At 62.6% G+C, this 57,232-nt stretch carries 48 protein-coding genes and 2 pseudogenes (1 of these 50 cut by a window edge); 20 read left to right on the forward strand and 30 right to left on the reverse strand.

Going from position 1 to position 57,232, the window contains the following annotated elements:
- Positions 1-254 (reverse strand): hypothetical protein (locus B2Y33_RS20930; protein ID WP_288633374.1); only part of this gene is annotated, 254 nt, incomplete at its 3' end.
- Positions 255-297: 43 nt separating this feature from the next.
- On the opposite strand from B2Y33_RS20930, the gene B2Y33_RS20935 reads away from it, so the two are divergent.
- Complete coding sequence (locus B2Y33_RS20935; RefSeq protein ID WP_206405488.1) at positions 298-2,850, forward strand: UvrD-helicase domain-containing protein; 2,553 nt, start codon at positions 298-300, stop codon at positions 2,848-2,850.
- 176 nt (positions 2,851-3,026) lie between these two features.
- Positions 3,027-3,953, forward strand: a complete 927-nt coding sequence (locus tag B2Y33_RS20940; RefSeq protein WP_027914793.1) for an alpha/beta fold hydrolase — start codon at positions 3,027-3,029, stop codon at positions 3,951-3,953.
- Positions 3,954-3,994: 41 nt separating this feature from the next.
- Here B2Y33_RS20940 and B2Y33_RS20945 read toward each other — a convergent pair whose 3' ends face one another.
- The 3 genes and pseudogenes from B2Y33_RS20945 to B2Y33_RS20955 all read right to left on the reverse strand — a co-directional run bounded on the left by B2Y33_RS20945 (position 3,995) and on the right by B2Y33_RS20955 (position 5,789).
- On the reverse strand, positions 3,995-4,564 hold the full coding sequence (locus B2Y33_RS20945) for a hypothetical protein (RefSeq protein ID WP_027914794.1): 570 nt from the start codon (positions 4,562-4,564) through the stop codon (positions 3,995-3,997).
- Between the two features lie 70 nt (positions 4,565-4,634).
- Positions 4,635-5,021, reverse strand: a complete 387-nt coding sequence (locus B2Y33_RS20950) for a VOC family protein (protein ID WP_027914795.1) — start codon at positions 5,019-5,021, stop codon at positions 4,635-4,637.
- Positions 5,022-5,169: 148 nt separating this feature from the next.
- Positions 5,170-5,789: pseudogene (locus tag B2Y33_RS20955) on the reverse strand (biliverdin-producing heme oxygenase).
- A gap of 119 nt (positions 5,790-5,908) precedes the next feature.
- On the opposite strand from B2Y33_RS20955, the gene B2Y33_RS20960 reads away from it, so the two are divergent.
- Positions 5,909-6,400, forward strand: a complete 492-nt coding sequence (locus B2Y33_RS20960; protein WP_049695852.1) for a GNAT family N-acetyltransferase — start codon at positions 5,909-5,911, stop codon at positions 6,398-6,400.
- Positions 6,401-6,523: 123 nt separating this feature from the next.
- On the opposite strand, the gene B2Y33_RS20965 is transcribed toward B2Y33_RS20960, so the two are convergent.
- The gene (locus tag B2Y33_RS20965; RefSeq protein ID WP_027914798.1) at positions 6,524-7,894 is read right to left on the reverse strand and encodes an 8-oxoguanine deaminase; all 1,371 of its coding nucleotides are present in this window, start codon (positions 7,892-7,894) and stop codon (positions 6,524-6,526) included.
- A 192-nt stretch (positions 7,895-8,086) separates the two neighbouring features.
- Between B2Y33_RS20965 and B2Y33_RS20970 the strand changes: the two genes are divergently transcribed.
- Positions 8,087-9,298, forward strand: coding sequence for an MFS transporter (locus tag B2Y33_RS20970; protein ID WP_059183944.1), 1,212 nt, complete (start codon positions 8,087-8,089; stop codon positions 9,296-9,298).
- Here the strand turns inward: B2Y33_RS20970 and B2Y33_RS20975 are convergent.
- On the reverse strand, positions 9,268-10,203 hold the full coding sequence (locus tag B2Y33_RS20975) for a LysR family transcriptional regulator (protein WP_027914800.1): 936 nt from the start codon (positions 10,201-10,203) through the stop codon (positions 9,268-9,270). The genes B2Y33_RS20970 and B2Y33_RS20975 overlap by 31 nt on opposite strands.
- A 237-nt stretch (positions 10,204-10,440) precedes the next feature.
- Here B2Y33_RS20975 and B2Y33_RS20980 point away from each other — a divergent pair, with 237 nt between their 5' ends.
- Entirely contained in the window at positions 10,441-10,992 is a 552-nt protein-coding gene (locus B2Y33_RS20980; RefSeq protein ID WP_080992844.1) for a sterol desaturase family protein, read from the forward strand.
- Here the strand turns inward: B2Y33_RS20980 and B2Y33_RS20985 are convergent.
- From B2Y33_RS20985 to fni, 5 genes and pseudogenes are all read right to left on the reverse strand, one after another.
- Positions 10,916-11,848, reverse strand: a pseudogene (locus tag B2Y33_RS20985) (phytoene/squalene synthase family protein); the annotation flags it as partial. The gene B2Y33_RS20980 and the pseudogene B2Y33_RS20985 overlap by 77 nt on opposite strands.
- The gene (locus B2Y33_RS20990) at positions 11,845-13,335 is read right to left on the reverse strand and encodes a phytoene desaturase (RefSeq protein WP_028686387.1); all 1,491 of its coding nucleotides are present in this window, start codon (positions 13,333-13,335) and stop codon (positions 11,845-11,847) included. The gene B2Y33_RS20990 and the pseudogene B2Y33_RS20985, both read right to left, overlap by 4 nt.
- The gene (crtY, locus tag B2Y33_RS20995; protein WP_027914804.1) at positions 13,332-14,498 is read right to left on the reverse strand and encodes a lycopene beta-cyclase CrtY; all 1,167 of its coding nucleotides are present in this window, start codon (positions 14,496-14,498) and stop codon (positions 13,332-13,334) included. The genes B2Y33_RS20990 and crtY overlap by 4 nt, the downstream gene beginning before the upstream one ends.
- Positions 14,483-15,760, reverse strand: a complete 1,278-nt coding sequence (locus tag B2Y33_RS21000; RefSeq protein ID WP_027914805.1) for a glycosyltransferase — start codon at positions 15,758-15,760, stop codon at positions 14,483-14,485. The genes crtY and B2Y33_RS21000 overlap by 16 nt, the downstream gene beginning before the upstream one ends.
- Positions 15,757-16,803, reverse strand: coding sequence for a type 2 isopentenyl-diphosphate Delta-isomerase (fni, locus tag B2Y33_RS21005; RefSeq protein ID WP_206405489.1), 1,047 nt, complete (start codon positions 16,801-16,803; stop codon positions 15,757-15,759). The genes B2Y33_RS21000 and fni overlap by 4 nt, the downstream gene beginning before the upstream one ends.
- Before the next feature lie 186 nt (positions 16,804-16,989).
- Here fni and B2Y33_RS21010 point away from each other — a divergent pair, with 186 nt between their 5' ends.
- A complete protein-coding gene (locus tag B2Y33_RS21010; RefSeq protein ID WP_050587319.1) occupies positions 16,990-17,967 on the forward strand; it encodes a polyprenyl synthetase family protein in 978 nt (325 codons plus the stop codon).
- 182 nt (positions 17,968-18,149) lie between these two features.
- Here B2Y33_RS21010 and B2Y33_RS21015 read toward each other — a convergent pair whose 3' ends face one another.
- The gene (locus tag B2Y33_RS21015) at positions 18,150-19,574 is read right to left on the reverse strand and encodes a PLP-dependent aminotransferase family protein (protein ID WP_027914807.1); all 1,425 of its coding nucleotides are present in this window, start codon (positions 19,572-19,574) and stop codon (positions 18,150-18,152) included.
- A 323-nt stretch (positions 19,575-19,897) separates the two neighbouring features.
- Here B2Y33_RS21015 and B2Y33_RS21020 point away from each other — a divergent pair, with 323 nt between their 5' ends.
- The 7 genes from B2Y33_RS21020 (at position 19,898) to B2Y33_RS21050 (ending at position 28,011) form a co-directional block, all read left to right on the forward strand.
- Entirely contained in the window at positions 19,898-21,307 is a 1,410-nt protein-coding gene (locus B2Y33_RS21020) for an amino acid permease (protein ID WP_027914808.1), read from the forward strand.
- A 110-nt stretch (positions 21,308-21,417) separates the two neighbouring features.
- On the forward strand, positions 21,418-22,194 hold the full coding sequence (gene tam / locus B2Y33_RS21025) for a trans-aconitate 2-methyltransferase (protein WP_027914809.1): 777 nt from the start codon (positions 21,418-21,420) through the stop codon (positions 22,192-22,194).
- Between the two features lie 123 nt (positions 22,195-22,317).
- Complete coding sequence (locus tag B2Y33_RS21030; protein WP_023535102.1) at positions 22,318-23,028, forward strand: YebC/PmpR family DNA-binding transcriptional regulator; 711 nt, start codon at positions 22,318-22,320, stop codon at positions 23,026-23,028.
- 99 nt (positions 23,029-23,127) lie between these two features.
- Positions 23,128-24,072 carry a LysR family transcriptional regulator gene (locus B2Y33_RS21035; protein WP_206405490.1) on the forward strand — a complete coding sequence of 315 codons (945 nt, stop codon included), beginning with the start codon at positions 23,128-23,130 and terminating at the stop codon, positions 24,070-24,072.
- A gap of 119 nt (positions 24,073-24,191) precedes the next feature.
- On the forward strand, positions 24,192-25,604 hold the full coding sequence (locus B2Y33_RS21040; protein ID WP_125922282.1) for a DOPA decarboxylase: 1,413 nt from the start codon (positions 24,192-24,194) through the stop codon (positions 25,602-25,604).
- A gap of 167 nt (positions 25,605-25,771) precedes the next feature.
- The gene (locus tag B2Y33_RS21045) at positions 25,772-26,650 is read left to right on the forward strand and encodes a DMT family transporter (protein ID WP_023535082.1); all 879 of its coding nucleotides are present in this window, start codon (positions 25,772-25,774) and stop codon (positions 26,648-26,650) included.
- Positions 26,651-26,799: 149 nt separating this feature from the next.
- A complete protein-coding gene (locus tag B2Y33_RS21050; protein ID WP_027914812.1) occupies positions 26,800-28,011 on the forward strand; it encodes a M24 family metallopeptidase in 1,212 nt (403 codons plus the stop codon).
- A gap of 15 nt (positions 28,012-28,026) precedes the next feature.
- On the opposite strand, the gene B2Y33_RS21055 is transcribed toward B2Y33_RS21050, so the two are convergent.
- Positions 28,027-29,019 (reverse strand): GlxA family transcriptional regulator, encoded by a 993-nt coding sequence (locus tag B2Y33_RS21055; RefSeq protein WP_027914813.1) that lies wholly within the window; start codon positions 29,017-29,019, stop codon positions 28,027-28,029.
- Between the two features lie 52 nt (positions 29,020-29,071).
- On the opposite strand from B2Y33_RS21055, the gene pssA reads away from it, so the two are divergent.
- The 3 genes from pssA to B2Y33_RS21070 all read left to right on the forward strand — a co-directional run bounded on the left by pssA (position 29,072) and on the right by B2Y33_RS21070 (position 34,389).
- Positions 29,072-30,397 (forward strand): CDP-diacylglycerol--serine O-phosphatidyltransferase, encoded by a 1,326-nt coding sequence (gene pssA, locus B2Y33_RS21060; RefSeq protein WP_027914814.1) that lies wholly within the window; start codon positions 29,072-29,074, stop codon positions 30,395-30,397.
- Positions 30,398-30,498: 101 nt separating this feature from the next.
- Complete coding sequence (locus B2Y33_RS21065; protein ID WP_206405491.1) at positions 30,499-33,045, forward strand: bifunctional diguanylate cyclase/phosphodiesterase; 2,547 nt, start codon at positions 30,499-30,501, stop codon at positions 33,043-33,045.
- Between the two features lie 195 nt (positions 33,046-33,240).
- Complete coding sequence (locus B2Y33_RS21070; RefSeq protein ID WP_241194902.1) at positions 33,241-34,389, forward strand: GGDEF domain-containing protein; 1,149 nt, start codon at positions 33,241-33,243, stop codon at positions 34,387-34,389.
- Positions 34,390-34,540: 151 nt separating this feature from the next.
- Here B2Y33_RS21070 and ppnN read toward each other — a convergent pair whose 3' ends face one another.
- The gene (gene ppnN, locus B2Y33_RS21075) at positions 34,541-35,914 is read right to left on the reverse strand and encodes a nucleotide 5'-monophosphate nucleosidase PpnN (RefSeq protein ID WP_023535126.1); all 1,374 of its coding nucleotides are present in this window, start codon (positions 35,912-35,914) and stop codon (positions 34,541-34,543) included.
- Positions 35,915-36,046: 132 nt separating this feature from the next.
- Positions 36,047-37,108, reverse strand: coding sequence for a YeiH family protein (locus tag B2Y33_RS21080; RefSeq protein ID WP_206405493.1), 1,062 nt, complete (start codon positions 37,106-37,108; stop codon positions 36,047-36,049).
- A gap of 110 nt (positions 37,109-37,218) precedes the next feature.
- Here B2Y33_RS21080 and B2Y33_RS21085 point away from each other — a divergent pair, with 110 nt between their 5' ends.
- Positions 37,219-38,109, forward strand: coding sequence for a LysR family transcriptional regulator (locus B2Y33_RS21085; RefSeq protein ID WP_027914818.1), 891 nt, complete (start codon positions 37,219-37,221; stop codon positions 38,107-38,109).
- 152 nt (positions 38,110-38,261) lie between these two features.
- On the opposite strand, the gene trbK is transcribed toward B2Y33_RS21085, so the two are convergent.
- The 3 genes from trbK to B2Y33_RS21100 form a co-directional block, all read right to left on the reverse strand.
- Complete coding sequence (trbK, locus tag B2Y33_RS21090; protein ID WP_023535077.1) at positions 38,262-38,507, reverse strand: entry exclusion lipoprotein TrbK; 246 nt, start codon at positions 38,505-38,507, stop codon at positions 38,262-38,264.
- 96 nt (positions 38,508-38,603) lie between these two features.
- Positions 38,604-39,806, reverse strand: coding sequence for a nicotinate phosphoribosyltransferase (pncB, locus tag B2Y33_RS21095; RefSeq protein ID WP_028686376.1), 1,203 nt, complete (start codon positions 39,804-39,806; stop codon positions 38,604-38,606).
- On the reverse strand, positions 39,803-40,453 hold the full coding sequence (locus tag B2Y33_RS21100) for an isochorismatase family protein (RefSeq protein ID WP_027914820.1): 651 nt from the start codon (positions 40,451-40,453) through the stop codon (positions 39,803-39,805). Before B2Y33_RS21100 ends, pncB begins: the two co-directional genes overlap by 4 nt.
- Positions 40,454-40,591: 138 nt before the next feature.
- On the opposite strand from B2Y33_RS21100, the gene B2Y33_RS21105 reads away from it, so the two are divergent.
- Complete coding sequence (locus B2Y33_RS21105; RefSeq protein WP_027914821.1) at positions 40,592-41,296, forward strand: NUDIX hydrolase; 705 nt, start codon at positions 40,592-40,594, stop codon at positions 41,294-41,296.
- Between the two features lie 136 nt (positions 41,297-41,432).
- A complete protein-coding gene (locus tag B2Y33_RS21110) occupies positions 41,433-43,616 on the forward strand; it encodes a response regulator (protein ID WP_059183948.1) in 2,184 nt (727 codons plus the stop codon).
- A gap of 10 nt (positions 43,617-43,626) precedes the next feature.
- Here the strand turns inward: B2Y33_RS21110 and B2Y33_RS21115 are convergent, their stop codons facing one another.
- The 10 genes from B2Y33_RS21115 to B2Y33_RS21160 all read right to left on the reverse strand — a co-directional run bounded on the left by B2Y33_RS21115 (position 43,627) and on the right by B2Y33_RS21160 (position 52,747).
- Positions 43,627-45,444, reverse strand: a complete 1,818-nt coding sequence (locus B2Y33_RS21115; protein ID WP_027914823.1) for an ATP-binding protein — start codon at positions 45,442-45,444, stop codon at positions 43,627-43,629.
- An 83-nt stretch (positions 45,445-45,527) separates the two neighbouring features.
- Positions 45,528-46,091: an NUDIX hydrolase gene (locus tag B2Y33_RS21120; protein ID WP_028686373.1), complete on the reverse strand. Its 564-nt coding sequence runs from the start codon at positions 46,089-46,091 to the stop codon at positions 45,528-45,530.
- A gap of 2 nt (positions 46,092-46,093) precedes the next feature.
- The gene (locus B2Y33_RS21125; protein ID WP_023535134.1) at positions 46,094-46,846 is read right to left on the reverse strand and encodes a GntR family transcriptional regulator; all 753 of its coding nucleotides are present in this window, start codon (positions 46,844-46,846) and stop codon (positions 46,094-46,096) included.
- A gap of 91 nt (positions 46,847-46,937) precedes the next feature.
- On the reverse strand, positions 46,938-47,327 hold the full coding sequence (locus B2Y33_RS21130; protein WP_023535056.1) for a carboxymuconolactone decarboxylase family protein: 390 nt from the start codon (positions 47,325-47,327) through the stop codon (positions 46,938-46,940).
- A gap of 74 nt (positions 47,328-47,401) precedes the next feature.
- Positions 47,402-47,887, reverse strand: a complete 486-nt coding sequence (locus B2Y33_RS21135; protein WP_027914825.1) for a flavin reductase family protein — start codon at positions 47,885-47,887, stop codon at positions 47,402-47,404.
- A gap of 12 nt (positions 47,888-47,899) precedes the next feature.
- Positions 47,900-49,381 carry an aldehyde dehydrogenase gene (locus tag B2Y33_RS21140; RefSeq protein WP_206405494.1) on the reverse strand — a complete coding sequence of 494 codons (1,482 nt, stop codon included), beginning with the start codon at positions 49,379-49,381 and terminating at the stop codon, positions 47,900-47,902.
- The gene (locus B2Y33_RS21145; protein WP_027914827.1) at positions 49,378-50,211 is read right to left on the reverse strand and encodes an alpha/beta fold hydrolase; all 834 of its coding nucleotides are present in this window, start codon (positions 50,209-50,211) and stop codon (positions 49,378-49,380) included. Before B2Y33_RS21145 ends, B2Y33_RS21140 begins: the two co-directional genes overlap by 4 nt.
- Before the next feature lie 67 nt (positions 50,212-50,278).
- Entirely contained in the window at positions 50,279-50,875 is a 597-nt protein-coding gene (locus tag B2Y33_RS21150; protein ID WP_023535107.1) for an amino acid synthesis family protein, read from the reverse strand.
- A gap of 247 nt (positions 50,876-51,122) precedes the next feature.
- Positions 51,123-52,163 carry an LLM class flavin-dependent oxidoreductase gene (locus B2Y33_RS21155; RefSeq protein WP_027914828.1) on the reverse strand — a complete coding sequence of 347 codons (1,041 nt, stop codon included), beginning with the start codon at positions 52,161-52,163 and terminating at the stop codon, positions 51,123-51,125.
- A gap of 98 nt (positions 52,164-52,261) precedes the next feature.
- On the reverse strand, positions 52,262-52,747 hold the full coding sequence (locus tag B2Y33_RS21160) for a flavin reductase family protein (RefSeq protein WP_088523440.1): 486 nt from the start codon (positions 52,745-52,747) through the stop codon (positions 52,262-52,264).
- Positions 52,748-53,063: 316 nt separating this feature from the next.
- Here B2Y33_RS21160 and B2Y33_RS21165 point away from each other — a divergent pair, with 316 nt between their 5' ends.
- Entirely contained in the window at positions 53,064-54,470 is a 1,407-nt protein-coding gene (locus tag B2Y33_RS21165) for a purine-cytosine permease family protein (RefSeq protein WP_049695865.1), read from the forward strand.
- 48 nt (positions 54,471-54,518) lie between these two features.
- Here B2Y33_RS21165 and B2Y33_RS21170 read toward each other — a convergent pair whose 3' ends face one another.
- Together B2Y33_RS21170 and B2Y33_RS21175 are read right to left on the reverse strand one after the other, a co-directional pair.
- Positions 54,519-56,144 carry a methyl-accepting chemotaxis protein gene (locus tag B2Y33_RS21170; protein ID WP_049695866.1) on the reverse strand — a complete coding sequence of 542 codons (1,626 nt, stop codon included), beginning with the start codon at positions 56,142-56,144 and terminating at the stop codon, positions 54,519-54,521.
- A 211-nt stretch (positions 56,145-56,355) separates the two neighbouring features.
- Positions 56,356-57,232 carry the 3' portion of an AraC family transcriptional regulator gene (locus B2Y33_RS21175; protein WP_027914832.1) on the reverse strand. It continues 35 nt past the right edge of the window, so 877 of the gene's 912 nt are visible here — the last part of the coding sequence; its start codon lies off the right edge, out of view; the stop codon is at positions 56,356-56,358.

Genomic DNA, 57,232 nt, shown 5'->3' on the forward strand with positions numbered 1-57,232 from the left:
GCAGTAACAGCAGTAACAGCAATAACAGCAATAACAGCAATAACAGCAATAACAGCAATAACAGCAATAACGGCAATAACAGCAATAATCTTAACTACGATATTGGAATTAAAAGTTTCAAACTTGACTTGATTGAATGGCTTGAGCCTCGCATATGGCTCAACGATACACTCTTTCCCCTGCGGAAGCGGCCTTGCCGGGCGCCGAACCGAGCGCGATGGGCCGCTAACCCAGCGTACGTCACCCTCGGTCAAGACCGCGCAAGCCTACTCCCCCTTGCCCCAGCCGTGACCCCCGATGTTTTCCTACGCATTCGCTGGCGCTTTTGCGCCATTGCGGCGAACATTGCCGGCTGATTTTGCTGCCAACGGAGTGACTGTGGCCAACGAGCAACCCAAGGCCCTCGCCGAACTGACCCCACCCACACGGCTACCCTGGCTTAAACGGCTCATCGCCCAGTGCCTTGGGCGTGGCCTGACCCGCATTCAGGCGCAACACCCTCATTCCTGGTGGCTGGGCCATGCCGATGGCCAGCACCAGGGCCGTGACGAAGGCCAGCGCGCAGGGTACGAACGTGGCCATGCGCAAGGGTACGAGGCAGGCCAGCAAGTGCTGGTCATCCGTGACCATCGCCCCGACACCCCGGCCGTGCCCGGCCAGGACGATCACCTGTTCGAGGATTGGCGACTGGCCTTGACCGCCGACCTGAAGAAACGCTTCAAGGCCGACGTCGCCCAGCGCCTGCCCAGCCACGCGCAACCCAGCGCCGCGCAATGGAAACTGATCTTCAGCGACACACCCTCCACCTGCGTGGTGGCCGGGGCAGGGGCGGGCAAATCCACCTCCCTGGTGCTGCGAATCTTGCTGCTGCGTCACTACCTGGGCTACGAACTCGACGCGATGACGGTCGTCACCTTCACCCGCGAGTCGCGCAAGGACTTCATCAAGCGCTTGGTGCAGGTGTTCGCGCTGTGGGATGTTCACCTGCAACCGGCACAGGCGCGCGAACTGGTCCGCACCTTCCACTCCCGCATCCTGCCCCTGGTGCGCAGCCTGCCTGGGTTCGAGCACGTGCGTGCGTTCGAGGCCCTGGGCAACGAGATGCCCGCCGGGCGCGAGGCCGAGGCCGATAGCAACCCGTTCGACCTGCGCCTGAACGATGCCCAGCGCCAACAGCTCAATCATTGCTACAGCACCCTGCTGGCGGACAGCCCGCGCTTTGCCGAGCTGATTGGCCACTTGCGCAACGAAGCCTTGCAACTCAAGCCAGTGGATCCGGATAACCCCGAGGTGCAGAAACGCGCCCAGGTGACGCAGCTGGCTGCGCAACGCGACGAAGAGCTGTGCGATGTGATCGAGGACCTGTGGTTCGCAGCAGGCGCTTGGCCGATCCAGGGCATTGAGCCGACGCGCGACACCGTGGAGATCCGTGGATGCCGTTTTCATGTACACGGCCGGTTGGGTGCCACAGGGCCCTTGGTGGTATTGGGCTTCGACCCCTCCGAGAGTGCCCAGTACCAACGACCCGGCGCCAAGCTGGCCGTACGCGGGGAGTGGGCAGTCAAACGAACCCTGTTGCAGGCATTCTGCGACCAGCCGTTGATCTGGCTGGACAACTACGCCATGGCCCGGCGCCTGGCCGCTTCGCTGGCGGGCGACGCCGTGACGGGGCCGGGGTTTGAATACAAGGTCAAGGGCGAGCTGTCCGCCGCGCCGCTGCTCGACGCATTCGTCAGTGCCGCGGGCTTTATCGAAAACCTCGGGCTCGAAGTGAACACGGCGATTGCCGACATGCGCTTCGTGCCAGGCGACAGCGACGCGCTGTTCTTCGAAGCGTTAGCCCTTTACTGGAAGGCGTTCGAAGCGCATCTGCTTGATCAGGTCCCTCCGGTCATGAGCTACAACCGCATGTTCGCGCTGTTCGGGGAAAACAACCCGGAAAACCTGCAGCTGTTGCCCGACCCGCTGCTACGGCCGCTGGCGCATCTGATGATCGATGAATTCCAGGACGTCTCGCCGCAAATCGTCAGCTGGCTGCGGGCTTCCCTGCGCGAAATCCGCAGGCGCGGGCCCGGGATGAATGTCGGCCGCCATGCTCAGCACTCGTCCCTGTTGTGCGTGGGCGATGACTGGCAGTCGATCTATGGCTGGCGAGGCAGCTCGCCCAAGTACTTCACCGAATTCACCAAGGCGTTTCCGACGCCCGCCAGCACTCGAGTGATGATGGTGGAAAACTATCGCTGCCAGCAGCAGGTCATCGATGCCGCTGAGCACCTGGTCAAGGGCACACCCACCATCGCCGGCAAGAAGGCCCGAGCCGCTGGCCCTGCCGCTGAACTTGCCGGTTCACCGGTCAAGGTCTTCGAGCGTGACGAGGCCGCCCTGGGCCAGACCCTCATCGAGCATTACCAGCGCGGCGAGTCGGTGCTGATGCTCTACCGCAAGGGCAATGACCGGGCAGCGATGAGCGAACACCTGGAACCTGTGCTTCAGGCCGAGGCAGCAGTGCCCGCCGAGCAGCGGCGTCTTCGCCAACTCACCTACCACAGCGCCAAGGGCTTGCAGGCCGATGCGGTGTTCATGCTGGGCGACTGCCAGTACCTGACCAGCTCGCCCTACAAGAACCAGGTGTACCGCCAGACGGGCCTGGGCAAGGCGGGCGACCCGCAGCCGTTCGACACCGCCCAGAAAGAGGAGGTGCAGCGCTTGGCCTATGTGGCCGTGACCCGAGCAGTTCAGCATTGCTACTGGCACGTGGAACCGGCCAATGGCGACGCCGCCGTGGCCGCTCGCGCTTCCAGCCGCGTCGATGGCCGCCAGGACTGTTTCGAAGACTGCCGGGGTCGGTGACGGTTAAGTCACCGTCGGTAAGGGGCCAGTGGTGGCCACTGGCTTGCGCCAAGGTGACCTGTCGGCGCCATGCGCGCTCCGGCGCAAGGGTTGCCGCAGACGACAGGCGTCGTGGAATGCGGTGGCGTGTTCGGTCTGGTGTACGTGCATCAGGCTGCCGATCAGGAAGCATACCCATGCGATCAACCACCACACCCAAGGATCACCCGCTGGACATCAATGGCATCGAAGTGGCGGTGCGCTGCTGGGGCCCGGAGGATGGCATTCCCGTACTGGCCTTGCATGGCTGGTTGGACAACGCCGCCTCGTTCGAGCGCCTGGCACCCCTGCTCGATGGCTGTTTCGTGGTAGCCCCCGACCTGGTCGGCCACGGACGTTCCGACCATCGTCGTCATGACAGCGGCTACTACTTGTGGGAGCACGCCGAGGACATGCTGTCGGTCACCGAAAGCCTTGGCATGCGGCAATTCCATGTGCTGGCGCACGGCATGGGCACCGGTGTGGCTTCGCTGCTGGCCGCCATGACCAGCGGGATCGCGAGCATGACCTTCCTCGACGGTATGGGAGCACCATTCACCGTAGCCGAGCATGACCGCGTGCAGCACCTGGCACGGGCCTATCGCCTCAAGCGCATGGTCCAGCGTACGCAGATGCAGGGCTTCAACGAGCGGGACGTGCAACGCTTCGACGATCTGGACAGCGCGCTGGCGCAGCGCCGCGAACGGCTCGACACCGACCTGTCCCAAGAAGCGGCAAGGTTACTAGCGCTGCGCGACTTGCTCCAGCTCAACGACGGTTATTGCTGGCGACACGACCCGCGGTTGGTGCTCCCAGAGCCCATGCCGCTCACCGAGCCTGAAGCTTGCGCGCTGCTCAGCCAGATTCGCTGCCCGCTGTACCTGATGTTCGGCCGGCAGGGCGCTTTCACTGGCGAGGCTTTCGACCGCCGTGAAGCGGCATTGCCGCCCCAGGCGAAAGTGTCCTGGCACCCAGGCGGCCACCATTTCCACCTCGATGCGCCGGACCGTGCCTTGGTTGATCAACTGCTACGTATCCTCGCGCGCCATGAAGGCGCCGTGTTGCAGCGGCTGGTCAACGAGTAGCGCCCAGGTAAGGTTGCGCCATTCGTTCAGACACACTGGCTTTAGTCAAAGTAGCCTCGCAGGCTGAAGCTGTACCCCGTGTCCGCGGTGGTGTTCGCCACACGCCCGCTACGCTTGCTCAGGACGAACTCGAAGGTGGGCTCGTACAGCCCATCGCGCACGCACGCACCGGCCAGGACTTCGACCTCATACCAACCGTTGTCCAGTTCGATCACCGGGCGGCCGGGCTCACGGTAGCGCGCCATCAAGTCGCCCAGTGTCTTGGGGGTGAAGTACTGGAGGATGCGCCAGGTGTACAGCATCACAGCGCCATGCTCGACGTTCAGCGAATAACCACCGCGCTGGTGCTTGAGCCGGCTGCCCGGCTCGCGCAATTTGGGCATTTGCCCATCGAGCGTGAACACCACGTGATAGGGGAGGTTGTCGACGCCGGCCACAGGCAGCACCACGCCGTCGCGCACGGCCATGTCGCCGCTGTCATGATGGGTGAATTCGTGGGCCAGGTCGTCAGGCAGGCCATGCTCCTGCTTGAAGCGCTCAAGCAGTTGAATGTCACCTAGCAGAAAGTAGTCGACCAGGTCGTTGAGCACTTCGTCGAACTCATGACGCATCGCATGTCCTTGGGCAACGATCGGTAGGGCCGCGCCAGTTGAACTGGCGCAGGCGGTTTGCAAGGGGCGGTCAGTGTAACTGGGTAATCTGGATGAGGTTGCCGCAGGTGTCGTCGAAGATTGCAGTCAAGACGTTATCGACCTCGGCGGGAGCCTGGTGGAACTTGACACCGGCAGCGGATAGCCGGGCATATTCGCCTTGAATGTCACGCACCGCGAAGATCGCGGTGGGGGTACCGTCTTCCTTGAGCGCAGCCTTGTACGCTTTCGCCGCGGGATGCACCTCTGGCTCCAGTTGCAATTGCACGCCGTTGGGGTCGTTGGGCGAGGTCAGGGTCAGCCAGCGGTGCTGGCCCATGGCGAGGTCTTGTTTGGGTTCGAAGCCCAATACGTAATGATAGAAGGCAAGCGCTTTGGCCTGGTCGTCGACAAGAATACGGGTGAGCATGATCTTCATGGGCGCACACCTATGCCGGGGTCGTTAAGTACCAGTAAAGACGGCCCATGGCGTTTGGCAATCCAGCCCAGCATCAAATCGCTATTTTGTTCATGCCATCGGCGTATCCGGGCCGCAAACTGGCGACTGGCCAATGCAGCACAAGCGTTCAGCCTTCGCAGGTGTGCGCAGCGGCTTGCAGGTCAGCGGCGAATACCTCGGTGACCTTCGTCCGATAGGCTTCAAAGGCTGCGATGGCGCCGGCGATCACGCCAGCTTCCTGTTGTTTGTCGAGTTCAAGGCCGTCGATTGCGCTCACGAACGCCTTCCAATGCAGCGCCCGTCCTTGCGGGTGCGCTGCCAGGTGCCGCGCACCCAGGCCCTCGTCCAGGCCAAGGCGCTGGGTGTGCTTGAACAAGAAAGCGGCGCCCAGGTTCGATCCTTCGCTGCAATACAGCCAGCCCAGTGCATGGGCCGGTCTACCTTCACGCTCGTCGGCAAGGCAGGTGGCAGTTGTCCCACGTCGCGAATGTCCTGCTCGACCGCTGCAAACCGCGACAGCGACGAGAGGCCCGGCAGCCACGTATTGAGGTGGGGGTCTTCGTAAAGTCCCAAGAGGCTGCCGTGAAAATGATGCTGTACCAGCAGGAAGCGCGCATAGCGCGCCCTGTCCTGAAAAGGGTGGGCGGCCATGACCAACTGATCGACACCGTCATGTTCGCGGTGGGTGGCCGCTTTGAGGCGTTTGCAACGGCTCGTCTCCAGGGGTGGCACGGGTACTGCGATCATTCGGTGAGTCCGTCGCGGGCAGAAAGGCCTCCATGATGCGTGGCGGTGAGCATCGCAGCAAGCGTCAGGCACGGTTATCATGGTCGCCGTATCGTTCAGACCCAAAGGAAAAGCCGGTCATGCCTTCGCTTCAGTTCCGTACGCCGTCCCTGGAGGACGCCAGCCGCTGCCACGCCATCGAGATCGGTGCTTACGAGGGAGACGAAGCGGCCACGCTGGAAAAGATCCAGACGCGCATCAGTCAGTATCCACAAGGTTTTCTAGTGCTTGAAAGCGACGGGGCCATCGTGGGCTTCATCAACAGTGGTTGCGCCCATCAGGTCGTGATGTCGGACGAAGCGTTCAAGGAGCTGGTCGGGCATGACCCCGATGCCCCCAACGTGGTGATCATGTCGGTGGTGGTCGACCCGGCTTACCAGGGCCAAGGTCATGCAAAGCGGTTGATGGAAGCGTTCATTCTGCGGATGAAAGCCTGCGCTAAGCAGACCATCCACTTGATGTGCAAGGAACAGCACGTGCCGCTGTACCGCAAGCTGGGCTACAAGTACGTCCAGCCGTCACCTTCCGACCACGGCGGCATGGCGTGGCACGAGATGGTGATGGTGCTGTAAGCCTGTTGCCGTGCGGTGCCTACAGGGTGAGCTTGCCGTCAGACGGGGGCTGGCTTGCCGGCAATGGGCTGCGATGCAGCCCCGCAGGCACTTGGCAGCCAGCACCTTAAGGCACCGCCTCTATCAGCCCGCGACCAACTGATAGGCCAGGCGGTTGTGGCGCTCGAGTACCCGTGGCAGGTCGACAGTCACCAACTGACCTTCCCTGACCACCACCTTGCCGTTGATGACGCTGGTATGCACCTGGGTCGGGGTGCAGAACACCAGCGCTGCAAGCGGGTCATGATGGCCGCCGGCGTAGGCTACATGGCCCAGGTCGAAGGCGACGAAATCGGCGACCATGCCCGGTGCCAATGCGCCGATGTCATCGCGGTTGAGCACCTTGGCACCGCCCAAGGTAGCGATTTCCAGTGCTTCACGGGCCGTCATCGCGTCCGGGCCAAACCCTACGCGTTGCAGCAGCAGGGCCTGGCGAACCTCGCCGATCATGCTGGCACCGTCGTTGGACGCCGATCCGTCCACCCCGAGCCCGACCGGAACGCCATGATCGCGCATGGCGCGTACCGGAGCGATACCGGAAGCCAGACGCATGTTCGAGCATGGGCAATGGGCGACCCCGGTACCGGTGCGGGCGAACAGTTCGATGCCATGCTGGTCCAGTTGCACGCAGTGAGCGTGCCACACGTCGGGCCCGACCCACCCCAGGTCCTCGGCGTACTCGGCAGGGGTCATGCCGAATTTTTCCCGGCTGTAGGCAATGTCATTGACGTTTTCGGCCAGGTGCGTGTGCAGCGATACACCATGTTGGCGAGCCAGAACAGCCGCTTCGCGCATCAGGTCGCGGCTGACCGAGAAGGGCGAGCAGGGCGCGACCACGATCCGGCGCATCGAGCCATGGCTGGCATCGTGGTAGTCCTCGATCAGGCGCTGGGACTCCTTGAGGATATCCGCTTCCTTTTCCACCACCGAGTCCGGCGGCAGCCCGCCCTGGCTCTGACCCACGCTCATGCTGCCGCGAGCAGCATGAAAACGCATGCCAATTTCGGCAGCCGCATGGATGCTGTCGTCGAGCTTGCATCCGTTGGGGTAGATGTACAGGTGATCGCTCGAGGTGGTGCAACCGGAAAGGATCAGCTCAGCCATGGCCGTCTGGGTCGAGACTGAAATCATCTCGGGCGTGAGCCGTGCCCAGATCGGGTACAGCTGGGCGAGCCAGTTGAACAGTTCGCCGTCCTGGGCGGCTGGCACTACCCGGGTCAGGCTCTGGTACATGTGGTGGTGCGTGTTGACCAGCCCAGGGATGACCACCTTGCCGGACATGTCCAGCACCTCGTCCGCCTGTTGGGGAAGGGTTTCGCTGGGGCCAACCTGCTTGATCAGGTTGTCTTCGATGTACAGCCCACCGCCGCGGATTTCGCGACGCTCGCCATCCATGGTGACGAGCAGTTGGGCATTTTTGATCAGTAGCGTTCTTGAAGTGTGTGCAGATGACATGGTTGATGCCTGTTGCAATACGCGCCGGCGATGGCCAGCGTCGTAGGCGACGCGGCTATGTAATCAGGAAACGGGGAAGTTGTATACATTGAGCTGATTGGTGAATTTGCGTCATCCCATATGTGAAAATCGGCCAAAAATAAGACCTGCGCGATCGAATAGACTGGCGGCCAACGTCTTGAGAGTTTTTCCATGCCTGCCGCATCTTCCACCGCTTCACCCGTCGACGAAGCTCCACGGGCAGCCATCAGTATTGCCATCCTTGCGTTTTCCGCTTTCCTGATCGTCACCACCGAGTTTCTCATTGTGGGCCTTTTGCCTGCCCTGAGTCGCGACCTGGGGGTGTCCATCTCCATGGCGGGACAACTGGTAACGCTGTTCGCCTTCACGGTCATGTTGGCAGGGCCGTTCCTCACGGCCATGCTGGCGCACCTGGACCGTAAACGGCTGTTCATCACCATCTTGCTGGTCTTTGCCGCGGCCAATGCCCTGGCGGCCGTGGCCGACAATTTCTGGGTACTGGCCGTTGCACGTGTCATACCGGCATTGGCATTACCGGTGTTCTGGGGGACCGCCAGCGAGACAGCAGGGCACCTCGCGGGGCCCGAGCATGCAGGGCGCGCGGTGTCTAAGGTTTACCTCGGCATCTCTGCCGCCATGCTGTTGGGCATCCCGCTGGGCACGTTGGCCGCTGACGCGTTGGGCTGGCGTGGCGCGTTCTGGGCGCTGGCGGTGCTTTCGCTGGTGATGGCCGTGGCGATGAGCGTCTGGATGCCCCACGTGGCCCGTACCGCCAAGGTGGATTTTGCCCGCCAGGCGCGGATCTTCACCGAACGCTTCTTCGTGGCGAACGTGCTGCTGTCGATTCTGGTGTTCACCGCGATGTTCACCGGCTACACCTACTTGGCCGACCTGCTCGAGCGTGTGGCGGGTGTGGCCCCGGCTCACACCGGTTGGTGGCTGATGGGCTTCGGTGCCGTTGGCCTGCTGGGGAACTGGATCGGGGGGCGTGCCGTCGACCACTCCGTTCTCAAGGCTACCGCGGGCTTTCTGGTGCTGCTGGCGATCGGCATGGCCGCGCTGGTGCCCTTGGCCCATGCAGGCCTGGTTTTCTGCCTGGCGCTGGCCTTGTGGGGTGTCGCCAACACGGCGCTCTACCCGGTTTGCCAGGTGCGCGTCATGGCGTCGGTGAGCCACGCCAAGGCACTGGCTGGTACTGCCAACGTGTCGGCTGCCAACGCCGGCATCGGCCTGGGTGCGGTGCTCGGTGGCATGACCATCGACGGTCTGGGGATTGCCTACCTCGGTTATGTGGCCGCCGCAGTCGCGGTGCTGGCGCTGCTGGCAGTGCCCGTGGTAGCCAGGCTGGCACCTCAGACGGGTTCGGCGGCACGCGTGCCGTGAGGCGCGAGCCTGGGCAACAGGTAATCGAGCAAGGCACGCACCTTGGGTAGGTGCTCGCGACGCTTGAGCCAGACCAGGTTCATCGGCAGGCCATCGGTCGCCAGCTCCGGCAGCACCTCGATCATCCGTCCTTGATCGAGGTGCTGCTGGGTCAACCAGGTGGGTAGCTGCCCTATACCGTGGCCGGCCAGCACCGCCGCGACCTCGCCTTCGCCATCACCTACGGCGATGCGCGGCTGTACCGTGCGACGCTCCATCTCGCCAGGCTGGCGCCCTTTGAAGAACCACGGGCTGACCAAACCGTCGGTGTGCCCATAGCCTACGCAGTGGTGGTGCTCCAGGTCCTCCTCGCTTTGCGGCGTACCATAGGTGTCGAGGTAGTCGGGGGCTGCACAGAACATCAGGCGCTGGGCGCCAAAGTACTGATGGCCCAGGGCGGCGGGCCATGTATCGGGGCCGCCGATGCGTACCACGATGTCGATGCCTTCCTGCACCGGATCGACGAAACGGTCGGAAAACGATACGTGCGGCTGTAACAGCGGATGCTGCCGGGTGAACGCCAGGATCAGCGGCAGCACATGCAGGCGACCGTAGGAGGCGGGCAGGTCAATGCGTACCCGTCCGTGAGGTTCATTACCCGTCGTGGCGAGGGTGTGTTCGACTTCTTCCAGATCGGCCAGCACCGACGTGCAGGTGCGGTAGAAAACCACGCCGGCCTCGCTCAGCGACAACCGGCGTGTGGTGCGCTCGAACAGGCGAACGCCCATGCGCGCCTCAAGGCGCGCAATACTTTTGCTGACCGCCGAGCTGGTAAGGCTCAGTCGCCCGGCCGCTGCCGTGAAGCTGCCAAGGTCGGCGACCGCGACGAAGACGTCGATCCCTTTGAGTCGTTCTGAGGAGTGCATGGCCGGCCTTTACATGGGTTCGTGGTGCAGACCCCGGCAGCATAAGGGATCCTGAGATGGCGTTTCAGGGTTAAAGCATCGGGCAGGGCTGGATAGCGCGTTGCCAACGGAACACCAGCCCATCTTGCACACTCATAGGCTTTGCGCCAGCGCCTTGGGTAGATCATGCTGTACCCACCCGGCCCCGACGCACCAAAGGACTGCCCCCATGTTCCCTCTTGCCTGGATAGCCTGCGCATGACCCTGACGTTACTCACCTTTTTCGGCACCCTGGCCGCCATGGAAGGCGTGGCCTGGTTTGCTCACAAGTACATCATGCACGGCTTCGGCTGGGGCTGGCACCGCTCGCACCATGAGCCACGCACCGGGATCTTCGAGAAGAACGATCTCTACGCCGCGGTGTTCGCCGTGCTGGCGATCATTCTCATCGCCCTGGGCAATGCCGGCTGGTACCCGTTGCAATGGGTAGGCGCAGGCATGACGGCCTACGGTGTCCTGTATTTCGTTGCCCACGACGGCCTGGTCCACCGGCGCTGGCCTTTCAAAGTGGTCCCGCGCAAAGGTTACTTCAAGCGCCTGTACCAGGCACATCGGCTTCATCATGCCGTGCAGGGCCGCGAAGGCTGTGTGTCGTTCGGTTTTCTATACGTACCCACTATCGAACGGCTGCGTCGGCAACTTCGGGCGCTGCATGGGGGGCCGCTGCGGGCGAAGGGCGCTGCCACAGGCGAGCTGGGCGCTGAGGGTGGCGATGCAGCCGACAGCTCAGCGCCTGCCAAAACCCCGTGACCAAGGCACCGACCTTTTCGAGTTTTGACGTAGACAGCCGGCCGTCCCAGGCGTCGACCCCGGCGCTGTCGACCTTCAGGCCGATGCGCCGGTAAACCTGGCCTGCCGTGGCCACTGCCCACGCCGAGCGAAGCGGCAAGGCCTGCAGCCCGGCCTGGGCGCTGGCGTAGTAGGGTTCGGCGTGGGCGACCAGGCGCCTGGCCAAGGTAGCGACGGCTGCGCGATGACGCACATCGGCCAGGTCGTCTGCACTGAGGTCGAATTCCGACAGCCAAGCCTGAGGCAAGTAGCAGCGCCCGACCTTGGCATCATCGACGATGTCCCGGGCGATGTTAGTCAGCTGCATGGCCAGGCCCAGGTCGCAGGCCCGGTCCAGCACGCGGGCATCTTGAACACCCATGACCCTGGCCATCATCAGGCCCACCACACCTGCTACGTGATAGCAGTAGACCATGACCTCATCCAGGGTCTGGTAGCGGCAGGCGGACACGTCCTGGGCGAAGCCTTCGAGCAAGTCGAAGGCTTCGGCGCGGGGAATGCCGTGGCGCCTGGCCACTTCGCGCAGTGCGGCGAAGGCCGGCTGGTTCACGGGCAAGTCCGCGCAGGCGGCCTCCGTCTGACGCTGCAGATCCAACAGGCGCACCTGCGCTTCTTCCTGGCTGATGACCACCGCATCATGCCCGGCTTGCTGACCATCGATCACGTCATCGCAATGGCGGCACCAGGCATACAACAGCACAGCGCTGCGCCGGGTGTGGGCATCGAACAGCCGGGCTGCTGCGGCAAAGCTTTTCGAACCCACGGCAATGCTGTGTTCGGCATGGGCAAGTAACTGGTCGTGGTTCGGTGCGGTCATGCGCCCAGGTCCTCGAGCATCAGGCCTGCGGTGGCCTTGGCCGAGGCGATCACGCCTGGCACACCGGCCCCTGGGTGCGTGCCTGCCCCCACCAGGTACAGATTGCTCACTTCGCTGTCACGGTTGTGCGGGCGGAACCAGGCGCTCTGGGTCAGGATGGGTTCCAGAGAGAACGCCGACCCCAGGTGGGCATTAAGTTCTTCGCGGAAGTCCAGCGGCGTGAAGGTGCGGCAGGTGACCAAGTCCTCGCGCAGGCCTGGAATGTAGTGACGTTCCAGGTAGTCGAGAATCTTGTCCCGGAACCGTGGCCCTTCCACTTCCCAGTCGATGGCCGCGTTGCCCATGTGCGGTACGGGCGCCAATACGTAGTGGCTCGAGCATCCTTCCGGGGCCAGGCTAGGGTCGGTGGCGCAGGGGGTATGCAGGTAGAGTGAAAAGTCTTCGGCAAGCTCGTGACCGTTGAAGATTTCGTCAATCAGCTCCCGGTAGCGCGGGCCAAAGCACACCGTGTGATGACGCAGTTGCGGCTGCGTGCGCTTGAGCCCGAAGTGCACCACGAACAGCGAGTTGCTAAAGCGCTTGCCCTTGAGCCGCTTGCCTTCCTGTTCACCGCGAGGGTGTTCGGCCAGCAGGTCGGAGTAGGTGTGCACCACATCGGCATTCGAGGCGACTGCGTCTGCCCGCCAGCGTCGCCCGTCCTGGGTGCGCACGCCGGTCACGCGGCTGCCTTGGGTTTCGAACGCGGCCACCTCGGCATTGAGCTCCAGGGTGCCGCCCAGGTCGGTGAACAACTTGGCCATGCCCTGCACCAGCGCGCCCGTGCCGCCTTTGGGGAACCAGACACCCCAGGTGCGCTCCAGCGCATGGATCAGCGTGTAGATTGAGGACGTGGCGAAGGGATTACCCCCGACCAGCAAGGCGTGGAACGAGAACGCCTGGCGCAGTTGGTCATCTTTGATGAACCGCGCCACCATGCTGTAGACGCTGCGCCAGGCTTGCAGGCGAGCCAACTGCGGGCCGGCATGCAGCATGTCGCGAAAAGACAGGAAGGGCACTGCGCCAAGCTTGATATAGCCTTCCTGCAACACGGCCTTGGAATAGGCCAGGAACTGTCGATAGCCTTCCACGTCCTTGGGCTCGAAGGCCTCGATCTGGCGCTCCAGGTCGGCTTGGTCATTGCCATAGTCGAATGCCCGGCCATCCTCCCAGCACAGGCGGTAGAAAGGCGTTACCGGCAGCAATTCCACATACTCATGCATGGGCCGGCCGGCGAGGGTGAACAGGGCTTCGATGGCGCTCGGGTCGGTGATCACCGTGGGGCCTGCGTCGAAGGTAAAGCCTTGGTCGTGATAGACGTAAGCGCGGCCACCTGGTTTGTCGCGCGCCTCGAGCAAGGTCGTGGGGATACCCGCGGCCTGCAGGCGGATGGCCAGGGCCAGGCCGCCAAGGCCTGCGCCGATGACCAGGGCGGATCGTTCGTTGCTCATGGATAATCCTTGAAATGGGCAGGGGAGTGTCGCAAGGCAGCCTTCATGGCCTCGCCGACGGGCACAGGCGGTTTGCCGCACAGGATCCGCAGGCGATCACGCAGCGTACTCTGGCCTGCGTAGAAACGGGCGATCAGCCCCTCAGGCAATCGATAAAAGCGCTGCATCACCTGCCAGCGACGGTTCGGCCGGCCGGCCAGAAACAGCATTCGGTTGAGCAGGCGATAGAACCCTTGCTCACGCCAGCGACGATGCAGGTAGGCGCCCAACGCGGGCTTGAGCGACGCCGTGTCCTCCAGCGCTTGCGTTGACAACCAGTCGGCCAGGCGCACGGCATCGGGCAGGGAATAACCCGTGGTGCAGTGAAACAATCCGGCCCGCAGGCCAACGGCGAGCGGCCCGTGCTGTTCGTTCCACCAGGCAGGAAAGTCGTCGACCAGGGTAATCGGCAATACGCCCTGTTCTTCACGCAGGCACTCGGCGACGTGCCAGCCGCGCTGCTGCAGGTAGCACTCGATGTGCTGGCGCAGCTGCTGCGCGGCGGGCGCCTGGCTGTCGACGTAATGGGTGTCCTCCACCAGCAAGGTGTCAGCCGTGAACGGCAGGACATAGACGAAGCGATAGCCCTCGCCTTGAGGTACCCGTGCGTCCATCAGAATCGGTGCGACCAAGCCATGGGGGGCCGTCAGACGTACGACCTGCCCGAGGAACGCCTGCTGGCCGAGGACCCGGTGAGGGCTGTGCTGCATGCCCCGGCCATCGATCACCACCGCGGCGTGCAAGGTTTCGCCACTGGCGAGCGTGACATGGCTGGCACCCACTTCGGCGACCGCGCAGTCGGTGCGCAAGCTCGGGCCGAGGGCTGGGGTGATCACCTGCGCGAAACGCTCGCTGGTAATGCTCGCATAGCCGCCTTCCATGCGCCTGGAAAAAGCCGGGAAGTGCACGTGGTACGCAGGCCAGCGCTGCTCCACCAGCGGGGCGAGCCAGCGCAGTTGCTCGGCAGTAAGGTCGGCGTCGTGGAAGGACCACGTATGGTTGCCGCCCAGGACCGGCCCTTGCTCCAGGCACAACACGCGCCATTGCGGGCGCAGCTGCTGCAGTCGCCAGGCGATCAGGCCGTTGGCCAACCCCCCACCTACCAGGATCAGGTCATAGGGCACGGTACATTCTCCGAAATGCTGGGCTGGCCACTGCGCAGAGCGGCTTCGATGAGGCTGGCAGCGCGCTGTACGCCACCGCAGGTGGCAAGCTCGGCTTCAAGCGCCGCATCACGTGGTGCAGCCTCATCAAGCAGCTGACGCAACGCTTGGCCAATGGCCGATGCACTGGCACGTTTGGAGAGCACCCGGCCCAAGCGGTGATGGCGCACCCGTGCGGCCACGCCGGGCTGATCGAATGCAATGGGCATGACCAGCAGCGGTGTGCCGGCGCACACGGTATCGAGCACCGTGTTCAAGCCGCCATGGCTGATCACCACATTGGCTCGTCGCACAGCCCAGTGCTGGGGGGCGAAGTCGGTCACGACGGTAGCACCGATCTGGCGTAGCCGTGCCTGCTGATGCGCGTCCAACCCGCCGCAGTGAGCCACCAGCAACTGGGCATCCAGGCCCCGGCAAGCCTTGGCAATCCGTGCAAACAGATCGAACCGGTGGCCCTGCAGCGTTCCCAGGCTTGCGAATACCAAAGGCTTGCCGGATTCGAAAGACCAGTTGGGGCTCGCCTGGGAGGGCGTGCTGCGTAAAGGGCCGACGGCGTGAAAGTGCTTGGGTAGATCCGCTCTTGGGAAATCCAGATGCAGAGGTGTCTGGCTCAACTGGGCCAGCGGCGAGAGAAACTCATGGGCACCGCTGCGCGGTGGCAGCCCGTGGCGATGACACGCCTGCACTAAGGTGTCGTGCAGCGGGCGCATGAGCCAGTCATGGACTTGAGCACTGCCTTCGTAGAGGCGCGCATCCAAGCCGAGCCCGAAGGGCATCACGGGCAATGGCAAGCCCGGTTCGCGATTGATCGGCAACGCGCAGGCCACCGAAAAGAACGGCAGGTTGCAAGCCTCGGCCACCAAGCCGCCTGCGGGTTCCATCTGGTCGCAGATCATCGCGTCGACCCGATGGTCCCTAAGGGCCTGCGGCAGGTTGCTGATCAGCATGCCGGTGGTGTGCGCCAACTGCTTGATCAAGCGACGCAGACGCAGCGGCCCGGCGGGGTCGGCCACGCGGCGCATGGCGAGGTCAAGGCTGCCCGGCGGGCACTCGGCATGGCCAATGGCGACGAAGCCCAGCCGCGAGTCACTCAGCCAGCGTTCGGCTTCGGGCTGGTGAAAGAAACTGACCTGATGGCCGCGTTCGACCAACTCGCCGCCCAGCGCCTGCATGGCTGCAAAATGGCTGGGGTAGGGTGGGGCGACCAGGGCGAAGTGGCTCATTTGAGGTCGAGCTGGGCATTGACCAGTCGGGCCCGGCGCAAGTGCGCCAGCGTGGCGGAGCCGGTGCAGAAGCAGGCGATACGCAGTTGCCGGATGATCACGTCGAAATGTGAGACCACCGCTTCGGTAGACGTCATCGCAGAGGTCAGCACGCCGGCAGCCTGGCCCACCAAGTCCGCCCCCAGGCGGATGGCCTTGGCCGCGTCCACCCCATCGCGCACCCCACCCGAGGCGATCAGGCCAACCGTGGGCACGGCGCGGCGCACGGCAAGCAGGCTCTGGGCGGTCGGAATGCCCCAGCCGCTGAAGGCCATTGCCACCGCACGCTCGGCAGGGTCATTGGCGCGCTCCGCCTCGACAGCGGCCCAGCTCGTGCCGCCGGCGCCGGCCACATCGATCATGGACACGCCAGCGTCGTACAATTGCCGGGCCACGCCTGGGGAGATACCGGCGCCTACTTCCTTGACGATGATGGGCGCGTGAAGCTGCCCGGCGACGTGCTCGATGCAGGCGAGCACCCCGTTCCAGTTGCGGTCGCCTTCGGGCTGAACGGCTTCCTGCAAGGGGTTGAGATGAATGATCAGGGCGCTGGCATCGAGTGTATCGACCGCACGGCGGGCAAGGTCTACACCATCAGCCTCGCGTAACTGGGCGGCGCCCAGGTTTGCCAGGAGCGGGACGTCGGGTGCGAGCCTTCTCAGCTCCGTGGTCAGCCCCTGGTCCTGCCCGCTGCGCAAGCTAACTCGCTGCGAACCCACGCCCATGGCCAGGCCCAAAGCCTGCGCAGCTTCGGCCAGGTGCTGGTTGATAAACCGTGCCCGCTCAGCACCGCCGGTCATCGAACTGATCAGCAGCGGTGCGCGCAGTGCCATGCCGAACAGCTCGGTACCCAGGTTGACGTCTTCCAGGGCCATCTCAGGCAGTGCACAATGTTCGAAACGCAGCGCCGACCAGCCAGCATCGATCCCATGCGAGGTGGTGCCGGCGGCCAGAACGATATCGAGGTGATCATCCTTGCGTTGACTCAACGGGCTTTTGTTCATGCCGGCTCCACTGCCAGGGAATCATCCTGAGGTACGTGCGGTCTGTGTGCTTAGGACAGACAAGTTGTACAACACTACCCGTTTTGTATAGCTAAGCTCATAAAAAGCAAAGCATCAGGCAACGGCGCCTATCAGTCGTTCCTTTTTCATCTACGGTCAATGGGCCGCCCACATCGAGAGGCAAGGATGACGACCATCGCCCCCCCGCACAGCGCTGGCGCTGATCACGATCAGCCACTGGCCGTCGCACATGCGGCCGTAGAAGCCCGGCTGGCGGCCTTGCTGCCATCGGCAGGTCACGAGCGTGACCTAGTGGTTGCGGCCATGCGCGACTGCACCCTGGCGCCAGGCAAGCGCTTGCGGCCCCTGCTGTTACTGTTCACGGCACAAGGTCTGGGCGCGTGCCCACACGCAGCGCTCGACCTTGGCTGCGCCGTGGAGATGGTGCATGCAGCCTCCCTTGTACTGGACGACCTCCCCTGTATGGACAACGCCGCCTTGCGCCGCGGTCGCCCTACCTTGCACCTGGCGTTTGGGGAAGATGTGGCAGTGTTGACGGCCATTGCCTTGCTCTCCCGTGCGTTCGGGGTTGTGGCGGGGTTGCAGACGGTCGGGCCGGATGTGCGCAGCGACCTGGTCGTGACCCTCACCTCGGCAATCGGTGCCGATGGGCTGGTCAAGGGGCAGTTGCAGGATCTGCGCGACGGTGCACGGCCGCGCACGGCGGCTGAAATTGCCCAGACCAATCAACTCAAGACCGGGGCCTTGTTCTCGGCCTTGCTGGGTATGGCCGGCCGGTTGGCGGGGGCTGGCGAAACCCAGCAGGGCACCTTGCAGCAGTTGGCGGGGGAATTGGGGCAAGCGTTTCAATTGCACGATGATTTGCATGACCGTGACCCTGAAAGCGGCAAGAGCATGGGGTTGGACCAAGGCAAGTCGACCCTGCTGGCCATGTGTGGCGAGACGCAGGTGCGCCAGCGGTTGGAAGCCCATTTGCAGAGCGTCGAACAGTGCCTGACCAGCCTGGGCCTTCAGGCCTCACCGATTGGCGGGGTCTTGCGCAAGGTGTTCGCTTCGAAGGGTGTGCCGGCTGGCGGCAGCACCGTATGGCGTCAAGGCCTGAGCGGGCTTGCGGTGGGTGGGGCAGTCGTGCATCACGTGTAAGACGCAGGACGACGTGCCACAGCGCGAATCCGAGGGTCTACGCGGTCTCGTGTAGGACCGGCCGCGATGGGCCGCGCAGCGGCCCCAAGTTTTTCAGCTCGCCGGAGGCCCGGCGCGGTCGCTCCTACACGGGGCCGCGGATCCTGCAGAGGCGAACCTAGGGCGCCCCAGAAATTCCAAACTCACTGATCCAATCGCCTGGCATGCCTGGCAAATACCTTTTCCAGCAGTTCCCACATGACCGGGTCAAGGCTGAACGCCACGTTGAAACGCATCCAGCCCGTTGCCCTGGCGTCCACCATGAACAGCTGACCAGGGCCGAGCATGATGCCTTTTTCGAGCGCGTCATCGAGCAACAGCGCGCTGTCGGGGATCGAGGGATGGCGGGTCCAGATGTACATCCCCTCGTCCGATTCCGTGAACAGCTCGAAGCCTAGTCGGTGCAGATGCGCACCCACCCGTTGATGCGCCTCGGCCAGGCGTTGACGCAGGCGCTTGAGGTGCTTGCGCCAGCGACCGTCGATGATGGCGGCGTAGACGACCCGCTCCATGACCTGCGAGGTGGTCAGGCCCGAGCGCATTTTCAGGTGTACCAATTGTTGCGCCAGTTCCGGATTGGCCAGCAGGTAGCCCACCCGCACATTGGGTGAGATGCTTTTCGAGTAACTGCCCACGTAGACCACCTGCTGCAAGTGGTCAAGGCTGGCGAGGCAGGGTTGCGGTTCGGCGATCATGTCGGCGTACAGGTTGTTTTCGACCAGCCGCAAGCCATGCTGGCTGGCCAGTTGCAGCAGGCGGTGCAACTGCGGCAGCGGTGTGCGCGAGCACGTTGGGCTGTGCAGGTGAGGCTGGGTGAAGAAGGCCGTGGGCCGGTGTTGCGCCAGCAACTGCTCCAGCTGATTGAGGTCGTAGCCATTGGGCGTGCGCGCCACCCCCAGCAGCGTTGCGCCTTGGGTACGCAGGATGCTCATCAGGTTGGGGTAGCCAGGGTCGTCCACCAGCACCACGTCACCGGGGCGGACCAGCGTACGCACGGCCAGGTCCAGGGCCTGGCTGGCGCCGTGGGTCAACATCAGCTGAGCGGGATTGGCGACGATCGACAGATCCTGCTGCAGGTTCTGCGCCGTCAACGCACGCAGCTCTGGCAACCCCATGGGATCGCCGTAACCGGACAGTTCCAGCGGGCTGCCAGCCACCTGCCGCAGCCCTCGGCGCAAGCCGTCTTCGTACATCCAGTCGTTGGGCAGCCAACCGCAGCCTGGCTTGAACGGCAACTGCCGGGTTTCGAAGATCTGCTGCAGGTACCACTCGGTGTTGAACGTTGGTCGGCTTGCGTCAGGGTCTGCCGTGTGCGTGTCCAACAGCTCAGCGGCAGCCCGATTGACGAAAAAGCCAGCGTTGCCGCGGCTCACCAGCAGCCCTTGGGCGACCAGGCGATCGTAGGCTTCCACCACGGTGAACGTGCTGACCGAGTAGGTGGCGGCGAAGGCGCGGATCGACGGCACCTTGGCGCCAGGCTTGAGCGTCTGGGTGTCGATCAGGGTGCGCAGGCCGTCGATGATCTGGTTGACCAACGGTGTGGAAGCGTCTGGATTCAATTGCAGCATGGGGGACCTTCAGGTGTGTAACGCCAGGTGCTGGCCCGGTGTATAGGGTTGGCGACCTGTACAGTGCAGTGCGAGTTTCATGCCACTGTGCATGGCTCTCTGCGATGGACATTTTTACATTAGGTGTCGGATATCGCCACACAAAGCATGTTCAGTTCGCTCCAGGCCTCAGCCCTGGGGCGCGTCAGCAGGCCGCCATGGATGGCCTGCGTGTGTTCGTTCACACCTCCTGCGCGCATTAGCACTGATGTACAGGTGAAACCGCCAGCCATCGGGGTTTCACGGTTTTCCTTGGATAAAAAGAAGCACGGGGTACACAACTGATGGACGCAACATCCACAACCACCACCGCGAACGGCGGGCACGAGAGCAAGCTCAGTGCCTCGCTGAAGTCGCGCCACCTGACGATGATGTCCATCGCCGGGGTCATCGGCGGCGCCTTGTTCGTAGGATCCGGCAGCGTGATCCACAGCGCCGGGCCGGCCGCGGTGCTGGCCTACCTGGCAGGCGGCATCCTCGTGGTGCTGATCATGCGCATGCTTGGCGAAATGGCAACGTCTTCACCCGACACGGGCTCGTTTTCCACCTATGCCGACCGCGCCATTGGGCGCTGGGCTGGCTTCACCATCGGCTGGCTGTACTGGTGGTACTGGGTCATTCTCATGGCCTGGGAAGCCTACGTAGCCGGCAAGATCCTGCACGGGTTCTTCCCGGACGTCAGTGTCAACGTGTTCGTGCTGGCCACGACGTTGCTGCTGATCACGGTCAACTTCTTCAACGTCAAGCATTACGGGGAGTTCGAGTTCTGGTTCGCGCTGATCAAGGTCATCGCGATCGTCTGCTTCCTGATCGTCTGTACCGCAGCGGTGCTCAACATCTGGCAATTCGGCGAGGTGCGGGGCATTACCCACCTCACCGCCGAAGGGTTCATGCCCAATGGCATCACCACGGTCATCGGAGCCTTGCTGGGGGTGATGTTCGCATTCCTTGGCGCCGAGATCGTGACCATTGCGGCCTCCGAGGCCAAGGACCCGGCTGCGCAGATCGTCAAGGCCACCAACTCGGTGGTATGGCGCGTGTGCCTGTTCTACGTAGGCTCGATCTTCCTGATCGTTTGCCTGGTGCCGTGGAATGACCCGCACCTGGGCGTCTCCGGCTACGGCGCCTATCGTCGTACCCTTGAGCTGCTGGGCGTGCCTTACGCCGAGTTGCTGATGAACTTCGTGGTGCTGACCTCGGTGAGCAGTTGCCTGATCTCCGGCCACTACACCGCCTCGCGCATGCTGTTCTCCCTGGCTCAGCGTGGCGACGCGCCGTCGTTCTTCAAGATCACCCGTGCCGGCACTGGCGTGCCGGTGTACGCGATAATGGGCTCGTGCGCGGTGGCGGTGGTGTGTGCGCTGATCAACTTCAGCGAGACCCTGCGCCCCAAGGACGTACTCGACACGCTGATGAACACCACGGGCATGATTGCCCTGCTGGTGTACCTGGTGATCGCGTTCTCCCAGCTGCGCATGCGCCGCAAGCTGATTGCCGAAGGCAAGGAAGTGCGCCTGAAGATGTGGCTGTTCCCGTGGCTGACCTACCTGGTGATCGCCTTCATCGTGGCAGCCCTGGTGACCATGGCGTTCATGCCTGACTACCAGATCCTGGTGATCTCCACCGGCATCGCGGCGGCGCTGGTGGTGGCGATGGGGGTTGTGCACCAGATGCGCAGCGCGCCTCGACACTAAGGCTCATTGGTTTTGCGAAGCGGCCGGCTCCCTCAAAGGGGCCGGCCGCTTCGCGTTTTGGGCGACAGATGGCATATGCTTCAGAGCATCGCTCATCGGAGAACGTCGCCATGTCCTGGTCTGCAACCCAGTATTCCTTGTTCGAAGACGAACGCACCCGGGCGGTGCGCGATCTGCTGGGGGCCGTGCCGCCGCGCCCGGTGCGACACGCGACCGACCTGGGCTGCGGGCCGGGCAATTCCACCGAGGTCCTGCTGCAACGTTGTCCCGACGCGCAGGTGACCGCGCTGGACAGCGACCCAGACATGATCGAGAAGGCCCGAGCGCGCAAGCGGCTGTGCATCCCGCGCGTGCACATGGTCACGGCGGACATCGCAGGCTGGTCCGCCCCTGAGCCCCAGGACCTGATCCTGGCCAACGCCTCGTTGCAGTGGGTGCCCGACCACGGGCAGCTCTACCCGCACCTGGTGCGTCAGCTCAGCGAAGGGGCGAGCCTTGCGGTGCAGACGCCCGATAACCTGGAGGAGCCCGCGCACACCGCGTTGCGCGAGATCGCCCGCCGGGGCCCGTGGGCGGCCAAATTCGACGACTTCACGTTGCCGCCGCGCCATGGCGCGGCGTTCTACTACGACCTGTTGAGCCCGCTGTGCGCCCGCGTCGAGGTGTGGCGCACCACCTACCACCACCCGTTGGTCGACGGCGCTGAGGGCGTGGTGCAGTGGTTCAAGGGTTCGGCCTTGCGGCCTTACCTGGCGCGGCTGCAGCCGCAGGAGCAGGAAGACTTCCTGCAGATGTACCTGCAGGCCATGCAAAGCGCCTACCCGCCAGCGTCCGACGGCAAGGTGCTGCTGGCGTTTCCGCGCTTATTCGTGGTTGCCACCCGTTAAGTCGTCGGGTGAGGTGTCGGTGCAGCGCAGACGGTTGTCGATCCTTCCCCATAGGCGTATAAACTGCTCCCACTTTTTGTGCCGGTCGCTTCCTGAACCGGCCGTTGAAACAAGAGAGTCGACATGGGCGCACAGTGGAAAGCCAAACATAAAGAAGCCGCGGCCAATGCCAAGGGCAAGGTCATGGGCAAGCTGTCCAAGGAAATCCAGATTGCCGCCAAATCCGGCGCCGACCCGGACATGAACCCGCGCTTGCGCCTGGCCATCGAACAGGCCAAGAAGGCCTCGATGACTCGCGAAACCCTGGAGCGAGCCATTCGCAAGGGTGCCGGCCTGGATGGCGATGCCGTGCAGTATGCGGCTGTCAGCTACGAAGGCTTTGCCCCGCATCAGGTTCCGCTGATCGTTGAATGCCTGACTGACAACGTCAACCGCACAGTGGCGCAAATTCGCGTGTTGTTCCGCAAGGGTCAGCTAGGGGCCAGCGGCTCGGTCTCCTGGGACTTCAATCATGTCGGCCTGATCGAAGCCACCCCCAACGGTGACGCTGATCCTGAGATGGCTGCAATCGAAGCCGGGGCTCAGGACTTCGAAGAAGGAGAAGAGGAGGGGTCTACCCTGTTCATCACTGATACCACCGACCTGGACGCTGTGCAGAAGGCCCTGCCGGTGCACGGTTTCACCGTCACGTCGGCCAAGATCGGCTACACCCCGAAAAACCCGGTGAGCGCTTCGAGCCTGAGCGCCGAAGCCCTGGCCGAAGTCGAGGCGTTTCTTGAAGCCATCGACGAAAACGATGACGTCCAGAACGTCTACGTTGGCTTGACGCAGTAAGCTCGAGCCCCCTTTGCCGATGCTGCCCATTGCCAGGCGTGTTGTACAGGTGATGGCGGGGCAGCGCTGCACCGGGGCGTGCCCCGAGCTGGAGCTGCCGTGAATCCTGCCTTTGCCACGCTCAGCCTTGCGCACCTGCGTGCGCTCGACCACCTGCTGCAGGTGAAGAACCTCAGTCGGGCGGCTGAGCGCCTGGGCATGAGCCAGTCGGCCTTGAGCCGTCAACTGGCTCAACTTCGCGAGGCCTTCGACGATCCGCTGCTGGTCCGCCAAGGCCGGGGCTACGTACTGAGCGAGCATGCCCAGACGCTACGCGAGCCCTTGCGCCAGGTGTTGGACGAGCTGCAGGCACTTCGTCAGCCTGCCGTATTCGAGCCTGCCCGCTGCCAACGCCGCTTTTGCCTGGCTGCTTCCGATTATGTCGCCGAGCATATGCTGCCTTTGCTGGTGACGACGCTGGAGCAGGAAGCGCCAGGCATCAGCCTGGAGTACCGCACCTGGCAAGCCGGGCAGTATGACTTGCTCGCCAGTGGCGAGATCGACCTTGCCACCACCCTGTTCGACGAATCGCCGCCCAATGTGCACGGGCGTCTGCTCGGCGAGGATCGGGCGGTGTGCCTGATGGCGCAGGACCACCCCTTGACTGTCCATGGGTGGGTTTCGCAAAGCGATTACCTGGCGTGCAGGCATGTACGGATCTCCGGGGGCGGGGACAAGGACAGCTTCATTGACCAGCACCTGCGTGCACAGGGCCTGCAACGGCGCATCAGCCTGCAAGTGCCGTTTTTTTGCGCCACGGTAAAGGTGGTCGCCACCAGCCAGGCAGTGGCTACCGTACCCGAACACATCGCCCGCCAATTGTGCCGCCTGCATCCGCTGGCCTGGCGACCGTTGGGGTTCGTCGAGCACAGTCAGCGTTATTGGGTGGTGTGGCACCAACGCCTGCAGGCATCGGCCGAGCATCGCTGGTTTCGAAACCGGGTGTTCGAGCTGTGGCGCCAATCGCAATTCGGTGTACAGGGCGGCCTTGCGCATTTGCCATAGCAGCTATGCGCAAGGCGCGGTTCTTCGCGCAGGCGACGCGCTCTACACTGCTCTCTGCCAGCCGCCGGCGCGCATTGACCGCCATCAGGCGGTGAGGCGCCCACCACAGGAGCACGTGCATGACCCCCGAAGAGTTTCGCCAGTATGGCCATCAACTGATCGACCTGATCGCCGATTACCGCCAGACCGTGCATCAGCGTCCGGTCATGGCCCAGGTCGAGCCCGGTTACCTGAAGGCGGCCCTGCCGCCGGCCGCGCCGCAACAGGGCGAGCCCTTCGACGCGATTATCAAGGACGTGGATGAGTTGATCATGCCGGGCCTGTCCCATTGGCAGCACCCGGATTTCTACGGTTATTTTCCCTCGAACGGGACGTTGTCCTCCGTGCTGGGGGACTTCCTGAGTACCGGGCTTGGCGTACTGGGGTTGTCGTGGCAATCGAGCCCAGCATTGAGCGAACTGGAAGAAACGACCCTGGACTGGCTGCGCCAGATGCTCGGCCTGTCGCCGCAGTGGAGCGGGGTGATCCAGGACACCGCCTCGACCAGCACCCTGGTCGCGCTCATCTGTGCCCGTGAGCGCTCGAGTGATTACGCCTTGGTCCGTCACGGGCTTCAGGGCCAGGACAAGCCCCTGATCGTGTACGTCAGCGCCCATGCCCATAGTTCGGTGGACAAGGCGGCGTTGCTGGCAGGCTTCGGTCGCGACAATATCCGCCTGATCGCGACCGATGAAGCCTATGCGCTGTGTCCGACTGCGCTGGAGCAGGCCATCGAACAGGACCTGGCGGCTGGCAATCGGCCGTGTGCGGTCGTCGCCACCTGTGGCACCACCGCCACGACGGCCCTCGATCCGCTGCGCGCCATCGGCGCCCTGGCCCAGCAACATGGCCTGTGGCTGCATGTGGACTCGGCCATGGCCGGCTCGGCGATGATAGTGCCCGAGTGCCGCTGGATGTGGGATGGGATAGAGCTCGCCGATTCGGTCGTCGTCAATGCGCACAAATGGCTAGGGGTCGCGTTCGACTGCTCGGTCTATTATGTGCGCGATCCCCAGCACCTTGTGCGCGTGATGAGCACCAACCCCAGTTACTTGCAGTCTTCGGTCGATGGGCAGGTCAAGAACCTGCGCGACTGGGGCATACCCTTGGGGCGCAGGTTCCGCGCGTTGAAACTATGGTTCATGTTGCGCGCAGAAGGTGTCGAGGCCTTGCAAGCCCGGCTGCGCAGGGACATGGACAATGCCAGGTGGCTGGCCGAGCAGGTGCGCGCGGCCAGCGACTGGCAGTTGCTCGCCCCAGTGCCGTTGCAGACGCTGTGCCTTCGGCATTGCCCTGAAGGGATGGCCGGCCAGGCGCTGGACGCTCACACCCGAGCCTGGGCCGAGCGCCTGAATGCATCAGGTGACGCCTATGTAACCCCCGCCGTACTAGACGGGCGCTGGATGGTACGTGTATCGATCGGCGCCCTGGACACTGAGAGGGAGGACGTGCAACGCCTCTGGGCCAGGCTGCAGCACGTGGTGCAGGGCTGACAACTGCGGCGCAGGTAACCGTTGCCACGAGAAAAAAGAGACTGCGGTGATGATTGAACTTCCGCGCTCCCGGTATCTCTTCTAGAATCCTGCTGCCACGCCCAATCGGGGCGTGCGCGCGGCTTCATAATGGCGCAGCGCGGTTTTGCGTCCACTTCGAGAGAGCCATGAGTTCCAGTACCCCGCTTTCCGGCGTCAACCAACCGCTTCGTGGCATCGTGTTGGTGGTGTGCGCCACGTTCATGTTCGCCAGCCACGACGCTTTGTCCAAGTTCCTGGGGGGGCTGTACCCCATCGTGATGGTGGTGTGGGCGCGGTACGTGGTGCACACGCTGTTGATGGCTGGCATTTTCCTGCCTCGCTCTGGCCTCAACGTGTTGCGCACCCGGCGCCCGCTGCTGCAAACCTTGCGCGCTTTGAGCCTGCTCAGCACCAGCCTGCTGTTCACGTCCGGGTTGCAGTACCTGCCGTTGGCCGAAGCAACTGCGGTCAACTTCCTTGCACCTGTACTGGTCACTGCCTTGTCCGTGCCACTGCTCAAGGAACGGGTCACGGTAGCGCAGTGGGTGGCAGTGGTATTGGGCTTTCTCGGGGTGCTGATCGTCGTGCACCCAGGCGGGGCCCTGTTCACGCCCGCCATCCTGTACCCGTTCGGCTCGGCGCTGGGCTTTTCCTTCTACCAACTGCTGACCCGCATTCTGGCGGCGCACGACAGCCCGACCACCAGCAACTTCTATGCAGGGCTGTGCAACACCCTGGCCATGAGTGCGCTGGTGCCGTTTTTCTGGGAAACGCCGCGCTGGGACCATGCCTTGCTGATGCTGGCGCTGGGTGGTTTCGGCATGACCGCTCATTTGCTGCTGACCCAGGCCTTCCGTTTGGCAGCGCCTGCGCTGTTGGCGCCCTTCAGCTACTGCCAGATCATCTTTGCGGGCCTGCTGGGCCTGGTGTTCTATGGTCAGACCCCCGATACGCTCAGCCTGATCGGGATTTGCGTGATCTGCCTTAGCGGGCTGGGGGCAGCCTGGATGCAACGGCGGCGTTAGCCACTGGCCATTGACACTGCAGATGTGAAAGGCAGTGCTGCTGCCAATTCGAAGTCGCTTGGGTACAAACGTGCTTGCCGGTTGCGTGCTGCAATGATTTCAGGCGGCCGGCCTGATTTGCGTGCTCACAACCCCAAGGAATCACGCTCATGCACATGCCCGATACCCTCAGAATTCGCAATGGCCAGAAGGCCGTGGCGACGTTCTCGGCTCAAGAATATGCCCGCCGGCATGCCGAGGTGCGCGCCCTGATGAGCGCTCAGCAGCTCGAAGCACTCGTCTTGACCTCCTATCACAACGTCAACTACTACAGTGACTACCTCTATTGCGCGTTCGGACGCGCCTATGCCGTGGTGATCACCCCTGATCAGGTCGTCCTGATCAGCGCCAACATCGACGGCGGTCAGCCGTGGCGCCGGTCGGTCGGCACCGACAACATCGTCTACACCGACTGGCGGCAGGGCAGTTTTTTCACCGCCCTGCGCCAGGCGCTACCGCGGGCAGGACGCATCGGCGTGGAGGGCGACCACCTGACGCTACACACCCATGCCGCGCTCGCGGCGTGCTACCCGCTTGCCGAGCTGGTCGATATCAGCACCGCCTGCATGCGCTTGCGCCTGATCAAGTCGGCTGAAGAGCAGGCCCTGATCCGCCAGGGGGCACAGGTCGCCAATGTTGGCGGCGCGGCGGTGATCGAGGCGCTGGCTGACCAGGCGCCGGAGTTCGAGGTAGCCATGCATGCCACCCAGGCCATGGTCCGGGACATTGCCAGGCGCTTTCCCGACAGCCAGTTGATGGACACCTGGACGCTGTTCCAATCCGGGCCCAACACCGATGGCGCCCACAACCCAGTGACCAGCCGTCGTGTGAGCAAGGGTGAAATCCTCAGCCTCAACTGCTTCCCCATGATCAGCGGCTACTACACCGCATTGGAACGCACACTTTTCCTCGATCATTGCCCGGACGAGTACCTGCGCCTGTGGCAGGTGAACGTCCAGGTGCACGAGGCAGGCCAAAGCCTCGTCCGTCCAGGCGTACGTTGTTGCGACATTGCCGCTGAGCTCAATGAAATCTACCGCCAGCACGACCTGCTTCAATACCGCACCTTCGGCTACGGCCATTCCTTCGGCGTGCTTTGCCACTACTACGGGCGTGAGGCCGGCTTGGAGTTGCGCGAGGACATCGACACCGTACTGGAGCCGGGCATGGTGGTGTCGATCGAGCCCATGATCATGCTGCCCCAGGGCCTGCCAGGGGCAGGCGGCTATCGCGAGCATGACATCCTGGTGGTGACCGAGCAGGGGGCAGACAACATTACCCAGTTCCCCTGTGGGCCGCAGCACAACGTCATCTGCCAATAAGCGACAAGCGCGCTGTCATCGCAAAGCTGCCAGGCGGCGCTGCGCAGAAGGCGAAACACCGAACAGTCGGCTGTACGCCTTGGAAAAGTGCGCCGCCGAGCCGAAGCCGCAGGCCAGCGCGACGTCGCCAACTGGCGCGTCGCCTTGCAGCAGCAACTGCCTGGCGTGGGACAACCGCAGTTCCTGGTAATAGCGTGTGGGCGTGCGTTGCAGCTGGTGCTTGAACAGGCGCTCGAGCTGGCGCACGGTGATGCCGTTCAGGTTGGCCAGCTCGCTGGGCGCCAAAGGCTCCTCAAGGTTGGCTTCCATGATTGCAACGACTTGGCTTAGCCGCGGTTGCGCAGTGCCCAGCAAGGTCCTTAGCGAAACGCGCTGACGTTCGCGCTCGCTACGCACACGGTCGCACAGCAACAGTTCGGCGGCCTTGGCGGCAATGCCCTGGCCGCTCGGCTCGCGAGCCACCAGTTGCAGCATCATGTCGATGGCGGCGACACCGCCTGAGCAGGTGTAACGGTCGCGGTCCAGTTCGACCAGCTGCTGCGAGCATATGATGTTCGGGAAGCGTGCTCGCAGCGTTGGCAGGTCCTCCCAATGAATGGTACAGCGGTAGCCGTCGAGCAACCCCGCCTTGGCGAGCAGGTAACTGCCGGTGCAGATGCCCCCAATCGGCAGGCGTTGGTTGGCCCGTTCGCGCAGCCAGCGCAGGTAAGCCCCGGTGGCAGGGCCGCGCTCGATGGGATTAGGGCCCACTACCAACAGTACGTCCAGCGCTGGCGCGTCATCGAGCGTGCAATCGGGCAGCACGCGCATGCCGTTGCTGGCGGTGACCGGCGCCCCTTGTGCCGCGATCAGTACGCTGCGAAAAACAGGCCGGCATGCCGCCAGGTTGGCCATGCGCAGGGTTTCGACCGCCGACGCCAGGCCGATGGTGGTGAAGTTGGGCATGATCAGAAAACCGAATGTCTTGACCGTGCCGGACTGCGGATTTACCGAAGCGGGGTGGACCATTGGGCGATTCCTGTGCAAGCTGGGGCATAGTTTGCCCAGAAGGTGGCTGCAAGTGAACCCAGAAAACCTGTTGGCCCAGTTGCCCGGCTACCCGTTGGCTGCCGATGCGATCGAAGTGCTTCCGGATGCCCAGGCCTACCGGGCCTGCTTGCTCGAGCGTATCGGCGCAGCCACCCGGCGTATCGTCATCGTGGCGCTTTACCTGCAACATGACGAGGCCGGCCAGGAGGTGCTGGACGCACTCTATCAGGCCAAGGCGGCGCGTCCAGCGCTTGAAATAACTGTCGTGGTGGACTGGTTCCGGGCCCGGCGTGGCCTGCTGGGGGCGGGCAGGCAGCCTGGCAATGCAGCCTGGTACCAGGCCGAACGCCAGAGCCGCCAATTGGACATTGCGATCCATGGCGTGCCTGTGCAGACCCGCGAGCTCTTCGGAGTGCTGCACCTCAAGGGCAGCATCATCGATGACTGCGTCATCTACACCGGCGCCAGCCTTAACAACGTCTACCTTCATCGGTTCGACCGTTACCGGCTTGATCGCTACCACCTGTTCCACAGCAAGGCCCTGGCCGACTGCATGGTCGACCTGGTGCAGCGGCTGCTCCACCCGCAGGCCACGCCGCGCCTGGACCTTCCAGCGCCTTCCACCGCCGATCTTCGCAGTGACATCCGCCGCCTGCGGGCACGGATGCGCCGGCTTACGTACGCACCGGGCCCTGCAACCGAGCCGGGGCACCTGCGGGTCATTCCGCTGATCGGCGTTGGCAGGCGCAATGCCTTGAACAAGACCGTGTGCGCGCTACTGGCCGTGGCCCGGGAACGTATCGTCATCAGCACACCGTATTTCAATCCGCCTCGCGTCGTGATGCGCGAGATTGACGATGCGTTGGCACGAGGCGTGCGGGTAGAGTTCATCGTCGGCCATCGTACCGCCAATGACTTCTACGTCCCTCCGGGAGAGCCATTCCATGCCAGCGGGGCATTGCCTTATCTGTACGAGGACAACCTGCGGGCCTTTGCGCGGCGTCGCGAGCCTTTGCTGGCCAGCGGTCAGCTGAAGATCAGGCTGTGGAACGACCCAGGACACACCTTTCACGCCAAAGGCGTGTGGGTCGATGAGCGTTATTGCCTGCTGACCGGCAACAACCTGAACCCACGCGGCTTCAACCTGGACCTGGAAAACGGCCTGCTTATCGATGACCCCCTTGGGCAATGGCGGGGGCCGTGCGAGAAGGAACTCAGCGCATTGCGTGAGCACGCCCCGGCTATCGATTCTGCCCGCGCATTGGGCGTCAAGGCCGAACACCCCAAGCCCGTGCGCAAGCTGCTGCGCAGGCTACGCTATAGTCGGTTGGAGCCGTTGATCAAGCGGGTGTTGTAGGGCAGGGACGGGTAGTTGGCCTGCTCGATGGTCGATTGCGTTGATCGGCCAGGCACGCTGTTGGTCCACCCAGTGCATCCCAGACAATAGGCGCTCAAGGAATGGAAGCAGCTTTTGGCACTGATTCGCCGCGCAGCCGTGTGATGCGCCATCTTGTATTTGCCTTTTCGAGCCTGTTTTTGTTGGCGATGACGCTGGGGCTGGTGTCGCTGTACCGCATCGCCGTTTCGCTCGATGAGCGGGAGCTGGAACAAAGCCGATTTCATGCGGGCGCGGCCCTGGCACAGTTGCACAAGACCGAGCGCAGCTACCTGTGGACCCATGCTTCCTGGCAGGCTGCCTACGATCATCTGGCGCGTCCAGCAGACCGGCAATGGGCGTTCGATGAAGGTAACGTGGGTGCCACGCTCTACAGCGATGATGGCTATGCAGGCGTGTTCGTCCTTGACGATCAGGGTACGCTCTATGCGGTCGTGCAAGGGCGTTTGACCGACCTGGGTTTCGATCACTTCAGCCCCGAAGGCCATCGCGTCCTGCAACAGGCCCGCCAGGCCATGGCGCAACAACAACCGGCATCGGGCTACGTCATGTTTGCTGGCCAGCCTGCGGTCTTCACCTCTGCCGTGATACGTCCTCCTGCGCTCGCCGACAGCCTGGCGGAGCATAACTCGGTGATGGTCTTCATTCGGATGATCGAAGCCGACTTGCTGAGTCAGATGGGTAAGACGGCCGGCCTCACGGACCTGGCTATCACCGCGAGCGACTATGCTGCGCAAGACATGGGGCATTTGCCACTTCAGGAGGTTCCCTATCGTTTGACCTGGCGCATGGACCAGCCCGGTAGCGATTTGCTGCAAGCGGTGTTCGCACCGCTGGCTGTGGCGCTGCTCATCATCCTGGCGCTGATGGTACTGCTCGCACGCTATGCCATGCGCACCAGCGCCGACATTGACCGCAGCTACCATCAGCTGGCTATTTCCAAGCGGGCACTGGAGGCCAGCGAAACGCGCTTCAAAGCCGTGGCCGAGGCGGCCTCCGACTGGATCTGGGAGACCGATGCGCAGCAGCAGCTGATCTATCTTTCACCACGCTTTGCCGAATTGACCGGGCACGACGCCCAGAACTGGCTGAATCAGCCGATCTGCACCTTGTTCGATTGTGAAACCGGTCATGTCGAAACCTGGCTGCACGGCCTGGGCGCCAGCGAGTCTACCGGCACGCTGCGCTGCCAGTACCTGGACAAGGCCGGGCAGCGACGCGAATGCCGAATTGCGGCCAGAGCCATCATCGAGCACAACATCTGCAAGGGATTCCGCGGAACCTGTACCGACATCACCGATGAGGTGGCAGCCCATGCCCGAATTCAGCACTTGTCCCAACATGATGCCCTGACCGGGCTGCCCAACCGCAACAAGCTGTTCCGCTTCCTCGAGGACAGTGCCAAGGTGTCGCGGGCCGTGCTGATGCTCGACCTGGACAACTTCAAGCCGATCAATGACAGCCTCGGCCACCCGGCCGGTGATGCGGTGTTGATGGAGGTGGCGATGCGGCTCGGTCAAATGACCCGTTCCAGCGATCTGGTCGCGCGCCTGGGTGGCGATGAGTTCGTGATTGTCCTGATCGCACCGGGCGCGCGTGATGAACTCGACCGGTTCTGCGCCCGGCTCATCGACATCCTCAAGCAGCCAATGGCGGTGGAGCACCATAAGGTCCAGGTAGGCGCCAGCCTGGGTGTGGTCATGTCCGACGATTACCCGGGTGGCCCCAGCGACCTGATCCGTTATGCCGACGTGGCGCTGTACGGGGCCAAGCAATCGGGCAAGAACACATGGCGGTATTTCTCCACGCAGATGAGCGCTGCGCTGCTTGAGAAGCGTGTACTCGAACAGGAGCTGCGCGAGGGCATCCCCCGTGGGGAATTACGTTTGCATTTCCAACCGCGGTTCAAGGTGGATGGCGTAACGATCGCCTCCGCCGAAGCGCTGGTGCGCTGGGAGCACCCCCGCCTTGGGTTGTTGATGCCGGATGATTTTGTCGGCTTGGCCGAACAAAGCGATGTGATCGTGTTGCTGGGCAATTGGGTGCTGCAGCAAGCGTGCAGTGAGGCGGGCGCTTGGCCGCTCGAAGTGATCGTGTCCGTGAACATGTCGCCTGCCCAGTTCAGCCGTAGCGACGTGGTGCGCGATGTGGCCGAGGCTCTGCGCACCACCGGGCTACCTGCACACCGGCTGGAGTTGGAGATCACCGAGAACGTGATGCTCAACGATGTCGAAGGCGCGCTGCAGACGATGAACGCGTTGAAGGAACTTGGCGTGCGCTTGAACATGGACGACTTCGGGACAGGCTATTCATCACTGGGCTACCTGCGTACCTACCCGTTCGACAGCATCAAGATCGATCGTCGGTTCGTTCAGTCGCTGGGCAAGAGCAGCAGTGACCGCAGCGTGGTGCAGGCGATCATCAGCCTGGGGAACGCAATGGGCATGACGGTCACGGCCGAGGGGGTGGAAACAGCTGAGCAGCTCGCCTTGCTCGGTGATGACCAGTGCCATGAGGTCCAGGGATACTTTTTGAGCCGGCCGGTGAACAATCAGGCGCTGATCAAGTTGATGACCTCGGCGGCCACTCCGTCATATACCTCGGATTGAACAGGCCTGGAGGGGCCTTGCCGGGGCGCCGGACCGGCAAGATTCAGGTTTCATGCACACCCGGTCACAGCAGCAGGAAAGTCTGGCGCACGCGGTCGTCAACTGCTCTGAAAATCCTGCGCGAGCGCATACAATCGCCGCCTTTACGAACCACTTCGATAGGCTACACCCGCCATGGCGCTAGACCCACCTACCATGCTCACCATTTCCATAGCCCTGGCGGCAGCGGCTGCGCTTTACCTGGCGATAGAGTGGCGCAGTGTCCGCGAGTCGTCGCTGCTTTACTGGAGCGCCGGTTTTGCGACCATCACCGTCGGTTGCACGCTGGCGCTGCTGCGAGGCGTTGGCCTTTTATTCATCGGCATCTGGTTTGCGAATGGCCTGCTGGTCGTGGCCCATGGGCTTTTCCTGCTAGGCGTGCTGCGCTTCACCCAAGACCGAATTTCGCGCTCCTGGCTGGTGATCGTGCTGATCTGGTTCGCGCTGTTATTGCTGCCTGCAGGCCCGGAGTGGTCGAAAGTCATGCTGATGGCCAACTCGCTGCTGGTTGCCGCCCTGACCCTCAAGGCCAGTAGCCTGCTCCAGCCCCATGGGCAATCGCTGAGCGTAGGTGCAGTCCAGTTGCGGTATGTGCTTCTGGTGCATGGGTTGTTCTACGTGATCAAGGCGATCATTGCGATTGCGCCGGGCACGTTGATTGACCTGGCCAGTTTCGGAGGGTTGATCATCCAGGTCTCCCTGGTGGAAGGCGCCATGGCGATCATGATGATCGCCTTGTCGATGACAGGCACGGTTCGTTACCGTCGCGAAGAACGTATCGCTCGGCTGGCAGCACGGGATCCGCTGACTGCGCTGTACAACCGGCGTGCCCTGGAAGTGCGTGCGGGGCCTTTCTTCAAGGAGGTCAGCAATGTACGGCCTGCGGCGTTGTTGTTGATCGATATCGACAACTTCAAGCTGGTCAATGACCTGCATGGGCATGCGGCAGGGGACAGGTTGCTGGTGGCGTTGAGTGAAATGATTCGTACGGTGTTACCAGAGCGCTCTTTGGCCGCGCGGTTAGGCGGGGATGAGTTCGTGATTTTGCTCAGTGGGGCGAGCCGTGAAGGCGTCCTGGTGTTGGCCAAGGGTTTGCGGGAGCAGTTTCAGGCCTACGCCGGCGGGGCGGTACCGACACCTGCAGCGGTGACGTTGAGCATTGGGGTGAATGTGTTTGACCAGGCGCCAGCGAGTCTGGCGGCGTTGATCGAGCAAGGGGATGCGGCGCTGTACGCGTCCAAGCGCGCAGGGCGGAATAGCATTCGATTCGTAGAACGGCAGGTCGCCAGTGGTGGGTTTTCTTGAGTGACGTATTAGCGTTGCCGGCCTGAACTAAGTGCGCCGTGGGCGTACCGGTACAGCCCTGTAGGTCTCGCTGCCCGCGTGATGGGCCGCAGAGCGGCCCCGGCAAGGCCGCTCAACGGAGGCCGCTAGGTGCCTCGCTGCGAACCGTGGGTCACGTCACCACCTGATAGCAAGGCACATAAGCCGCCCCGCCCGGCAACTTCATCCGATGCTGGTCAACGAAGGCTTGCAACAAACGCCCCAGCGGATCCAACACAGCACTGTCACCGCGAATCTGATAGGGCCCATGCTCTTCGATCAGGCGGATGCCCTTGTCCTTCACGTTACCCGCCACAATGCCGGAAAACGCCCGGCGCAAATTGGCTGCCAGCTCATGGGGTGGCAACTCGCGACGCAAATCCAGGTCAGCCATGGCCTGGTGGGTGGGGTCGAAGGGGCGCTGGAAGCTCTCTTCGATCCGCAGCAACCAGTTGAAATGAAACGCATCGTTGCGCTCGCGACGGAACTGCTTGACCTGTTTGAGCCCCTCGACCATGTGGCGCGCCACTTCAGCCGGGTCGTCAATGATGATCTCGTACAACCGATGCGCTGCCTCGCCGAGCGTCGCGCCGACGAATGCATGCAACTGCTGCAAGTAGGGCTCTGCACTGCGCGGGCCCGTCAGCACGACCGGGAAGGGCACATCCTGGTTATCCGGATGCATCAGGATCCCCAGCAGGTACAGAAACTCTTCTGCCGTGCCTGCACCACCCGGGAAGATGATGATGCCGTGGCCGACCCGCACGAACGCCTCCAGGCGCTTCTCGATGTCTGGGAGGATCACCAGTTCGTTGACGATCGGGTTGGGCGCCTCGGCAGCGATGATGCCTGGCTCCGTCAGGCCCAGGTAGCGGCTGCCTTGCATGCGCTGTTTGGCATGGGCAATGGTGGCACCTTTCATCGGGCCTTTCATGACGCCCGGGCCGCAACCGGTGCACACGTCCAGTTTACGCAGGCCCAGTTCATGGCCCACCTTCTTGGTGTACTGGTATTCCTCGGTGCTGATCGAGTGACCGCCCCAGCACACCACCATCTTCGGCTCGACGCCAGGGCGCAAGGTGCGGGCGTTGCGCAGCAAGTGGAACACGTAGTCGGTGATGCCTTGAGAGCTTTCCAGATCGATGCGCTGGCTGGCCAGCTCGCTTTCGGTATACACGATATCGCGCAAGGCGCTGAACAGCATCTCCCGGGTGCTGGCGATCATTTCGCCATCGACGAAGGCGTCCGCTGGGGCGTTGAGCAGTTCAAGGCGAACGCCTCGGTCCTGCTGATGGATGCGTACTTCGAAATCCTGATAGGCCTCGAGGATGGTCTTGGCATTGTCGACATGGGCGCCGGTGTTGAGGATGGCCAGGGCGCACTGGCGGAATAGGGTGTAGAGACTGCCGGAGCCGGCTTCGCTCAGTTGCTGTACTTCACGTTGGGACAGCGTTTCTAGGCTGCCCTTGGGGCTGACGGATGCATTGATGACATGGCGTTGGGGCATCTAAGTCTTTCCTGTGCGGGTAAAACATCCTTCTTTCACCACACCATACCGAGAAATGGAAGCGGCAACGAGAGGCCTGCAAAAAAAGCCCGGTACTTCATGGCCGCTCCAGCTGCGCGCATTGGCAAACAATCAGCCCACCAGCCGTTGCACGGCGAGGGTAATGGCCAAGCCACCCCCAAATAACCACATGTTCAGAATCGCCCCAGTCGCCAGCACGCGAGGCCCAGCATGGCGTATCTGCTCGAACCGAGTTTCCATGCCCAGTGCCGTCATGGCCATGGTCAATGCGAAGGTGTCCAGGCCGTTGACGGCCTCGCGCAGGTTGGAAGGTAGAATCTGAAGGGAATTGATCGCCACCAGTGCCAGAAACCCAAAAGCAAACCAAGGCACCGAGAGCCGACCCTTGCCGGGCACCACGCCAGCCCGTGGGGTACGGCTGATCCACAAGCCAACCAGTAACAGGACGGGCACCAGCAGCATCACGCGCGTCATTTTCACGATGGTTGCTACATGGCTGGCGTCAGGGCCAAGGGTACTGGCGGCGCCTACTACTTGAGCCACTTCATGGAGCGTGCCACCCAGCCAAAGCCCAGCGGTCTGGGCATCCAGGTGCAGCCAGCCGGCCTGAATCAAAAAGGGATAGAAAAACATCGACGCCGTGCCGAACAGCACCACGCTGCCCACGGCCACCGCACTTTTATGCGGCGCGCTGCGCAGCGTCGATTCAAAAGCCAAAACGGCCGCAGCCCCGCAGATGGCGCTGCCCGCAGCCGTAAGCAGGGCCGTCTCCCGGTCAAGCCCGAGCAGTTTCATGCCGCACCACACGCCTATCGCCAATGTGCTGCTGATCACCAGCAGCGAGATCACCAAGCCAGGCCAGCCAACGTGTGCAATTTCCTGCAGGCTGATCCGCAGGCCGAACAAGGCCACGGCTACACGGAGCAGGGCCCGGGCGCAGAAGTGTATGCCCGGGCCATAGCCGGCCGGCAGGCGATCTTCCAGCACATTGCCGCAGAACGCCCCGGCAATAATGCCAAGGATCAACGGGCTGAGGCCAAGTTGGACAAAAAGGGGCAGGGCAGCCACCTGGCTGACGCCAAGGGCGAGAACCGTAACGAAAATCACGCCCTTGAGCACTGCGCAGCGGTGCGCGACAGGTGCGTCAGGGGGCGTACTAGAGGCGGGTGTCATGGGATTCTCCAGCGAGCGGAATCAATGAGCACCACAATAATTTGGTTATAAGCTTATGAAAAATCGTAATCTGGAATGCAGAGTATCCATTTAGCTGATAGTTTTGCGGAATGACCCCTGAACAGCTTATAACCTTCGCCGTCGTCGCCGAACATGGCAACATCAGCCATGCAGCAGTGGCCCTGCATCTGTCGCAGCCGGCGGTGTCTGGCCAGCTCAAACTCCTGCAGGAAGCGTTCGGTGAGCCTCTTTATCATCGGGCCGGGCGCGGGGTGCGCCTCACGGCAGCAGGCGAACAGCTCCTGGCGCATGCGACTCGGCTGCGCGATACATTCGATCAGGCCCGGTTACTTCGCGAAGCAATGCGCGGCCTTCAACGAGGCACATTGCGGATCGGTGCCAGCACTACGCCTGCAAGCTACCTGCTCCCGTACCTGATCGCCCAGTTCAAGACACTCTACCCGCAGGTAGCGATTACCACCGTACAGGGCAACACCGCCGAAATCGTCGGTGCTCTGGGTAGCGTGGATTTGGCGTTGATAGAAGGGCCACCGGGGCGAGACCTGCCCGTGGGCACTGGCGTGACGGAGTGGCTTGAGGACGAAATCGTCGCCATCGTCCCGGTCGCACACCCTTTGGCTGGCGCCGAACCTCGCTCCTTGAAGGACGTGGCAGGCTTCCCATTAGTGCTCCGTGAGCAGGGTTCGGGCGTGCGCCAGGTCGTCGAGCAAGCATTTGCCAACAATCAACTGCCGATGAAGATCGGCCTGGAGATTGCTGGCGTAGAGGGGGTGAAGGAAGCAGTGCGCGCAGGTATGGGCGTAGGCTTCGTGTCCGCCCTGTCGATTCGTCATGAAAATACGGTCTTGCGCAAGGTCCGGGTGGGGCCGCGTTCACTGACTCGTCGGTTCTCGATAGTGCTGCCCCACGCAGGCTCACCCTCTCGAGCGGCTGCCCGCTTTCACGATCTGTGTGTGGCTTTCCTCGGCGCTTCGGCCTAGCGACGCGGCGAGTTACGACGATACTGGCCGTTGAACTGAGGCTGACCGTGCTCGCTGGCGTAGAGCGAAGCCAGGCAATAACTCGCCGGTGATCAGGGCCAGCGGCCCGGCGGCCACGCCGCACGTGTGCTGCCAGGGCCGCCAGTACTTCATCAGAAATCGTCTTTCGGGCTCTTCTTGAAGGTCCAGTCGGTGTGCTTGCGCGCTTGGAGAAAGCTGTTGCAGTTGGCGGTAAAGGTATTGCGATTGGCCTCTTTGGACAAATCCGCCAGAATTTTCTCCTGCATCTGCGGGGTACAGTTGTCAGCGGTAGGCTCGGGCACCGTTTCCTCGCTGCAGCCTGCGAGCAAGGCTGCCAAGCCCATTGCCGTGACCAGCTTTGCCAATTTGATGTCCATATCGCGATCGTTCTCCTGGTGCGCTGAAAGTGGAGTTGAGTGTTGAACCGGAAGGCATGATACGGACCCAGGCCTTGCAATGCCACCTGCAGAAAGTCACGCGCCTACGTTGAACACATGCTTCAAATAGGCCACGAAATTTTCATCCCGGCACTGTGTTTTCCCAGGGCTGTCCGAAATCTTGGCTACCGGCGCACCGTTGCAGGCTGTCATCTTGATCACCATGTTCATCGGCTCGACCCCTGGGATGTCGCAGGTCAGGCGCGTCCCGATGCCAAAGCTCACGTTGATGCGCTCATGCAATGCGCGGTAAAGCTCAAGCGCTTTCGGCATGTCCAGGCCGTCGGAGAAGATCAGGGTCTTGGTCTTAGGGTCGATGCCCAGCCGGTGGTAGTGCGCGATGGCTTTCTCCGCCCAGGCAAGCGGGTCGCCCGAGTCATGGCGCAGGCCATCGAAGAGCTTGGCGAAATAGAGGTCGAAGTCGCCAAGGAAGGCATCCATGGTGATGCAGTCGGTAAGGGCGATACCCAGCAGGCCGCGGTACTCGCGCACCCAGCACTCCAGGGCTGCCGCCTGGCTGTCCACGAGGCGAGGGCCCAGCTGCTGGTGGGCCATGAACCACTCGTGCGCCATGGTACCAATCGGCCGCAGCTCGTACTCCCGCGCCAGGTGCACGTTGCTGGTGCCGACGAAGCGGCCTGGGAAGTCGCGCTTGAGGATGTGCACCACCTCTTCCTGCACCCGGTAGGAGAAGCGTCGGCGAGTGCCGAAATCCGCTAGCTGAAAGCCTGCCAATTCTTCACTGCTGGCCTCGGCCCTGAGCCAGTCGAGGTTGCGGTACAACTGTTCGCGTACCTGTTCGATCACCACTTCACGGTAGCGGTAGCGGTTGCGAACCTCGCTGATGATCGCCAGCAACGGGATTTCGTACAGAATGACGTGCAGCCAGGGGCCGCGCACGCGTATCGCCAACTGGCCGGCGTCGTCGAGGCCAACATGCACGTAGCGCAGGTTGAAGCGGAACAGGCTCAGGAAGCGGATGAAGTCAGGCTTGATGAAGGCGATCTTCTCAAGGTAAGCAAGCTGGTCCTGGGTGACCGTGACTTCGGCGAGTTGCTCGACCTGGTAGCGGATTTCTGCAAGATACGGGGCCAGGTTCTCACCGTTGCGGCAGCGAAACTCCCACTCCACCTCCGCATTGGGATAGTTGTGCAGCACCGCCTGCATCATGGTGATCTTGTAGAAGTCGGTGTCCAGCAGGTTCTGAACGATCCGTGGGCCAAATACGCTGTCACTCATGCTGCTTGCTCCTTGATCAGGGCCAGTTGATGGTCGAGGGCCGACTCGTCGCCGCACAGCTTCACACCTTCGCCAGCCAGGGCGCCGCAGGCCTCTATCGCGCCGGCCTGGGTCAGGGCACGGCAAGCCGGTAGGTACAGCAGCACCTCGAACCCGGCCTGACGCAGTTGCCGGGCAGTGGTGCGCACGCAGTAGTCGAGCGCCAGGCCGCCTACGATCACGGCACCCACCTGATGCACCTTGAGGTATTCGATAACACCCGTGGAGCGGCGTTCGGCCAGGTCGTGATAGCAGGCGCCATAGGGATGCAGGTCGGGCTCCACGCCTTTCCACACGAAGTAGTCGTACTCGATGGGGGCAGGGAGGCCCGGCAGCAGCTCGAAACCGGGGGTACCAGGGATGCAGTGGCTGACCCAGGTGAGGTCCGCATTGGCAAGTGTCAGCGGCTGCAGCATCTGCGTGGCGTCGGCCACCACCCACGCGGCATTGGCGGGATGCGCGTCCTTGCTGCCCAGCCGCAGGTCGGCCCGCTGTGCCATGGCGTTGAGGTCGGGTGCGATTTCGTGACCGTCGGGGACTGGGAGTTCCTGAGGCGCATGGCACGTGAAGCCTAGTTGTGCGTCGACATCGAAGCTGGCGATTTTCATGGTGGCTCTCCTCGCTGGAATGGCTACATAATCCATCTGGTGAACTATGTATGTCAAGTGTCCGTCAATAGGGTGCATGATGCCGATTTACTTATTCGCTCTAGTGAACTATAAAAAGCTTCAGTCAAGGAGTTACGAGTGAGTACAGCTGAAGTCCTGGCAAGCGTCGACATCGTCGCGCTGCGCCTGCCGCCTGGCAGTGAGCACCTGCAGGTGCTTCTGCATCGCCGTGAGCGAGAACCGCACCATGGTCAATGGGCACTACCCGGTGTGATCATCAATGGGCGCACCCCTGATACCAGCCTTGAGAGCGCTGCCCACCGCGCCTTGAGCGAGAAAGCGCGCGTCCAGCCGCACTATCTGGAGCAAGTCGTTACCGAAGGCAATGCCTTTCGCGATCCACGGGGCTGGTCGTTGAGCACCTGTTACCTGGCGCTGTTGCCCGCCTGCCAGGAAGTCGAGAATGAGCAGCTGGCCTTTTTCGACCTCGCCGACGTGGTGGAACGCAGGGTGCTGCTGCCATTCGATCACAACCTGCTGGCGCGCCGAGCCCATGAGCGGCTCGCGGCCAAGTCCGTCTACAGCAGTTTGCCGTTGTACCTGCTCGACACCCGGTTCACCGTCCTCGATGCGCTGGGGGCCATGCAAGCCTGCCTGGGCCAGCCTGTGAACGCGACATCGCTGCGCAAGCGCCTGGAGCGCTTGCGCGTGCTGGGCTGGGTCAAGGACACAGGCGAAAAGAATCAACCACCCATGGGGCGCCCGCAGCAACTGTACCAGTACACCGCGCAAGGGCAGGGGCCGTTCATGTTCGACCGTAGCTTGCTGCCGGAGGGCAGTTGAGCATCGACCCGGCAGACTGGCCGCGCGAGGTAGGGCCAGTGCCGACATTGAACGACTGATCAATCTCAGTGGAACGAACCGCGAGTCAATGCCTCTTATCCAGAGATGGATGGCCTGTGCCGCGGATTCCCCTGACATGAGATCGCTCCAAACCTCTCTGATCGATGACACCTCCACACCGCTGAGCTTCCTGCTCAATGGCGGTGAGATCGGCCGTCTGCTTCAAACGATGAACTGGCAGGATTCTCCACTTGGGACGCCACATGGCTGGTCCCCGCACCTTCAGGCCGCGATGGCCACGCTCCTGCCAGCGCAGACCCAGGTCGTGCTGTTCTGGGGCCCGGACTATGTCGCGCTGTACAACGATGCCTATGCGCCCACCATCGGCAACAAGCACCCGCAAGCCCTCGGGCGCCCGGCGCGTGAGAATTGGGCCGAGCTGTGGGATGACCTCGAACCGTTGCTGCGCGGTGTGCGTGACACCGGGCAGACGTTTTCGGCCAAGGACCGCGCTTTTTATATCGAGCGCCGTGGGCACGGTGAGACGGTGTATTTCGATGTGTCGTATTCTGCCGTGCGCGAGGCTGATGCAAGCGTTGGCGGTGTCTTGTGCCTGGTCACAGAGACCACTGACCGCGTGCGCTTCCACCAGCGCCAGGCGTTTCTTCTGGAATTGAGCCGCACATTGCCTGGGCTGGGTGATGCTGCGCGCATCGAGTCCTATGCGGTTCAACGCCTGGCGCAGGAGTTGGGGGCGGCCAGGGTCTGCTTCGGTGAAGACAAAGGCGACGGTGTCGGCTTCAAGGTCAGTCACGACTGGACCGAGGGCGTGACGTCGTTGGTGGGCACGCATTCGTACCTGACGTTCGGTACCGACTTGTATGAGCAATTGAGCGACGGCAGGACCGTTCAACATAGCTACGAACAGCCCGAGCCTTGTCTGGCGGGCATAAGCACCACCTTGCATGCCCCTGTGCTGCGCGGGGGGCGACTGGAGGCCGTGTTGGCCGTTCATTTCAGTGATGCGCGAGGATGCTTCGAGGAGGACTGCCAGCTTGTGGAAGAGACCGCCAAGCAAGTGTGGGCTGCAATCCTGCACGCCCGCGCCGAACAGGCGTTGCATCTGCTCAACCAGAGCCTTGAGGAGCGAGTTGCCACGGCGCTGGCCCAGCGCGAGTCGGTGATGATGCAACTGCACGAAGCCCACAAGATGGAAATGATCGGGCAATTGACCGGTGGTATCGCCCACGACCTGAATAACATGCTCACGCCGATCATTGGGTCGTTCGAGCTGTTGCGCCGCCATCCGCAGACCGATCGTGCGCCCCGGCTGATCGACGGTGGCCTGCAGGCAGCTGAACGTGCGCGCAACCTGGTCGCTCGCCTGCTCAGCTTCGCACGCCGCCAGACACTCAAACCGCAACCTGTGTCCTTGGCAGCCCTGGTCGAGGACATGCACGAGTTGATGGCGCGCTCGCTCGGGCCCACCATTGCCGTGCACGTGAATATCGATCCGTCATTACCCTGCGTCGTGGTCGACCCGCACCAACTGGAGTTGGCCCTGTTGAATCTGGCGGTCAATGCCCGCGACGCCATCGGCGGCGCCGGCCAGCTGCAAATCATCGCCGGTGATGACACTCACTGCCTGGCGCCGCCCGAGGACCTTGCGGGCAAACGTTTGGTATGGATTCAGGTCAGGGACAACGGCTGCGGCATGGACGATGAACAACTCAGGCGGTGCATCGAACCTTTCTTTTCTACCAAGGAGGTGGGCAAGGGGACTGGCTTGGGCTTACCAATGGTCCAAGGATTGGCGGTTCAATCCGGCGGTGGGTTCGAGATTCATTCCATACCAGGCCAAGGGACTCAGGCGACGCTGTGGTTGCCGGCCAGCGACGCATTGCCCACCCACCGTGACATCGAGCCCTGCGACGGGCCTGTGGCCGAGCGTCCGAGCCGGATACTGCTGGTGGACGACGAAGAAATCGTGCGTCACGCAACGGCCTTGCAATTGCGCGACCTGGGCTACGAGGTGACCGAGGCGCCAAGTGCAGTGGCCGCCCTGCGCCTGGTGGAAAAGGGGTGGCTGCCTGATGTATTGGTGACCGACCATGTCATGCCCGAGATGACTGGCGTACGCTTTGCCCAGCAAATGCGCCAGCATCACAGCGAGCTGCCGGTGCTGATCATTACGGGCTATGCGAACCTGACGCCGCGCCAGCTAAGCGGTTTCGAAGTACTGCGCAAGCCTTATCGACGCGCCGAACTCGCTCAGAGTGTGGCGCGCCTGCTGGCGGGGGCTTCCCTCAGTCGACGCTGACACGCCAGCATCAGCCTTTTTGCAGGCTGCACATCTGCTCTTGCTCCAGCAAGGCGGCGGGCGACTGTTGCGGCAGGTAGAGGGTGAAGGTAGTCCCCTGGCCCTGAACACTGCTGACCTTGATATCCCCGCCGGACTGTTTAGCGAAACCGAATACCTGGGACAAGCCCAGACCAGTGCCTTGCCCGGCAGGCTTGGTGGTGAAAAAGGGGTCGAATATACGCTCGAAGAGCTCCGTACTGATGCCAACGCCCGTGTCGGTTACAGAAATGGCAGCATACGCGCACGGATCGGGGACCTCATCGCGGCCTACCGGTAAGTGCTGGTGGGCTTCGAGACGTATGCGCACGACGCCCACCGCAGCCATGGCATCGCGGGCGTTGAGCATCAGGTTGATGACCGCCGTTTCCAATTGGCTAACGTCGGCGCGCACATGGCACGGCGAAGCGGGCAAGTCCAGCTCGACGTCAATGCTGGCGCCTGCTGCGGTGTCGAACAGGTCGGCCATGGCTGCCAGCCGCGCCGCTGCGTCGAACACCTGCGGGTTCAAGGCCTGGCGCCGTGCAAATGCCAGCAGCTGGCCGGTCAGTTTGGAGCCGCGCTCGACCGTCTCGACCATGGTGCGTAGATAGCGCATGCGTCGGTCGTCGTCCAAGCCTGGACGCTGCAAGAAGTGCAGCGAGGCATGAATGATGGTCAATATGTTGTTGAAATCGTGCGCCACACCACCTGTAAGCTGGCCGATGGCCTCAAGCTTCTGGGCCTGGCGCAGCTCCGCTTCGGTGTGCAGCAGTTGCGTAGTGCGGGTCCGTACGTGTTGCTCCAGGCTCGTATTGAGCGCCTCGAGCGCCAGCAGGGCGGCCTGCGTTTCGCCCGTGGATTGGGCATGCTGGATATGTGCCCAACTGCGTTCGGTCACATCACCGAGCAACGCCCGCTCATATTCGGTCCACGCGTGCGCCGACGTGCTGTTGAGCGCCATCAAGGCGGTAAGCCGCCCGCCTTTTATCAGCGGCACACAGCACGTGGCGGCGATCCCGAGGGCTGCAAACACAGCCGCCTCAGAATCGGGAAGTTCCTGCCTGCAATCATCGAGCGTCAATGCCAGCCCGCTGCGCAGTCGTTCATTCGCCTGCTTGCCGAAATCTCGCAGGCGATGCTCTCCGATCAATGAGGGGCTTGCGTCGGTCAGCGCTTCGCCACAGACCGTAAAGGTATCATCGTCGGATTGCATGACCGCGTAAGTACAACCTGATAGCCCCAGGTGATTGGCGAGCAGGCGTGTGGTCGTCGCCATGATCTCCTGAGGATCAACCGCTTGGGCCACTGCCCGACCGAGCTCGTCCAGAAACGCCAACCGTTGGTTGGCGAGCACGGTCGCCGTGGTTTCGGTAACGGTATCGAGCATTCCAAGCACATTGCCCTGCAAGTCACGGATAGGGCTGTAGCAGAACGTGAAGTAGGCACGCTCCGGTCCGCTATTACGGTCGATGACCAGGGGGAAGTCTTGGATGTAGACCGCTTCGCCCTTGAAGGCCCTGTCGGCCATGCAGCGGATATCGTCCCATGCCTCCTGCCAGACCTCTGCAAACGGCACTCCCAGCGCCACCGGCTTGCGCCCTAGAATCGGAAGAAAGGCATCGTTGTGAAAGGTCAGCAGATCGGGCCCCCACAGCACAGCCTGTGGAAAGTGCGAGCCCAGGCACAGCGCCAAGGTGGTCTTGAGGGTATCGGGCCAGTTTTCCAGCGGACCTAACGAGGTGCACGCCCAGTCATGCCCAAGAATACGGTCGGCCATCGCGCCGCCGCCTGCTAGCCACTTCGCCATCTGCTCTGCCGATCATTGAAACAGGGGGCTCTAGGGTGCACCCTTGAGGCAAGATTGGCGAGCGTTTTATGGCGCTTGGCCAGTCAGCGAATGAAATGCACCTTGCCGACGTCATCGTTGCCCGTGTAGATCCCGTAGACACCGGCCTGACGCTCGAGAATGTATCGCTCGAGAATCTGCCGGATAGCGGGGTAATAGATGTCATCCCACGGGATCTGCTCTGGCTCGAAAAACCGATAGGCCAGGGTTTCCGGGCCAAACTGGCCCGTTTCCTCGGTGACGAAGGCGCGGAAGATGATGTAGACCTCGCTGATCTTCGGCACGCTGAAAATGGAGTAGGGGCAGACGATTTCTGCCCGTACGCCGCTTTCTTCCCACACCTCGCGCAGCGCCGCCTGCTCGGTGGTTTCGCCCGCTTCCATGAAGCCTGCCGGCAGCGTCCAGGTGCCGGGGCGAGGGGGGATGGCGCGCTGGCACAGCAGGTATTTACCGTCGCGCTCGATGATACAACCGGCAATGATCTTGGGGTTGATGTAATGGATGTAGCCGCAGCTGGCGCAGTGCAGCCGCTCATGGGTGTCTCCCGCAGGCGTGCCCTGGGCCAGCGTCGTGGTGCAATGAGGGCAGTAGCGGGGAGCACTGGGCATGATCAGCGGCCTATGCGAGGTTCCTTGAGGGCCAGGGGGGCGACGATATCGCGAACCTTGGCATTGTCGTCTTGTTTCTGGCGCAGGTAATCCAGGGCAACCTTGGCCGCGGCACGCACGTGATCCACCGAGGCCTGGTGGGCTACCAGCGGGTCGCCGCTCTTGATGGCCTCGACCATCTTTTCCATTTCCAGGTTGCTGGCTCCGCGGCGGTTGGCCTGGGATACCGATGTGGCACGCAGGTAGCTGATGCGCGCCTGCAACTGACGAAGCTGCTGCGCCGCAACCTGGTTGCCTGAACCTTCCAGCAGCACGTCATAGAATCCTTGCACCGACTCGAGCACCTGCTGCAGCTCACCTTCCTCCAACGCCTCACGGTTGACGGCCAGGGCTCGTTCCAGCGCGCGGATGTCCTTGGCCTTGGCATTGAGCGTGAACAGCTGCACGATCAGGCCCTCGAGTACGCACCGCAACTCATAGATGTCGCGCGCATCTTCAAGGGTGATGATCGCAACACGCGGGCCCTTGGCATCGGCGAACTCCACCAGGCCCTCGGATTCCAGGTGGCGCAGGGCTTCACGCACGGACGTGCGGCTGACGCCGAGGCGGTCGCACAGGTCGCGCTCGACCAGGCGATCGCCTGGGAGCAGGTGGAAGTTCATGATCGCGCCGCGCAGTTTGTCGAGCACGATTTCGCGCAGGGTAACGGGGTTGCGATTGACCTTGAAGCTGTCGTCCAGTGGCTGGCGTTTCATCGAGTGTGCTCTGAATAAGGCTGCCCGGCCACGACCGAAACGGGGCACCACGGCCCTGGGTGCTCCTTGCGTGGGTACGAACAGCCCGGTGTTAACGGGTGGACTCCGCGTCGGCCTCGGCGAACGCTTCCCGGGCCAGGCGGAAACTGTCCACCGCCGCCGGGACGCCGCAATAAATGCCGACCTGGAGCAGAATCTCGCGTATTTGCTCGCGGCTCAGGCCGTTGCGCAAGGCGCCGCGGATGTGCAGCTTGAGCTCGTGTGGCCGGTTGAGTGCCGAAATCATGGCCAAGTTTATCATGCTGCGCTCCTTGAGCGACAAGCCTTCGCGGCCCCAGACATGGCCCCAGCAGTACTCGGTCACCAGTTCCTGCAACGGCTGGGTGAATGCGTCGGCATTCTGGATTGACCGGTTCACATAGTCTTCGCCCAGGACCTGGGTGCGTATCTGCAGGCCTTTTTCGTACTTTTCATTGCTCATGCACGCTACTCCGAAATAGAACAGGGGCGCAAACGAGGGTGAGACGCCAGCGCGGCCCCTGGAAAAGGCGGGCCTTAGCCCAATGGGGGCAGGGCGCCCAGCTTGCCTTTGTGGTACACCATGGGCGTCATCGGCTCGGCGGGCAGTACCAGGTTTTTCACGGCACCGACAATGATGGCATGGTCGCCGCCGTCGTACTCTCGCCACAGCTCGCACTCAATGATCGCCGTGGCATTGTCCAGCAGCGGGTTGCCCAAGGCGCTCAGGTGCCACTGTACGCCCTTGGCCTTGTCCTTGCCTTTACCGGCGAAGGCATAAGCTTCAGCCGTCTGGCCTGCCGACAGCAGGTGAATGGCGAACTGCTTGCTGTCGCGCAGGATCGGATAGGTGTCGGAGGCGTAGTTAGGGCAGAACAGCACCAGCGCCGGGTCGATCGACAGTGCGCTGAAGGCACTGGCGGTGATGCCGACAATGCCACCCTCGGCGTCCAGGGTGGTGACGACCGTCACTCCGGAGGGGAAGGAGCCCATCACGTCTTTGTAGATGCCGGGTTCGATCATCGGTATTACCTCCTAGCGCATCACGAAGGGGTCGGGCATGGGGGCGGTGGACAGGTTGATCCACACGGTTTTCAGCTCGGTGTAGGCCAGCACGGAGTCGATGCCACTTTCGCGTCCGTAGCCGCTGTTCTTGAACCCACCGATGGGCGCCATGGCAGACACGGCGCGGTAGGTATTGACCCAGATGATCCCCGAGCGCACGTCGCGCGCCAGGCGGTGGGCACGTCCCAGGTCGCGGGTCCAGATACCAGCGGCCAGGCCGAACTGTGAATCGTTGGCAATCGCCAGCGCCTCTTGCTCGGTCTTGAAACGGATGACAGCCGCCACCGGGCCAAACACCTCTTCCTGCATGATGCTCATCGAATTGCTGTCGCATTCGAACAGCGTCGGCTCGTAGAACCAGCCCTCGCCATCGACCTCGGCCCGTTTACCGCCCAGGTGCAGCTTGGCGCCTTCGGCCTTGGCCGCGGCGACCAGCTGCTCGACCACGGCCAATTGCTGAGCGGTGGCCATAGGGCCCATCTCGCTGGCATCGTCCTGGGGGTTGCCAATGCGAATGCGCTGGGCACGCTCGACCAGACGCTTGACGAATTCATCGAAGATTTCGTCCTGCACCAGCAGGCGCGAGCCGGCCACGCAGCTCTGTCCAGACGCGGCATAGATCCCCGCCACGGCACCATTGATGGCGCTGTCCAAGTCGGCGTCTGCAAAAATGATGTTCGGCGACTTGCCGCCCAGCTCCAGCGACAGCTTGGCGAAGTTCTCGGCGCTGCTGCGCACCACGTGGCGAGCGGTTGCCGCACCGCCTGTGAAGGCGATCTTGCGCACCAGCGGGTGACGGGTAAGCGCCGCGCCGGTGCTCGGGCCGTAGCCGGTGACCACGTTGACAACGCCAGACGGAAACCCGGCTTCCAACGCCAGGCGCGCCAGCTCCAGAATCGTCGCCGAGGCATGCTCGGAGGGCTTGAGTACGATGGTATTGCCCGCGGCCAGTGCCGGCGCCAGTTTGATCGCCGTCAGGTACAGCGGGCTGTTCCATGGGATGATCCCGGCGACCACACCGATAGGCTCATGCACGGTGTAGGCGAACAGGTCCGGCTTGTCCAACGGCAGCGTGCCGCCTTCGAGCTTGTCGGCCAGGCCTGCGGTGTAATGGAAGAACTCCGGCAAGTAACCTACCTGCCCACGGGTCTCGCGGATCAGCTTGCCGTTGTCACGGCTTTCCAGCTGGGCAAGGTGTTCCTTGTTCTCGGCGATCAGGTCCCCAAGACGGCGCAGCAGCTTGCCACGAGCCGTGGCAGTGATACCCCGCCAGGCCTGGCTTTCGAATGCCCGCTGGGCGGCTTGTACCGCCAGCTCCACATCGGCTTCGCCTGCGTCCGGCAGCTGTGCCCAGGGCTGTGCGGTGGCCGGGTTCAGGCTGTCGAAAGTCTTGGCGCTTTGTGCATCGCACCACTGGCCGTCGATGCACATCTGAAAACGAACGAGGGTCATGCCACAATCCCCTTGGCTGATTCGGTCAGGCTGCGGGCTTTGGCGAGAAAGTCCAGCAGCATCTTGTTCACTTCGCGCGGCGCCTCCACCGGCATCATATGCCGCTGCTCGGTCAGCACCACACTGTGCGCACCCGGGATACGGGCGGCAAGCTGGCGGGCCATGGCCGGCGTAGAGCCGGTATCGAGCTCACCTGTGGCGATCAGCGTCGGCACCTGAATGCTGCCCAGATCACCTGCGCGGTACATGTCCTGGGTGGCAAACAGCGAATAGGTGGTGTGATAACCCTGTGGGTCGTTGCTGGCCAGCACCTGACGGATGGCAGCGACCTGGGCCGGGTTGGCCGCCTTGTACTCGCGGCTGAACCAGCGGTCCAGTGCCGCCTCGACATTGGCGTCCGGGCCCAGCTCTGCTGCCTGAGCGGCACGGGCGATGACCCCGGCGCTCTGTTCGGGGCTGCGGTTGAAGACGCTGTTGAGCACCACCAGGGCAGCGATGCGCTGGGGGTAGTGCAGGGCGAAGGCACGTGCGACCAGGCCGCCCATGGAGAAACCGATGACGATGGCTTGGCTCAGTTGCAGGTGATCGAGCACCTCGGCCAACTGGGCGGCATAACCTTCTAGGCCGACGTCGGCCGGGGGCAAGGCGCTCTGGCCGTGGCCGAGCATGTCATAGGCGATGACGCGGTAGTCGTTGGCCAGGCCAACGATCTGACCGCCCCACATTTCCTTGTTCAGGCCCACGCCGTGAATGAGTACCACGGGTTGACCCTGACCGACGGACAGGTAACTGGTGCCGGCGGGGGTATGTTCAGCGACGGGCTGAATCATGGAGGGCGCTCCTTTGAGGTCGGGCGTGGTGGAAGAATCGCCACGCCCAGGCCCGGCTTGATTGTTGTTATTGAGCGTTGGCCTTTTCGGCCGCCAGTTCTTCCAGGTCGATGTAGCGGTTGCCAATGCGCGGGTGCAGGCGGCCGCCATCGGCAGCGCCAAGAACTACCACGATTTCATCGGCGCGAGGTGCGTCCTCGATCTGCATTTCCAGGGTGATGTAGTGCGAGCGCAGGCCTTCGTCGTCTTTTTGCATCATCGGAATCTGGATCGACGTGCCAGGGCCACCACGCTTGTTGGTGAAGCTCAGGTAGCTTTTGGCCTGCACGGCTTCGCGATAGTGATTGCCGAAGCGCAGGGTATGGATGACGGCCGAAGCGTGTTCGATTTCACCGTCGGCGCCCACCACTGCAGCCTTGCCGTAGGCCTCGATCTTGTCGGCACCACCGATGGCGGCGGTCAGACGCTCGACCATCAGCGCGCCCAGTTCCGAGCAATGCGCGCGGATTTCGGGCTTAAGGTCGTCGACGAAGCCACGGCCAGCCCAAGGGTTTTTGATGACCACCGCCAGGCCCACCATGGTGACCGGCTTGTCAGTGGCCTTGCCACCTTCAATACGCGTCTCTTCGGAGTAGGTGACGATCTTGCGAATTTCAAAACTCATGGGGGGCTCCTGTACGGTGTGATCAGATCTTGTTGTCTGATGGTATACCATAATATTTGTTCTGCAAGCACTGCGTGGTGTTTTCTCATCCAGCCGGGACGAAAGGTGAGCTGATGTGCAGGTCTGCATCGCATCTGTATCAAGCAAGCGGCGCAGCACTTAACGTTGGGCTGAAAAAAACCCGCTCGCGCGGTGCCAATTGGCCCACGCGAGCGGGCATGTCCCGCAAGAAATCAGGTAATGGGATTCAGGTGAACGCCGGGATCACTTCCTTGATGAACAGCTCCAGCGATTTTTTCTTCTCAGCGTGGGGCAGGCTGTTGTCACACCAGAAGCTGAATTCGTCGACGCCCAGCTCCTGGTAGTACTTGATGCGCGCGATGATTTCTTCCGGGGTGCCGATCATGGTGTTCTTGCGGATGTTCTCAAGTTCGAAGGCAGGGACTTCGGCAAACTTCGCTTCCGGGCTGGGCTCCAGGAACCCATTGACCGGCGTGGTCTTGTTGCCGAACCAGGCGTCGAAGGTGCGGTAGAAACGAGAGATCGCGCTGGCCCCTACCTTCCAGCCGTCCGGCTCTGCCGGGCTGTGCACGTGGGTGTGGCGCAGCACCATCAATTGTGGGCGAGGCACGTCGGGGTTATTGTCCAGGGCGGCCTGGAACTTGTTGCGAAGGTCCAGCACTTCCTCGTCGCCCTTCATCAGCGGCGTGACCATCACGTTGCAGCCATTGGCCACGGCGAAGTTATGCGAGTCAGGGTCGCGGGCCGCGATCCACATGGGCGGCGTAGCATTGAACGGCTTGGGTACGCTGGTGGAGGTCGGGAACTTGTACACCTCGCCTTCATGGGCGTAGTCACCCTCCCACAGTTTGCGTACCACCGGGACCATCTCGCGCAGTGCCTTGCCGCCATCGGTGGCTGGCATGCCATTGGCCATGCGATCGAATTCGAATTGATAGGCACCCCGGGCCAGGCCCACTTCCATGCGCCCGTTGCTGATCACATCGAGCAAAGCGCATTCGCCGGCGACGCGGATCGGGTTCCAGAACGGGGCGATGATGGTGCCGGCGCCCAGGCGGATCTTCTCGGTACGCGCCGCCAGATAAGCCAGCAATGGCATGGGGCTTGGCGAAATGGTGTATTCCATGGCGTGGTGTTCGCCGATCCACACGGTGCTGAAACCGCCGTCTTCGGCCATCAAGGTCAGTTCGGTGAGGTCTTCGAACAACTGGCGGTGGCTGACCTGTTCATCCCAACGTTCCATGTGCACGAACAACGAAAATTTCATGGGGCATTCCTCGGACTGGTTGTGTCACCCGGCGTAAAGCCGGGTATCGCGGCGAGCAGAACATTGCTTCCCGCCAAGTGCGTTCAGCGGTGCAGAGATCAGGCGAGCGCGGGCAAGCTGGCCATTTTTCCGCGGCAGTACACCATCGGCAGCGGCGCTTGCTCCGGCACGATCAGGTTGTGGACCTTGCCGACCATGATCGCGTGGTCACCCCCTTCGTACTCGCGCCAAAGCTCGCATTCGATCACGGCGGTAGCGCCGGCGAGGATGGGGTTGCCCAGCGCGCTCAACGACCACTCGATACCGGCCGCCTTGTCCTTGCCCTTCTTGGCGAAAGCATAGGCTTCGGCCTGCTGGTTACCGGACAACAAATGAATGGCAAAGCGCTTGTGCTTGATCAGCACCGGGTAGGAGTCGGACGTGTAATTGGGGCAGAACAGCACCAGGGGAGGGTCCATCGACAGGGATGAGAAGGCGCTGGCGGTCAAGCCAACAACCGAGCCGTCGTCGTCCAGGGTGGTGATGACGGTAACGCCAGAAGGGAAGGAACCCATGACGTTCTTGTAGACGGTTGCGTCGATCATCTGATGTACCTCTTAAAGCTGCGGTGGGCCGCGGTTTTTATCGTTGATGTGTCTGATGGTATACCGTAATACCTTTTTTGCAAGCACATTTTTCGGCTTGGCTAACACTGCGATGAATGGTTCAAAGCCGCGCAGTTAAAGGGGTACACGCGTAAACGAACGAATTGCGGTACTCGCTAAATCGTATCAGCTGACAATTTGAAATACGGATCAGTATTGTCAAAACCTTGGAATACCATAATATGGTCTTCAGCTGAGAGGCCGCCTAGATGCGGTTTCCTTACAACGATAAAAACGACCTTTCGAGCTAAAAATCATGTCCCAACCGTCGTCGCAACATCAGTTTGTCGAGAATCACACGGTCGATTACGTTCCACCTGCCGAGCGCCATGGGAAGGCGCGCGACCTGTTTACCCTCTGGTTCAGCACCAACATTGCACCACTGCCCATCGTCACCGGCGCCATGGTGATCCAGGTGTTCAACCTGAACCTGCTATGGGGACTGATCGCTATCGTCCTGGGGCACTTGCTCGGAGGCGTGGTGATTGCCCTGGCCTCTGCACAAGGGCCGCAGTTGGGCATCCCGCAGATGGTGCAGAGCCGGGGGCAGTTCGGACGCTACGGCGCGCTGCTGATCGTTTTCTTCACCGCGCTGATCTACGTGGGCTTCTTCATCTCCAACATCGTACTGGCAGGCAAGACGATCCACGGCATCGCACCCATGGTCCCTATGCCCGGCGCGATCGTGATCGGCGCCTTGAGTGCCACCGCCATTGGCATCGTTGGCTATCGCTTCATCCACATCCTGAACCGTATCGGCACCTGGGTCATGGGCTCGGCGTTGCTGGCTGGTTTCATCATGATGTTCACGCAGGTACTGCCGGGCGACTTCTTCAGCCGTGGCGCCTTCAACCTGTCCGGGTTCATCGCCACCGTGTCACTGGGCACGATCTGGCAGATCAGCTTCTCGCCGTACACCTCCGACTATTCGCGCTATCTGCCGCGTGAAGTGGGCATCGCGCGTCCATTCTGGGCGACCTACTTCGGCGCCACCCTGGGCACCATCCTGTGCTTCAGCTTCGGTGCAGTCGCCGTGCTATGCGTGCCCGAAGGCACCGATGCAATGGATGCCGTCAAGCAGGCGACCGGCTGGCTCGGGCCGATCCTGATGGTGCTGTTTCTGCTCAACATCATCAGCCATAACGCCCTGAACCTGTACGGCGCCGTGCTTTCGATCGTGACGGCAATTCAGACGTTCTTCGCCCAGTGGACGCCGAGCATCAAGGTGCGTGTGGCCCTGGCCAGCGTCATCCTGGTGGCCTGCGCACTGGTCGCGCTCAATGCATCGGCCGACTTCATCGGCCAGTTCATCGGTCTGATCCTGGCGCTTCTGCTGGTGCTGGTGCCCTGGGCATCGATCAACCTGGTCGACTTCTACCTGATCAAGAAAGGCCAGTACGACATCGCCTCGATCTTCAGCGCCGACGGTGGCATCTATGGCCGCTTCAACCACCACGCGATCATTGCCTACGCCTGCGGCATTCTGGTGCAGTTGCCATTCGCCAACACTGCACTGTATGTCGGCCCCTACTCGAACATCGTCGAAGGGGCCGACCTGTCGTGGCTGTTCGGTTTGCTCGTGACGGTGCCGCTGTACTACTGCCTGGCGACCCGTGGCAAGGTAGCGCAGAACGTGGGGCGCGTGGTCAGCGTCAGCAAGTGAGCCTATGGCTCCACGTGGAGGGGCCGCTGGACGGCCCCTTTCTGAGGATTACACCTTGAATTGCGCAACCATGGCATTGAGGTCTACCGCCAGGCGTGACAGATCCTGCGCTGCTGCGCTGGTCTGGTTGGCCCCGGCCGAAGTCTGCATGGACAGATCACGGATGTTGACCAGGTTGCGATCCACTTCTCTGGCTACCTGAGCCTGCTCCTCCGAGGCGCTTGCGATCACCAGGTTACGCTGGTTGATCGAGGCGATGGCTTGGGCGATGACCTCAAGCGCCCGCCCTGCACCTTGCGCTACCTCCAACGTACCGGCCGCTCGACCCTGACTGCTGGACATCGCCGTCACGGCGCGTTCGGTGCCGTTCTGGATGCCCGCGATCATGTGTTCGATTTCCGCAGTCGATTGTTGAGTACGGTGGGCGAGGGCGCGCACCTCGTCGGCCACTACAGCAAACCCTCGGCCTGCTTCACCTGCTCGCGCCGCCTCAATGGCGGCGTTGAGTGCCAATAGGTTGGTCTGCCCGGCGATAGCGCCAATCACGTCCAGCACCCGGGTGATTTCATTGGCGCTGCTGGCCAGCTGCTGCACCTGTGCCGACGTGCCGGTGACATCGGCGACCAACTGCTCGATAGACTGCAATGCCTGGTTGACCTGATCGCGGCCGTCACGGGTCGTGCGGTCTGCGCCTTTGGACGCGTCCGCCGTGCTCACGGCATTGCTGGCGACCTCTTCCACGGCGACGGTCATCTGGTTGACAGCCGTGGCAGCCTGGTCGATTTCTGCGCTTTGCTGGTGCAGGCCGCGGCTGGTGTCTTCCGTCACGGTGTGCAGCTCTTCGGACGCCGACGCCAGTTGGTCCGAGGAGGCCGCGATGCGGGCAATGGTCTGGCGCAGGTTGGCTTGCATGCGGGCCAAGGCTTGCAGCAGCAAGGCGGGCTCATCGCGGCCCTGGGCCTTGATCGGTTGGGTCAGGTCACTGGCCGCCACGCGCTCTGCGGCGGTGACGGCCTCGGCCAGCGGCACGATGATGCTGCGTGTGAGCAGGTAGGCGATCATCACCAGTGCCAGCAGGATCACCACCAATGCCGTGATAATGGCCACGAATGCCTCATCGGCCACGTCACTGCTCAGCTGGGAGGCAGCTTCTGCGCCTTTGGCGTTGAAGGCGATGAGCGTGGACATGGCTTGCATCATCGTTTCGGCACGCGCCGTCAGCGGGCCGTTGATCAGCTGGCGAGCAGTGTCCATGCGCCCGGCCGAAAGCTCGGCCAAGACCGTCTCCTGAAGCTCGTGGTAGTGCTGGTAGGCGCTGCGGGCCGTTTCGAAAAGCGCGCGGTCTTCACTGGACACGATGGTTGCCACGTAGGCCTCGAAGCCTTCGTCCAATTCGCGTTCGATGTTCTGGATCGTATTCAGGTAGCGGGTGCGCTCGCTGGCGTCTTCTTCCAATGCACCGCGCAGGGTGAGGGCGCGCGTACGGCCCAGGTTGCTGTTGATTGCACTGAGCGACATGACGGTGGGCATCCAGGTCAGGCGAATCTCATCCGTGGACTCATCCATCTGCTGTGTTTCATACAGGGCGACCAGCCCCATGGTCAGGATCAGCATGCCCAACAAGGCAAACACGCAGGCTGCGCGAATGCCGATCTTCATGTTCCTGAAATGCATTGAAGGCTCCTAGGAAAGGCGTGCAGGGGCGAGGCGCGTTGGCGCAAGCCGTTCGGGACGGCTCCAGGCTCTGGAGAGGCTATGGGGCGGGAGGGGGAGTGCGATGAACTTAAACGCGCGGATGATGACATAAAGCCATTATTGTAGGACAGTCATGCAATGTAACGAGATGCTAGCGCCAATGCCCTGCACGCAGGCGCTGGAAGCGGCTTCACCTTCGCCCTTGCTGACGCCGATACGCCCCCGGCTGAACACCCACTGCCTTGGCGAAGGCACGCGTGAACGCCGCCACAGATTGATACCCCGCCTGGACGCCAACCTGCTCGACCGTATGGCCAGCGCGCAGCAGCTGGCTGGCATGGCGCATGCGCAGTGCCAAAAGCACTTGGCCGGGTGACTGCCCGGCCAGCTCGCTGAAACGCTTGAAGAACGCCGACCGCGACAAGCCCGTGCACGCCGCCATGCGCTCCAGCGTCCAGATGGCCCCAGGGGCCTTGATCAACTGTTCGAGCAAGTCGGCAAACGCCGGCTGGCGGGCAAGGGCGATCAGCCCTCCCAGCGGCTGAGCGCCATGCACCTGTTGGCGCAAGGCATAAAGGAACAGCAGGTGCGTCAGCCGCTCCAGCAAGACTTGAGACGGCCCGTTGGCGCGCCGGCATTCTTCCAGGATCAGATCGAACAACGCCCGTGCAGCGCTGCCAGCGGGATCCTCGGCGCGCAGGATGATCAGGTCGGCCATTGCGTCGATGATCAGTGCCGAGAGGCCGCTGCTGAAATGGAAGAATCCACAGACCAGGCCCACCCCATCGCTGGCTTGGGTATCCAGGGGCTGCATGGTTTGGCGTGGTTGGGCGCAGGCCTGCGCTGCATCGGCTTCGCTGGCAAGCCGATAACTTACGTCACGCAGCAGGAACACGGCGTCGCCGCGCTCAAGGCGCACTGGCTGTTCGAGGGTATCGGCGTGCAGCCAGCAGCCGCCTTGCACGACCAGGTGAAAACTGGCGTGACCCATGCCGTGGGTGCTGGCGTGCCAACCCCCGCAGTAACGGCCGACATGGAACAGGCTGGCGTCTAGCTCGAGGTTTTCT

The organism is Pseudomonas sp. UBA5666, assembly GCF_002420785.1.
Classification (GTDB): domain Bacteria; phylum Pseudomonadota; class Gammaproteobacteria; order Pseudomonadales; family Pseudomonadaceae; genus Aquipseudomonas; species Aquipseudomonas fulva.

Bases quoted from the DNA above. Each gene is read 5' to 3' on its own strand.
- B2Y33_RS20935 (WP_206405488.1), top strand. From the start codon at position 298: ATGTTTTCCTACGCATTCGCTGGCGCTTTTGCGCCATTGCGGCGAACA.
- B2Y33_RS20940 (WP_027914793.1), top strand. From the start codon at position 3,027: ATGCGATCAACCACCACACCCAAGGATCACCCGCTGGACATCAATGGC.
- B2Y33_RS20945 (WP_027914794.1), bottom strand. From the start codon at position 4,564: ATGCGTCATGAGTTCGACGAAGTGCTCAACGACCTGGTCGACTACTTT.
- B2Y33_RS20950 (WP_027914795.1), bottom strand. From the start codon at position 5,021: ATGAAGATCATGCTCACCCGTATTCTTGTCGACGACCAGGCCAAAGCG.
- B2Y33_RS20960 (WP_049695852.1), top strand. From the start codon at position 5,909: ATGCCTTCGCTTCAGTTCCGTACGCCGTCCCTGGAGGACGCCAGCCGC.
- B2Y33_RS20965 (WP_027914798.1), bottom strand. From the start codon at position 7,894: ATGTCATCTGCACACACTTCAAGAACGCTACTGATCAAAAATGCCCAA.
- B2Y33_RS20970 (WP_059183944.1), top strand. From the start codon at position 8,087: ATGCCTGCCGCATCTTCCACCGCTTCACCCGTCGACGAAGCTCCACGG.
- B2Y33_RS20975 (WP_027914800.1), bottom strand. From the start codon at position 10,203: ATGCACTCCTCAGAACGACTCAAAGGGATCGACGTCTTCGTCGCGGTC.
- B2Y33_RS20980 (WP_080992844.1), top strand. From the start codon at position 10,441: ATGACCCTGACGTTACTCACCTTTTTCGGCACCCTGGCCGCCATGGAA.
- B2Y33_RS20990 (WP_028686387.1), bottom strand. From the start codon at position 13,335: ATGAGCAACGAACGATCCGCCCTGGTCATCGGCGCAGGCCTTGGCGGC.
- B2Y33_RS21000 (WP_027914805.1), bottom strand. From the start codon at position 15,760: ATGAGCCACTTCGCCCTGGTCGCCCCACCCTACCCCAGCCATTTTGCA.
- fni (WP_206405489.1), bottom strand. From the start codon at position 16,803: ATGAACAAAAGCCCGTTGAGTCAACGCAAGGATGATCACCTCGATATC.
- B2Y33_RS21010 (WP_050587319.1), top strand. From the start codon at position 16,990: ATGACGACCATCGCCCCCCCGCACAGCGCTGGCGCTGATCACGATCAG.
- B2Y33_RS21015 (WP_027914807.1), bottom strand. From the start codon at position 19,574: ATGCTGCAATTGAATCCAGACGCTTCCACACCGTTGGTCAACCAGATC.
- B2Y33_RS21020 (WP_027914808.1), top strand. From the start codon at position 19,898: ATGGACGCAACATCCACAACCACCACCGCGAACGGCGGGCACGAGAGC.
- tam (WP_027914809.1), top strand. From the start codon at position 21,418: ATGTCCTGGTCTGCAACCCAGTATTCCTTGTTCGAAGACGAACGCACC.
- B2Y33_RS21030 (WP_023535102.1), top strand. From the start codon at position 22,318: ATGGGCGCACAGTGGAAAGCCAAACATAAAGAAGCCGCGGCCAATGCC.
- B2Y33_RS21040 (WP_125922282.1), top strand. From the start codon at position 24,192: ATGACCCCCGAAGAGTTTCGCCAGTATGGCCATCAACTGATCGACCTG.
- B2Y33_RS21045 (WP_023535082.1), top strand. From the start codon at position 25,772: ATGAGTTCCAGTACCCCGCTTTCCGGCGTCAACCAACCGCTTCGTGGC.
- B2Y33_RS21050 (WP_027914812.1), top strand. From the start codon at position 26,800: ATGCACATGCCCGATACCCTCAGAATTCGCAATGGCCAGAAGGCCGTG.
- B2Y33_RS21055 (WP_027914813.1), bottom strand. From the start codon at position 29,019: ATGGTCCACCCCGCTTCGGTAAATCCGCAGTCCGGCACGGTCAAGACA.
- B2Y33_RS21065 (WP_206405491.1), top strand. From the start codon at position 30,499: ATGGAAGCAGCTTTTGGCACTGATTCGCCGCGCAGCCGTGTGATGCGC.
- B2Y33_RS21070 (WP_241194902.1), top strand. From the start codon at position 33,241: ATGCTCACCATTTCCATAGCCCTGGCGGCAGCGGCTGCGCTTTACCTG.
- ppnN (WP_023535126.1), bottom strand. From the start codon at position 35,914: ATGCCCCAACGCCATGTCATCAATGCATCCGTCAGCCCCAAGGGCAGC.
- B2Y33_RS21080 (WP_206405493.1), bottom strand. From the start codon at position 37,108: ATGACACCCGCCTCTAGTACGCCCCCTGACGCACCTGTCGCGCACCGC.
- B2Y33_RS21085 (WP_027914818.1), top strand. From the start codon at position 37,219: ATGACCCCTGAACAGCTTATAACCTTCGCCGTCGTCGCCGAACATGGC.
- trbK (WP_023535077.1), bottom strand. From the start codon at position 38,507: ATGGACATCAAATTGGCAAAGCTGGTCACGGCAATGGGCTTGGCAGCC.
- pncB (WP_028686376.1), bottom strand. From the start codon at position 39,806: ATGAGTGACAGCGTATTTGGCCCACGGATCGTTCAGAACCTGCTGGAC.
- B2Y33_RS21100 (WP_027914820.1), bottom strand. From the start codon at position 40,453: ATGAAAATCGCCAGCTTCGATGTCGACGCACAACTAGGCTTCACGTGC.
- B2Y33_RS21110 (WP_059183948.1), top strand. From the start codon at position 41,433: ATGAGATCGCTCCAAACCTCTCTGATCGATGACACCTCCACACCGCTG.
- B2Y33_RS21115 (WP_027914823.1), bottom strand. From the start codon at position 45,444: ATGGCGAAGTGGCTAGCAGGCGGCGGCGCGATGGCCGACCGTATTCTT.
- B2Y33_RS21120 (WP_028686373.1), bottom strand. From the start codon at position 46,091: ATGCCCAGTGCTCCCCGCTACTGCCCTCATTGCACCACGACGCTGGCC.
- B2Y33_RS21125 (WP_023535134.1), bottom strand. From the start codon at position 46,846: ATGAAACGCCAGCCACTGGACGACAGCTTCAAGGTCAATCGCAACCCC.
- B2Y33_RS21130 (WP_023535056.1), bottom strand. From the start codon at position 47,327: ATGAGCAATGAAAAGTACGAAAAAGGCCTGCAGATACGCACCCAGGTC.
- B2Y33_RS21135 (WP_027914825.1), bottom strand. From the start codon at position 47,887: ATGATCGAACCCGGCATCTACAAAGACGTGATGGGCTCCTTCCCCTCC.
- B2Y33_RS21140 (WP_206405494.1), bottom strand. From the start codon at position 49,381: ATGACCCTCGTTCGTTTTCAGATGTGCATCGACGGCCAGTGGTGCGAT.
- B2Y33_RS21145 (WP_027914827.1), bottom strand. From the start codon at position 50,211: ATGATTCAGCCCGTCGCTGAACATACCCCCGCCGGCACCAGTTACCTG.
- B2Y33_RS21150 (WP_023535107.1), bottom strand. From the start codon at position 50,875: ATGAGTTTTGAAATTCGCAAGATCGTCACCTACTCCGAAGAGACGCGT.
- B2Y33_RS21155 (WP_027914828.1), bottom strand. From the start codon at position 52,163: ATGAAATTTTCGTTGTTCGTGCACATGGAACGTTGGGATGAACAGGTC.
- B2Y33_RS21160 (WP_088523440.1), bottom strand. From the start codon at position 52,747: ATGATCGACGCAACCGTCTACAAGAACGTCATGGGTTCCTTCCCTTCT.
- B2Y33_RS21165 (WP_049695865.1), top strand. From the start codon at position 53,064: ATGTCCCAACCGTCGTCGCAACATCAGTTTGTCGAGAATCACACGGTC.
- B2Y33_RS21170 (WP_049695866.1), bottom strand. From the start codon at position 56,144: ATGCATTTCAGGAACATGAAGATCGGCATTCGCGCAGCCTGCGTGTTT.